This window comes from Mesorhizobium sp. RCAM 06353 (assembly GCF_059683585.1).
In genome coordinates this window covers 5,682,351-5,737,772 of sequence record NZ_CM185031.1, presented here as the reverse complement: position 1 = coordinate 5,737,772, position 55,422 = coordinate 5,682,351, and the positions used below count along the sequence as shown (strand labels likewise).

Below are 55,422 nucleotides of genomic sequence, written 5' to 3'. Positions count from 1 at the left end.
GCCGCAGCAGCGGGTCGACCGAGCGGATCAGCCGCCAGGTCGAAGTGACGTTGATGGTCATCACCTTCTCGAACGTCTTGGCCTCGACATGGCCGATCGGCGAGATGACGCCAAGCACGCCGGCATTGGCAACGAGAATGTCGAGCTTGCCCCAGCGCTCATGGATGGCGCCCCCCAGCCGGTCGATGCCGGCCATGTCGGCGAGATCGAGTGGCACCAATGTCGCCTGGCCACCTGCCGCCTTGATCTGGTCGTCGAGTTCTTCCAAGCCGCCGACCGTGCGCGCAACCGCGATGACATGCGCACCGGCGGCCGCCAATTCCCTGGCGATGAAATAGCCGATGCCGCGCGAGGCGCCGGTGACGACCGCGACGCGGCCGGTAAGGTCGAGGGTCATGCGAGAATTTCCGTAAGGTGGTCTAGAGCAATTCCGGGAAAAGTGTGAAGCGGTTTTCCCACAGGAATTGTGTCAAAACAAAGTCTAGCTCACGCCCCGTTGTTCGCCAGCAGCGACAGCGTGCGCACATTGTCGTGGCCTTCGAAGTCGAGCAGGCGGGTCGGGTACTGGCCGGTGAAGCAGGCGTCGCAGAATTGCGGCTGCTCGTCATTGCGACTGGCCTCGCCGACGGCGCGGTAGAGCCCGTTGATCGACAGGAAGCCGAGCGAATCGACACGGATGAACTCGGCCATCTCTTCCACCGACATGCGTGATGCCAGAAGCTTCGACTTCTCCGGCGTATCGACACCATAGAAGCAGGAGGCGCTGGTCGGCGGCGAGGCTATGCGCATGTGCACTTCCTTGGCGCCGGCATCACGCACCATCTGCACGATTTTCTGGCTGGTGGTGCCGCGCACGATCGAATCGTCGACCAGAACCACGCGCTTGCCTTCGATCATCCGCCGGTTGGCATTATGCTTCAGCTTGACGCCCATATGGCGGATCGAATCGCCAGGCTGGATGAAGGTACGGCCGACATAGTGGTTGCGGATGATGCCGAGCTCGAAGGGAATGCCCGCGGCCTGCGAGAAACCGATCGCCGCCGGCGTGCCCGAATCCGGCACCGGCACGACGATGTCGGCTTCGACCGGGTTTTCCTGCGCCAGCTCGGCGCCGATGCGCTTGCGCACTTCGTAGACATTGCGGCCTTCGACCGAGGAATCCGGCCGGGCGAAATAAACATATTCGAAGATGCAGAAGCGGGTCTTCTGCGGCTCGAACGGGAACAGGCTTTCAATGCCCTTGGAGGTGACGACGACCATCTCGCCGGGCTTGAGGTCGCGCACGAAACGCGCGCCGATAATGTCGAGCGCGCAGGTTTCCGAGGCCAGGATCCAGGCGCCGTCGAGATCGCCCAGCACCAGCGGCCGGATGCCCAGCGGATCGCGGCAGCCGATCATCTTCTTGGCCGTCATCGCAACCAGCGAGAAGGCGCCTTCGACCTGCCGCACCGCGTCGATGAAGCGCGAGTTGAGATCGCGCTCCTTGCTGGTCGCGACGAGATGTAGAAGCGTCTCGGTGTCGGAGGTGGAGGAGAAGATCGCGCCCTGCTTCTGCAACGCACGCTGCACCGTCATGGCGTTGGTCAGATTGCCATTGTGGGCGACGGCAAAGCCACCATCGGCGAGTTCGGCGAAGAAAGGCTGGATGTTGCGCATGCCGGCGCCGCCGGTCGTGGCGTAGCGCGTATGGCCGATGGCGCGGTTGCCTTGCAGGCTGTCGATGACGCGCTGCTTGGTGAAGGTGTCGCCGATCAGGCCGACATGGCGTTCGACATGGAACTGGGTGCCATCGTAGGAAACGATGCCGGCCGCTTCCTGGCCGCGATGCTGCAAGGCGTGCAGGCCGAGTGTGACGATAGCCGCTGCGTCCTGCCGGCCGAAAATGCCGAACACACCGCATTCGTCATGGAAATGGTCGTCGGCCTCGGCGGAAAGCACGTCGTCTGCGTCTGCCATCTTAAGCTCCGCTAAAATCGCCATATAGTGCGGGTTCGCGTCGAAAGCAACGCGCGCCGTGCAATCGTTCACACTATCGTTAGCCCTGATGCCCGCTTTCGCGCGTCAGTTCGCTGGTGCGGCCGGCGCTGGTTTGGCCGTGTTGTCCGCAGGCGCGGCGTCATTGTCGTCTGGAGCCGGTGCGTTGGCATCGTCTCCGCCGGCTGGCGCATCCGCCGCCGGTGCGTCAGGCGCTGCGGGCGTCTCGGCCGCCGGCTGATTCGGATTGAGCTTCTTGAGGATGGCGTTTTCCGGATCCTCGGGCAGCAGGCTTTCGAGCTTGGCGCCGATCTGTTCCAGCAGCGGCCGCGACTTGGCGTCCGTCACCCAGGCGGGGGCCTTGGCGCCGGCCAGCCAGTTGAAGAACAGCAGCGCGACAGCGACGACCAGGATGCCGCGCGCGGCGCCGTAGAGGAAACCGAGCGTGCGGTCGAGCGCGCCGATCCGCGAATCGATGATCCAGTCGGCGAGCTTCATGGTGATGACCGAAACAACAATCAGCGCGATGACGAAGACGACGCCGGCGGAAGCCGCCATCGCGATCTTCTCATTGTCGATATAGGGCTTCAGGTAGGGCAGGACCGGCTTGTAGAAGAAGAAAGCCGCCGCCGCTGCCGCCGCCCACGAGACGACCGACAGGACCTCGCGCGAGAAGCCGCGAACCATGGCGAGCATCGCCGAGACCAGGGTGAAGCCGACCAGGATTCCGTCAAGCAGCGTAATCGGCATGTTTTTAGCCCCACTCCGATCTGTTTTTCACGGCTCGACGAGCCGCGTCATTCTTCATCGTCGACGCGGCTGCGCCGTGAGCCGGCTATGCGCGCCACGAGGTCGGCAAGCTCGGTGGGCTGGAAAGCGCCGGCCCCGATCCCTCCAGCAAGTTCCTCGCTGCCCAAGGGCAGAACCGCGCTACCAAAACCCAGCTTTTCGGCTTCCTTGAGGCGCTGCTGCGCATGCGCAACCGGCCTCACCGCGCCCGAAAGGCTGATTTCGCCGAAATAGACGCAATCGGCGGGAAGGGCAAGACCGGTCAGCGAGGAAACCAATGCGGCCGCTACCGCCAGATCGGCCGCCGGCTCGCTGATGCGGTAGCCGCCAGCGACGTTGAGATAGACGTCATGGCTGCCGAAGCGCACGCCGCAATGCGCCTCCAGCACCGCCAGGATCATCGACAGCCGGGCGCCGTCCCAGCCGACCACCGCCCGGCGCGGCGTGCCGAGCGAGGACGGCGCGACCAGCGCCTGGATCTCGACCAGAACCGGCCTCGTGCCTTCCATGCCGGCGAAAACGGCCGCACCGGGCGATTTCGCATGCCGCTCGCCGAGGAACAGCTCGGAGGGATTGGCGACCTCGCGCAAGCCCTTGTCCGACATTTCGAAAACGCCGATCTCGTCGGTCGGTCCAAAACGGTTCTTCACCGTGCGCAGGATACGGTAGTGATGGCCGCCTTCGCCCTCGAAGTAGAGCACGGCATCGACCATGTGCTCGACGACGCGCGGACCGGCGATCTGGCCTTCCTTGGTGACATGGCCGACCAGCACGATCGCCGCACCCGTGGATTTCGCATAGCGGATCATCGCCTGGGCAGCGGCGCGCACCTGGGTAACGGTGCCCGGCGCCGAATCGGCAAGGTCGGTCCACAGCGTCTGGATCGAATCGAGAATGACCAGATCCGGCCGCTTGCCATCGGCGATCGTGGCAAGAATGTCTTCGACATTGGTCTCGGCTGCCAGTTCCACCGGCGTGTCGGCGACGCCGAGCCGCTGCGCTCTCAGCCTGATCTGGGCGACGGCTTCTTCGCCGGAGACGTAGACGATGCGGTGGCCTCTCGAGGCAAGAGCCGCCGCTGCCTGGGTGAGCAGCGTCGACTTGCCGATGCCGGGATCGCCGCCGACCAGCAGCGCCGAGCCGCGCACGAAGCCGCCGCCGGTGGCGCGGTCAAGCTCGCCGATGCCCGAGATGATGCGCGGCGCATCCTCGATATCGCCGGAAAGCGTGGTCAGTACGACCGCACGGCCCTTGCGGGCGTTGCGCGTATTGGCTGGCCCCGAGCCGATGCCGCCGGACGTGCCTTCCTCGACCAGCGTGTTCCACTCGCCGCAGGCATCGCACTTGCCGGCCCAGCGCTGATGCACCGAGCCGCAATTCTGGCAGATGAACTGGACGCGCGATTTGGCCATCAGGCGGCTGCGGATTGGAACGGAGCGGGACGGTTGGTCAAAAAGCTACTCAAACCTCTCCGCAATATGATGCTCTTCCGCCAGATCGGAGAAGCGGGTGAATTCGCCGTGGAAGGCCAGCGTCACCGAGCCCGTCGGGCCGTGGCGCTGCTTGGCGACGATGACCTCGGCCTTGCCGCGCATCTCGTTCATCTCGTTTTCCCACTTGACGTATTCTTCCGTGCCAAGCTTCGGCTCGCGGTTCTTGAGATAATACTCCTCACGATAGACGAACATGACAACGTCGGCGTCCTGCTCGATCGAACCGGATTCACGCAAGTCGGAGAGCTGCGGGCGTTTGTCCTCGCGGCTTTCGACCTGACGCGACAGCTGCGACAGCGCGATGATCGGCACCGCCAGCTCCTTGGCCAGCGCCTTCAGGCCGGTGGTGATCTCGGTGATTTCCTGCACGCGGTTCTGCGAAGATTTGGCGGATGAGCCCTGCATCAGCTGGATATAGTCGATGACGATCAGGTCGAGGCCGCGCTGGCGCTTCAGGCGTCGCGCGCGGGCAGACAGCTGCGCAATGGAAATACCACCAGTCTGGTCGATGAACAGCGGGATTTTCTGCATGGTCTGCGAACAGGCGACCAGCTTTTCGAAGTCCATTTCGGTGATTTCGCCACGACGAATCTTGGACGACGAAATTTCCGTCTGTTCGGAAATGATACGGGTGGCGAGCTGCTCCGACGACATTTCGAGCGAGAAGAAGCCGACGACACCACCATTGGCCGCCTTGAACGAGCCATCGGCCTGCTGCGCCGGCTCATACATCTCGGCAATGTTGAAGGCGATGTTGGTGGCGAGCGATGTCTTGCCCATGCCTGGACGGCCGGCGATGATGATCAGATCGGACGACTGCAGGCCGCCCATGCGGCGGTCGAGATCGCGCATGCCGGTGGCAAGGCCCGACAGGTGCCCGTCGCGCATATAGGCGGCGTTGGCCATGTCGACCGCGGTCTTGACCGCGTCGGTGAAGCTCTCGAAACCGCCATCGTAGCGTCCGGTTTCGGCGAGTTCGAACAGCCGGCGCTCGGCGTCCTCGATCTGCTCGGAAGGCGACATGTCGACCGGCGCGTCATAGGCGATGTTGACCATGTCCTCGCCGACAGTGATCAGCGCGCGTCGCGTCGCCAGATCATAGATGGCGCGGCCATAGTCGGTGGCGTTGACGACGGTGACGGCTTCGACCGCCAGCCGCACGATATATTGCGCCACCGTCATGTCGCCGACCTTTTCGTCGGCCGGCAGGAAGGTCTTCAGTGTGATCGGCGTCGCTACCTTGCCCATGCGGATGAGCTCGGCCGCGATTTCGAAGATCTTGCGATGCAGGGGTTCGTAGAAATGGCTGGGCTTGAGGAAGTCGGAGACACGATAGAAGGCATCGTTGTTGACGAGGATCGCGCCGAGCAGCGCCTGCTCGGCCTCGATGTTGTTCGGCGCCTCACGATAAAGCGGTTGCTGCTCCGCCACGCCGAATTTTCGCGCTGCCTCTGCCATGATGTCCCCGATTTCGATCCCGGCCTTTCGATATCAGAACCAGACGAAACCGTGCTGACCTTTCTGCATCACCGCACGACCAAACAACCATGATGCCCGTTGTTCACAGGGACGCCCGAGCCGTCCACAGGACAGTGTTCCTGTGTCCCGATTCCGGTTGACTCGGCAAGCGGTGATTCTTACGCGCAGCATTGGAACGAAGCAAGAACAATCCGCTCACGCGCTGTCTGGTTCCAGCCTGTCGCCCCAGTCCAGCCGTCGGGCCAGCTTGAAGTCCGCGCCGTCACGCTTGGTGAACAATTGCTCCGTGGCCGTGCCGTCCTCCCGGCAAAGTTTCAGCAGAACCTTGCCGGAGCCGGATTTTGGTGGCGCGATGACCCGCGCGGCATGGGAGGTCGCCGGCTGGCGCGAAGCGGCGACAAAAATGAATTTCTCGTCTTCCCAAGGCACCTCCGCGTCCTTGGCCAGCCGGTGCAGGCGCGAGCGGGCGACGCGGCGGGAGAAGTGGCACCAGTCGGGTGGATTGAGCGGGCAGGGCGCCTCATGCGGACAAGGTGCCAGCAGATGCGCGCCGGCCGCGACCAGTTGCGCGCGCACCGCCAGGATCCGCTGCCAGCCCGCCGGCGTGCCCGGCTCGATGATCAGCAAAGTGTCTGTCGTCAACTGCCATAGCCGGTCGATCATCTTGGGCAGCGATGCCGGCACGATCTCGTCCAGCACATAGGCGCAGGTGACGAGGTCCGCCGGCTGAAGGGCGGCAAGGTCTGTTGTGACGTCGCCGGCCTGCCAGACCGTTCGGGCTGCGATGACATTGGCGGCAAGCGTCTCGCCGACCTTGCGCACTGCCGCACTCGCTTCCAGCAAAACGGCCTGTTCGAGATCAGGCCAGAGTTCGCTGGTGGCCCAAAGCACCGTACCAGGACCGGCACCGACATCGAGCAGGGTTTTCGGCATGAAATCCGGCCGGGCTGCGTTCAGCGTGTCGAGGCTTGCGCGGACTGAGGCATAGGTCGCCGGCAGCCGCGTCGCCAGATAGGCTCTGACAGCCATGTCCTGCGCCATGTGCAGGCGGCCGTCGCGCAATTCGGCGCGGTAGCGGTCGGAGAGTGTCTTCGCCGCCTGCTTCAGTTCCGGCAGCGGGACTCTTTCCAGGATACGATCGACAGCTTGTCGAAGAGAGGGCGGCAGTTCCACGCTAGGCTCCTCGCGGTGCGAGCAGGATGATCGAGGCACCGGCTATGCAGAGCGCCGCACCGCCAAGGTCCCAGCGGTCGGGCCGCACGCCTTCCACCAGCCAGAGCCAGGCCAGCGAGGCGACGATGTAGATGCCGCCATAGGCTGCATAAGCGCGACCGGCCGCGTTGGTGTCGACCAGCGCCAGAAGCCAGGCGAACGCAAGCAGCGAGACGAAGCCCGGGGCCAGCCACAGCGGCGATCGTTCCAGCCGCCACCAGGCCCATACCGAAAAACAGCCGGCGATCTCGGCCAAGGCCGCGGCGGCATAGAGGAGATAGGTCATGAAAAGGGCCTCGCGACGATCACGAGGCCTTTTTCGGGGCAGGGGCCGGGAATGGCAAGCGCCAATGGCGAACGGCGTTTCTACTCCGCCACCTTGCGGCGCCGGGCGGGCTTGGCGGGCTTCTCGACGGGAGCCGCTTCGCGGCGGCCCATGTCGCGCAATTCCAGCGCCTTTTCGCATTTGGCCATATAGTCGCGGGTCATCGGCAGCGTGTCGTTCTTCTTGGCGATCTGGAACTGGAAGATGACCAGATCCTGCCAGCGGAAGGCGGCTTCCGAAGCGGCCAGATAGAATTCCCACATGCGGCAGAAGCGTTCGTCGTAGATGGCCTTCGCCTTGTCGCGGTTGGCGGCGAAGCGCTGGCTCCAGTGCTTCAGCGTGTCGGCATAGTGGAGCCGCAGGATCTCGACGTCCGTGACCACCAGGCCGGACTTCTCGATCGCCGGCAACACCTCCGACATGGCCGGTATGTAGCCGCCCGGGAAAATATACTTGCGGATGAAGGCGCTGGTCGCCCACGGCACACCTGAGCGGCCGATCGTGTGCAGGAGCATGACGCCATCGGGCTTCAGCAATGTTGCCGCCTTGTCGAAGAAGGTCCTGAAGTGGTTCACGCCGACATGTTCGAACATGCCGACCGAAACGATGCGGTCGAAGCGTTCGTTGAGTTCGCGATAATCCTTCAGCTCGAAATGGACGTGGTTTTCCAGGCCTTGCGCATGCGCCCGGTCGGTGGCGACGCCATGCTGTTCGGTCGACAGCGTTACGCCTTGCACGTCGACGTCGAACGCCTTGGCGAGATAGAGGCCAAGCCCGCCCCAGCCGGAGCCGATGTCGAGCACGGTCTGGCCGGGCTTCAACCTGAGCTTGGCGGCGATATGGCGCTTCTTGGCGGCCTGTGCCTCGTCCAGCGTCATGTCCGGCTGCTCGAAATAGGCGCAGGAATACTGCATGTCCTCATCGAGGAAGAGCCGGTAGAGCTCGCCCGACAGATCGTAGTGGCGCTGTACGTTGCGGCGTGAGCGCGAAGTGGTGTTGATCTGCTGCAGGCGGCGGAATGCGTGGCGCAGGCCCTCGATAGCCTTCGACCAGGTCGCGTCGATGCCCCCGCTGCCCATGTTCTGGAAGGCGATGCGCATCAGGCCGAGCACGCCGCCTTCGAGAATGTCGAGTTCGCCGTCCATGTAGGATTCAGGCACCGCCAGCATTGGATCGAAGGTGATGGCGCGTTCGGCGTGTCGGGTCTTGATGTGCAGGTGTACTGGCTCGCCGCTGCCGTCGCCGAAGACGAAGGTCGCGCCTTTGGGACCGGTTACCTTGAGATTGCCTGTGCGCACCAGGCGGTCGAGAACGCGCTTCAGCAGAATGTTCATAACCAAATGTCCCCTCACGGTCAGACTGGCTGCCTTAATTCTGCAACAATATATAGGGGTTCGCAAAGTTCCATTTGGCACAAAAATGCCCGGGCGAGAGGCCCGGGCATTGGTCCAGAAAGGCTGGATGACGACAAAGTGATCGGAGCGCTGCTCCCTCGCTTGTCGTACGCGATCAGGCGTTGTCTTCGCCGCCCTCGAACTCGGTGTTCGGGTCGAAGAAGTTCTCCGGCCGCGCATTGTCGTTGATGTCGTCGCCATAGATGGCTTCGGCGGTGGTCAGCGTCTCGCCCTTGGCCTGGCGCTCGGCTTCGTCGGCCGTGCGGGCGATGTTGAGGCTGATGGTGACCTCGACTTCCGGATGCAGCGCGATCGCCACATTGGTGACACCGATGGTCTTGATCGGCTGGTTGAGCAGGATCTGGTTGCGGTTGACCGAGAAACCTTCGGCCGTCAGCAGGTCGGCGATGTCACGGGTCGACACCGAGCCGTAGAGCTGACCGGTTTCGCCGGCCGAACGCACGGCGATGAAGCTCTTGCCGTCGAGCTTTTCAGAGACCTGGGTGGCTTCCGACTTGCGCTCGAGGTTGCGGGCTTCGAGTTGGGCGCGCTGGCCCTCGAACTTCTTCTTGTTGGCTTCGTTGGCGCGCAGCGCCTTGCCCTGCGGCAACAGGAAGTTGCGAGCAAAGCCGTCCTTGACCTTGACGGTATCACCCATCTGGCCGAGGCGGGAAACGCGTTCGAGAAGAATCACTTGCATGGTCTTGTTCCTTCGTCTGGGCACCGATCGCGGGATCGGCGCCGAATTGAATGGAACAGGTCAGGAAGCTCGGGCGCCTTGGCGCCGGTGTCGCTGTCCTGCCTGTCGCGGCAGTTAGAGGCTTTTCACCTCAACTCGGGATTTGACGGTTAACCCTGCGGCGCCCGTCGCCGTGGGAGAAGGGAGCAGGCGGCGAACCGCCTGCTTCGGAAGTCTTAGCGGACCACGTAGGGCAGCAGGCCGAGGAAGCGGGCGCGCTTGATCGCCTTGGCGAGTTCACGCTGCTTCTTCTGGCTGACGGCGGTGATGCGCGATGGCACGATCTTGCCGCGCTCGGAAATGTAGCGCTGCAGCAGACGCACGTCCTTGTAGTCGATCTTGGGCGCGTTGGCGCCGGAGAACGGACAGGTCTTGCGGCGACGATGGAACGGGCGCCGGGTCGGGATCTGGTTGATGTCGACCATTATTCTGCACCCCCTTCAAAGCCTTCGCGCGGACGGCGCGGACCACGATCAGCACCGGCGTCGCCACCGAAGCTGCGCGGCGGACGATCGCCACGGTCGCCGCGATCACGGTCGCCGAACGAACGCGGGCCACGATCGCCACGGTCGCGGTCGCCGAAGCTGCCGCGCTCGGAGCGCTCTTCGCGCTTCTGCATCATGGCCGAAGGACCTTCCTCATGCGCCTCGACCTTGATGGTCAGGAAACGCAGGACGTCCTCGGACAGACCCATCTGGCGCTCCATTTCGTTGAGCGCTGCCGGCGGGCAGTTGAGGTCCATGAGCGTGTAGTATGCCTTCCGGTTCTTGTTGACCCGGTAGGTGAGGGACTTCAGTCCCCAGTTCTCAACCCGGCCAACGGACCCGCCATTCGCGGAGATGACACCCTTGTACTGTTCGACAAGAGCATCGACCTGCTGCTGCGAGAGGTCCTGCCGGGCAAGAAACACATGTTCGTAAAGAGCCATTATGTCTTCGTGCCTTTCTTCGTTTCTCTCCCGGTTCCCGGCGGCTAAAGCCTCTGCAACTTCTCTGACCCGCAAACCCTTAAAGGGTACGGGGAAGAAAGGAGCATTTCGAGACGGTCGAGAGCGGAGACACGGGAGGCGGAAACACTTCTGGCTTCACACGAAGGCTTTTGATAAAACCTACGGCCCTCCGTTCAGCCCCCAGCAAGGACCGGCAGATTGCGGGCGTCTATACAGCAATCCGCTGATAAGGCAAGGGCAAGGGGCGTGCCCGATGTCGCAGGGGGCCCTGAAAAGCAAGCGGCAGCGTCAGAAGGCTGTGATTTCCCGACAACCGGCCCTTAACCACAATGTCAGGTTGTGCAGGGTTGCGCCCTTGCCGTCAACGGTCGATTCATCATGGAAGGCGCAAAAGCCCGGGCAACCCGCGCAGATCAAGCGGTGAGCATTTCCGGGGGTAAGGATGCTTCTCAACAGATTCTGGCGCTCGAAGAACGGCAATTTCGCGCTTCTGATGGGGCTCGGCCTGCCGGCCATCCTGTCGGCTGTGGCCTTCGCGGTCGACGTGTCCACCATCATGCGAGCCAAGAGCAACCTGCAGAATGCGCTCGACTCCGCAAATCTTGCCTCCTCGCATCTCGGCGATCTCGACATCACCCGCCCCGACGCGTTCAACCGCTATTTTCAGGCCAACATCGCCGGCAATAGTGAACTCGCCAACGCGCAGGCAACGCTGACCGTCGACAAAGGCGTCAACTACATCAAGACGAAAGCTGTCGCCTCGGCGGACGTCAATTTGAACTTCGCCTTTCTGTTCGGCCAGAACAAGCACATCGTCGTCGATGCCTCGGCCGTCGAATCGAACAATCAGCTCGAAGTCGTGCTGGTGCTGGACAATACCGGCTCCATGGCCGGCGCCCGCATGACGGCGTTGAGAACGGCGACGAAGTCACTGCTGGACACGCTCGAAGCGACAAAATCGCCGACGCGCCAGGTGCGTGCCTCGCTGGTTCCCTTTGTCACGGCGGTCAATGTCGATGGAGACGGGTTCGACCCGTCGTGGATCGACATGGACGGCAAGTCCTCGACCAACGGCATCAATTTCCCCGTCATCGACGGCAAGCGGCCGAACCATATGGCGCTGTTCAAGCAATTGGGGCTGAAGGGCGGATGGAAAGACACCGGATGGAAAGGCTGCGTCGAGGCTCGCCCCGGCACCTACAACATTTCTGATACGCCGCCGGATGCGAACAAACCCGACACGCTGTTCGTGCCTTACTTCGCTCCCGACGATCCAGAGCCTGCCACCAAGCCGTCAGGTTCCTACGGCAACTCGGCGACCGGCTACAACAATTCGTACCTCGACGACACCATCGACAAGGTCAAACTCGCCGAGCCGGGCGTCAATATACTGGGCATCGACCTTAGCGGCCTGCTTGGCAGTGTGGTCAACGCACTGTTGGGCGCGGACCTGGAAAAGATCGCCAAATATGTCGCGTCGACGAACAAGATCGTCACCGAGACCGGCAGCGCGATCACCGTTGGTCCCAACCGCTCCTGCCCGACCCCCGTCGTTCCCCTGACCGACGATTTCGACAAATTGCGCAAGGCGGCGAGCCAGATGACGGAGTGGAACGGTTCCGGCACCAACGTCTCGGAGGGTCTGTCGTGGGGCATGCGGGTGCTGTCACCCGGCGCGCCCTATACCGACGGGGTGCCATTCAAGACGCCAGGCGTCAGCAAGATCGTCATGCTGCTTACCGATGGCGAGAATGTCGTCTATGGCGCCAGCAATCAGCCGACCAAGTCCGACTATACGTCCTATGGCTATCTGGCGGGTGGCCGCTTCGGCTCAGACAACCAGACGACGGCGGCGCGCAATGTCGACGGCTGGACCAAGAGCGTCTGCACGCAGTTGAAGAACGAGGGCGTGCAAATCTACACGATGGTGCTGCAGTCGGATACCGCCGCCAACCGCACGCTCTACAGCGCCTGCGCTTCCGACCCGAGCGGCTATTATGCCGTCAACGATCCAGCAAAACTGCCGAACGTTTTCCAGCAAATCGCCAACAAGTTCTCGAAGCTGCAATTGACGAATTGAGCGCTCAATCTCAAGAGGCCGCTACACCTGAAGGGATCGGAACCCTTCAACTCGTATGGGCGACAACCTTGTCGACCGTCTCGGGGAAGAAGTCGGGCGCAGCGCTGCGCTTGCCGAACATCATGTCGTACTGGATGAGCCGGAAATCGCTGATCGCCGGGTCGATCTCCTTCTGACGCGACCAGTCGGGCGTGGCCTCGCCGGCCGGCGTCAGCAGCAGGTTGCGGTCGACGACGCGGTAGTGTTGACGCATCTCACCCAGAAAACCCGTGTAATAGGGATGCGTAATCCCCGCGGTGGTGAGGATATGATAGGGCAGGAAGGCCGGGCTCACCGCGCCAAGGTTCTCCACCGAACCGGAGCGGTTCGACCAGATGATCAGCGGCGTCTGATGATGTTCCAATGCGTCTTGCGGCGTTGCTTCCTTGCGTGGCGCGACATTGTCCTTCAGGAAACCGGTTTCGACATAGACCGGCCCCAGCGGCGGCAGATGGTCGCCGAAAAAGGCGATGACGGTGGGGCGGGAGCGCTTCTTGGCCCATTCGATCAGCCGTTCAAGGCCGCGGTCCGCATCGGCTGAGCCCTCCGCATAGCTTAGCAGCGAGTCGCGCGCCCATTGGCTGATCGGCGCCTGCACCGAGTGGGTCGGGTTGTAGTAACGGTTCGGTTCATAGGGACCATGGTTCTGCAGGCTGACCGCGAAGAAGAACACCGGGTCGTCACTGGCGTCGGCTTCGCGGATGATCTCGTCCGTCATCGCCGCATCCGATGCCAGCGGTCCGCGCTTTTCCATCGGCGGCAGCGTCTCTTCCGACTTGAAATCGTTGAAACCGAAATCGGCATAGACCGCGCCGCGGTTCCAGAACCAGTTGGTGCCGGGATGGATGGCGCGTGCCCGGTAGCCCTCGCTCTTCAGGAAGGTCGCCATCGAAGGCGTCGGCGTGCGCACATATTGCTGGTAGGGAATGCTGCCGGCGGGCAGGAAGGCGTTGGAAAAACCGGTCAGCGCCTCGAATTCGATGTTTGCGGTCATGCCGCCGAATTCAGGCGAGAACATCGAACCGGAACGCAACGATCGCACGGTGGGAATGGGATCCGGTGTGATGGAGACGCCGGGCAGCTTGGTCGGATCCCAGAAGGATTCGCTCATGACGACGATGATGTCGGGCTTTTCATCGGGCACCGAGGCCGTCACCTGCGGCCGCTCGATCGCCGCGATCGCCTTGTCGGAATAGCCTGATGGTGCCGAGACATGCGCCATCGGCACGTTGAGCGCGAAGGCAAGCGCAAACCCGTTCGAGGCATAGTTTTCCTTCTGGTCCCACATGATCGGGATGATCTGCAGCCGATCCCTGGTCCAGGAGAAGGTGGCATAGTCCATGATCGAGACAAAGAAGGCGAGCAGCGGCACCGCCAGCGTCAGCCGGGCAAGGCGGCCTTTGTGGCTGAGTGCGGGAACCTTGCGGCGCCACAGCCGCCAGCCATAGACGAGCAGCGACAGGCCGGCGACGATGCCGACGACCATGGCGAGCGCGGTCATCGGCCGGTCGCGCACCAGGAGTGGCAGCAGGGCGACGATCTGGCGGGCGTAGAGAAAGTCAGTCGGATAGAGCGGATCGCCGAGATAATGCGATTTCTGGTGGCCGACAAAGGCCAGCGACAGGGTCAATGGCGCGACGATCATCAGGCTTTGATGACTGCGGCCGAGCACGGCATCGAGGCCGATCAGGATCAGCGCGAACACGACGATGGTCGTCCAGCCCGGCTTGAGCGGCTGCAGGAAGAAGGAGACCGTGCCGGCAAAGTCGCCGCGTACGATCAATTCGATGACAAACACCAGGATGGTTGAGATCGCCAGGCTGATCAATCCGTAACGGACGACAGGCCATCTCCGGCCCGGCAGATAGCCGGTGGACGGATCGTCTTCCAGGAACTGAGGCGCGGCTTTACCTGCGCGTTTCGAACTCTTTGCCACTTTGACTTCCCACCCAGCGACAACCCAAGTCACTCGATTGTCATATAATTGTCACGCAAAGCTAGCGCCTGTGGCGGAAATAAGAAGAGCCAGCAAACGATTCGTGAGCGGTTTTCATCAGGAGTGATCGCCAAAAAGCCTTTCGGAACAGGCACCCGGCGCATGGTTCCGACTCGGGACTGGGCTGAACCGGGCTTGACTTGGCGGCCTGCCTTGCGCCACAGGCAGGAAAAACGCGTGTTATCAGGCAAGCACAACCAGTCTTGGAGAGCCCTCGCATGGCCATTGCATTCACCTTTCCGGGACAAGGCAGCCAGGCTGTCGGCATGGGCAAGGATCTCGCCGACGCCTTTCCCGAGGCACGCAGGGTCTTCCAGGAAGTCGACGATGCGCTCGGCGAAAACCTGTCGAAGCTGATCTGGGAAGGTCCCGAAGAGACCCTGACGCTGACGGCCAACGCGCAGCCGGCGCTGATGGCAGTGTCACTGGCGGCGATCAGGGCGCTGGAAGCGAGCGGCTTCTCGCTGAAGGACAAGGTCGCCTATGTCGCGGGCCATTCGTTGGGCGAATATTCGGCCCTTGCCGCCGCCGGGTTCGTCTCTGTTGCCGATGCCGCCCGTCTGCTGCGCATTCGCGGCAACGCCATGCAGGCGGCGGTGCCGGCCGGCGAGGGCGCCATGGCGGCGATCATCGGACTGGAGCAGGCAGATGTCGAAGCCGCTTGCACCGAGGCCGCACAAGGGGCCGGCAAGGTCTGCCAGATCGCCAACGACAATGGCGGCGGCCAGATGGTCATTTCCGGCGCCAAGGCCGCGGTCGAACTGGCGGCGAAACTGTGCACCGAAAAGGGCGCCAAGCGGGCGCTGATGCTGCAGGTCTCGGCGCCCTTCCATTCGGCGCTGATGGCGCCGGCGGCCAATGTCATGCGCGACGCGCTCGCCGGGGTAACGAAGCATGCGCCGGCAGTGCCCGTGCTGTCCAACGTCACCGTGACCCCGACCAGTGATCCCGACGAGATCGCGCGGCGCCTGGTCGAGCAGATAACCGGCCGCGTGCGCTGGCGCGAAACGGTGGAATGGTTCGGCGCCAACGGCGTTGCAACGCTTTACGAGATCGGCGCCGGCAAGGTGCTGTCGGGCCTAGCACGGCGCATCAATCGCGACATCGCCACATCAGCCGTCGGCACCTCGGCCGATGTTGAGGCGGCGCTGGCCGCGCTTGCATAATCCACTGGCGATTTCACCCCTTCCGTGTGAAGGCTGTTTTCTCAGATCAGGAGACAAAAAATGTTCGAACTGACCGGCCGCAAGGCGCTCGTCACCGGAGCATCGGGAGGCATCGGCGAGGCGATTGCCCGCGTGCTGCATGCGCAAGGCGCCATTGTCGGCCTGCACGGCACCCGGATCGAGAAACTGGAGACCTTGGCAGGCGAACTCGGTGACCGGGTCAAACTGTTCCCGGCCAATCTGTCGAACCGCGACGAGGTCAAGGCGCTTGGTCAGAAGGCGGAGGCCGAGCTCGAAGGCGTCGATATCCTGGTCAACAATGCCGGCATCACCAAGGACGGCCTGTTCGTGCGCATGTCGGACGCCGATTGGGACTCGGTGCTCGAAGTCAACCTGACCGCCGTTTTCCGGCTGACCCGCGAACTCACCCATCCGATGATGCGCCGCCGCCATGGCCGCATCATCAACATCACCTCGGTGGTTGGCGTGACCGGCAATCCCGGCCAGACCAATTACTGCGCCTCCAAGGCCGGCATGATCGGCTTCTCCAAATCGCTGGCGCAGGAGATCGCCACCCGCAACATCACCGTCAACTGCGTTGCCCCGGGCTTCATCGAATCGGCGATGACCGACAAGCTCAACGACAAGCAGAAAGAGGCGATCATGGCGGCGATTCCGACGCGCCGCATGGGCACGAGTGTTGAAGTGGCGTCCGCCGTCGCCTACCTCGCCTCCAACGAAGCCGCCTACGTCACCGGCCAGACCATCCATGTCAACGGCGGCATGGCTATGATTTGACGGATACGGCGGGGCTGTGAAAAGAGACCATTTCGCCTTGGACCTCAGCCATTTTTCGTGTAATGCGGCCCGCAACCCGGCGGTTCGGGCAAAAACCGGTCCGTGGCCGTTGCGTTTCCGGCAGGACCATCTTTCAGCTTGATTAGCGGCATTCTGCCCGCTAACGAAGACAGACAAACAAAAGACGAGGATGCCCCAAATGAGTGACACCGCAGAGCGCGTCAAGAAGATCGTCATCGAGCACCTGGGCGTCGATGCCGACAAAGTGACGGAGCAGGCGAGCTTCATCGATGATCTGGGCGCTGACAGCCTCGACACGGTCGAACTCGTCATGGCGTTCGAAGAAGAATTCGGCGTCGAGATTCCCGACGACGCAGCCGAGACCATCCTGACGGTCGGCGATGCGGTGAAGTACATCGACAAGGCTTCGGCCTGACGCTTTCCGCAGTCATCACCGGGGAGGACCTGCGATGAGGCGTGTCGTCGTCACGGGCCTAGGGTTGTTGTCGCCGTTCGGCATGGGCTTCGAGCACAGCTGGAAGGAACTTCTGACCGGCCGCAGCGCCGCCAAGCGCATCACCGAGTTCGAGGTGGAGGATCTTGCTTGCAAGATCGCCCACGTCGTTCCGCGTGGTGACGGCAGCAATGCCACCTTCAATCCCGAGGCCGTGCTCGAGCCGAAGGAATTGCGCAAGATCGGCGATTTCATCCTGTACGGGATTGCCGCCGCCGATGAGGCGCTGAAGGATTCCGGCTGGGAACCCAAGACCCACGAAGAGCAATGCGCCACCGGCGTGCTCATCGGTTCGGGCATTGGCGGCATCGAGGGCATCGCCGAGAACGCGATGATCCTCAAGGAACGCGGCCCGCGCCGCATCAGCCCCTTCTTCATCCCGGGCCAGATCATCAATCTCGTCTCCGGCCAGGTTTCAATCCGGCACGGGCTGAAAGGCCCGAACCATGCTGTCGTCACGGCCTGTTCGACCGGCGCGCACGCCATTGGCGATGCTGCCCGGCTGATCATGTGGGGCGATGCCGACGTCATGGTCGCCGGTGGCGCCGAGGCGCCGGTGACGCGGCTGTCGATCGCCGGCTTCGCCGCCTGTCGGGCGCTGTCGACCGATCGCAATGACACGCCGCAGACGGCGTCGCGTCCATACGACCGTGACCGCGACGGCTTCGTCATGGGCGAGGGCGCCGGTGTGGTGGTGCTTGAGGAACTCGAGCACGCCAAGGCGCGCGGTGCGAAGATTTATGCCGAGGTGACCGGTTACGGTCTCACCGGCGATGCCTATCATATCACGGCTCCGGCTGAAGATGGCGACGGGGCTTTCCGTTGCATGACGGCGGCGTTGAACCGGGCCAAGCTTACGCCCGCCGACGTCGACTACATCAACGCGCACGGCACCTCGACCATGGCCGACACGATCGAACTCGGCGCTGTCGAGCGGCTGGTCGGCAATGCGGCGTCGAAGATTTCGATGTCGTCGACCAAGTCGTCGATCGGCCATCTGCTGGGTGCGGCGGGTGCCGCCGAAGCGATCTTCTCGATCCTCGCGATCCGGGACAATGTCGCGCCGGCGACCATCAATCTCGACAACCCGGAGCGCGAAACCGCGATCGACCTGGTGCCGAACAAGCCGCGGGCTCGCCAGATCGACGTGGCGCTGTCCAATTCCTTCGGTTTCGGCGGCACCAACGCTTCGCTTGTATTCCAGCGTTACAATGGCTGATCGCCCGGCTGCCGGGCGATGCGTCGGCATGTCGTCAATTTTGCCATATTCGCCCCTACTCTGCCGCAGGGGATTCGTTGAGAGATCAAACGGTAGGGCGAAATGAACACAAATCCGTCGGGCAACGGAGAATTCGGGCAACGGCCGGCGAATACCGGGCCGATCGTGCCGAAGACAGCCAGCGAGGCCTTGCGGCCGGAAGCCGGAACGCCGCCGCCGAAGCGCTCGCGCGCTTCGCGCAGCCAGGTCGTCGTGTTCATGAACTTCGTCATCTCCTTGGTGATGCTGATGGTTCTGGCGGCGGGTGCGGCGCTTTACTTCGGCAAGCAGGAATTCACCGAAGCCGGTCCCTCAGCCAATGGCGACACCTTCCTGGTCAAGCCGAACACCGGCGTCGCCGACATCGCCGACCAGCTTGAGCGCCGTGGGCTGATCAGCGATGCCCGCGTCTTCCGCCTTGGCGTGCGTGCCTTCGGCAACGATTCCGCGCTCAAGGCCGGCGAATACGAGATCAAGCCCCGGGCATCCATGCGCGACATCATGGAGCTTCTGAAGAGCGGCAAGTCGGTGATGTACTCGCTGACCATTCCGGAAGGGCTGACGGTCGAGCAGGCCCTGCAGCGTATCGCCGACGAGCCCGCTTTGAGCGGCGACATGCCGGCGACGACACCTCCCGAGGGCAGCCTTGCCACCGACACACTGCGCTTCACGCGCGGCGCGACGCGCCGGCAGATGATCGACAAGCTGGTGGCCGATCAGAAGAAGCTGGTCGACGAGGTCTGGCAGCGTCGCGCGCCGGACCTGCCGCTCGCCAATATCGAGGACTTCGTCACCCTGGCCTCGATCGTCGAGAAGGAAACCGGCAGGGGGGACGAGCGTTCGCGCGTCGCCGCCGTGTTCCTCAACCGGTTGGCCAAGGGCATGCGCCTGCAATCCGATCCGACCATCATCTATGGTCTGTTCGGCGGCAAGGGGAAGCCCGCGGACCGCCCGATCTACCAGTCGGACATCCAGAAGCAGACGCCCTACAACACCTATGTGATCAGCGGCCTGCCGCCGACGCCCATCGCCAATCCGGGCCGTGCGGCGCTTGAGGCCGTGGCCAATCCATCGAAGACCGACGATCTCTATTTCGTCGCCGACGGCACGGGCGGTCACGTCTTTGCCGCGACGCTGGACGAGCACAATGAGAATGTCGCCCGTTATCGTGCGTTGCAGAAGAAGCAGGCCGATGACGCGGCCAAGGCCGCCGCTGCCGCTGGTACCAGCGGCAATGCCGACAAGCCTGCCGATGACAAGCCCGCTGCCGACAAGCCTGCCGACGACAGCGACGGTACCGGTGGCGACAATGGCGATGCCGGCGGCGATGCGGGCGATGCGCAGTAAGACGAAGAAAGGCGTTGCCCGGAGGGCGACAGCCTGACATTTGAAAGAACGCCAGCGTCCGATTTTGACGCACCGTGGCGTGGTTGTTTTCAAGCAGCACTTGCCCCCGTCCGGAAAACTGGCTTTGGGGTGATGCGCCAGGGGTGTGCAGGCGACATGAATTTGCAGAGCATGACCGGGTTTGCGCGCGCCGTCGCCGAGCATGACGGCACTTCGATCGCCTGGGAGGTCAAGTCGGTCAACGGCAAGAGCGTCGAGGTGCGGCTGCGGTTGCCGCCGGGTTTCGAGCGGCTGGAGCCGACGGTCAGGCAAACACTGCAGAAGCGTTTCGCCCGCGGCAATTTCCAGGCGACGCTGACCATCGGCCGCGCCGCCGGCGCGCAGGCGCTACCCGTTGTCAACGAGGCCTTTCTAAAGGACCTTGCTGGGCTGGCGAAGCGGCTGCAGGAACAATTCGGCGTTGCCCCCGCGTCAGCTGACGGGTTGCTGTCGCTGCGTGGCGTGCTCGACATTCCCGAAACCGTGGAAACCGAAGAGGCGCGCGCCGCGCTCGACATCGCCATCATGGCTGCGCTCGACGTGGCACTGAAAGGGCTGGAGCAGGCACGGCAGGGCGAGGGTGCGGCACTGGCTTTGCTGCTATCCGGCCACATCGACGCCATCGAGGCGCTGACTTTGCGCGCGGAGGCGGATCCGTCTCGCGAGACCACGGCGATCCGTGAACGCATCGCCGAGCAGGTCAAGCTGCTGATGGACGCGTCCGCCAATCTGGATGCGAGCCGGCTGCATATGGAGGCGGCATTCCTCGCCACCAAGGCCGATATCCGCGAAGAGATCGACCGGCTGAAAACGCATGTCGCATCTGGCCGGGCCCTGCTCGAGGGCGGCGGCGCTGTCGGCCGCAAGCTCGATTTTCTGGCACAGGAATTTAACCGCGAATCGAATACGCTGTGCTCGAAGTCGAACGCCGCAGCTGTCACCGCGATCGGACTGGAGCTGAAGGCCGTGGTCGACCAGTTTCGTGAACAGGTCCAGAATCTGGAGTAGCCGATGGTTGCCAAGGAACCGATGGTTCCCAGGGATTTGGGGTCCCGCATCCGCCGCCGGGGGCTGATGCTCGTGCTGTCGTCGCCATCCGGCGCCGGCAAGTCGACGATCGCCCGCAACCTCCTGGAAAGCGATTCCAGCCTCGAACTGTCGGTCTCGGTCACCACCAGACCGCGCCGCGGCTCAGAGATCGAGGGTGTTCACTACCATTTCCGCACCATGCGCGACTTCGAGCGGCTGCGCGATTCCGACGCGCTGCTTGAATGGGCCGAGGTGCACGGCAATTGCTATGCGACACCGCGCGAACCCGCCGAACTGGCGTTGGCGCAAGGCCGCGACATGCTGTTCGACATCGACTGGCAGGGCGCACAGCAGCTGAAGGAGAAGATGCGCGCCGACATCGTCTCGATCTTCATCCTGCCGCCATCGATGAAGGAATTGAAGGCACGGCTGAAGCGCCGGGCCGAGGACCAGGAAGCGGTGATCGAAACGCGACTGAAGAACGCCCGCAACGAGATCGAACACTGGAAGGAATATGATTTCGTCATCGTCAATGACGATCTCGACCGCGCCTTCGCCGAAGTGCGCGGCATCGTCGTCGCCGAACGATTGCGGCGAGACCGCCGGCCCGGGCTTTTTGATTTTGTCTCGGGATTGCTGGACGAGAAGACGGTGTGAGGTCTTTTTTCCTTCTCCCCGTGAACGGGGAGAAGCGAGCTACACCGCATTGGTCAGTCGCACGAATTCCTCGACGCTGAGCGTTTCGGCGCGGCGGGTCGGATCGATGCCCGCGCGCTCGAGCAAGGCCTCACCGCCAAGGCTTTTCACACTCTGCCGCAGCATCTTCCGGCGTTGGCCAAAGGCGGCTTCGGTGACACGACCGAGTTTCCTGACGTCAGTGGGCAGGGGCGTCGCGCGCGGCTCCAGATGCACCACCGAAGAGGTGACCTTGGGCGGTGGTGTGAAGGCCTGGGGCGGCACATCGAAGGCGATCCTGGCCTGCGAGCGCCAGCCGGCCAGCACGCCAAGCCTGCCATAGGCGTCGCTGCCGGGCGCCGCGACGATGCGCTGGGCCACCTCGCGCTGGAACATCAGCGTCATCGAGGCGTAGAAGGGCGGCCAGTCCGGAACCGTCAGCCACCGCACCAGCAGCTCGGTGCCGATGTTGTACGGCAGATTGGCCACGATCCGCACCTGACCACTGTCTCCGGTTGCCGCCGAGGCGAGGGCGGCGAAGTCGGTCTTCAGTGCGTCGCCGGAAATCACCTCCAGCCGGCCGGGATAGTGAGCGGAGACTTCGGCAAGGGCAGCCAGGCAGCGTTCATCGCGCTCGATGGCGACGACCCGGCGGGCGCCGTTGGAAAGCAGCGCCCTTGTCAGCCCACCGGGCCCCGGTCCGACCTCGATCACCACGGTGTTTGTGAGATCGCCAGCAACGCGTGCGATCTTGCCGGTCAAATTGAGGTCGAGCAGGAAATTCTGGCCGAGCGCCTTTTTCGCCTGCAGCCCATGGCGCTCGATGACGTCGCGCAGCGGCGGCAGCCCGTCGATGCTCATGCGGCCCCGGCCCTTGCGTCGATGTCGGCGAGCCTTCTGGCGAGCTTCAGCGCCGCGATCAGGCTGTCGGGCCGCGCAATGCCCTTGCCGGCGATGTCGAAGGCAGTGCCGTGGTCTGGCGAGGTGCGGATGAAGGGCAGGCCGAGCGTGACGTTGACCGCTTCATCGAAGGCCAGCGTCTTGGCCGGGATCAATGCCTGGTCGTGATACATGCACAGTACCACGTCATAGCCTGCCCGTGCCCGGGCATGGAACAGCGTGTCGGCCGGCAGCGGGCCGAAAGCATCGATGCCTTCGGCGCGCAGGATGTCAACTGCCGGGCGCACGATGCGCTCGTCCTCCAGGCCCATCGAACCGCCTTCGCCGGCATGCGGATTGAGGCCGGCGATGGCGAGCCTCGGCCTGGCGATGCCGAAGCGGCTGGCGAGATCGGCCGCGGTGATGCGCGCGGTCGCGATGATCAGCTCGCTGGTCAGGGTCTTCGGCACCTCGGCCAGAGCGATGTGGATGGTGACGGGAACCGTGCGCAGGTCAGGGCCTGCCAGCATCATCACCGGCATTGCGTCGAAACCGCTGTGCCGGGCTGCGAGATGCGCCAGATATTCGGTGTGGCCGGGAAAGCCGAACCCGGCGTCGTAGAGCGGCTTCTTGGCGATCGGGCAGGTGACGACGGCGGCGGCGTCGCCGGCAAGGCAAGCGGCGACAGCTCGGTCGATGGCCTCGACGGTGCCGGCCGCATTGGCCGGATCCGGCCGGCCGGGGCTGTCGATGAACCGAGCCGCAAGTGGAACGATCGGCAAGGTATGGGCGAAAACCTGCGCCGCTAGCGCCGGTGTCGTCTCGACGATCGGCACCGACAGGCCCAGCTGGCTTGCCCGCGAGGCGATCAGCATCGGATCGGCCAAAAGATAGAAGGCGGGCAGGCCGACTGCCTTGCGCGCCAGGAAGGCGGCGATGGCGATTTCGGGGCCGATGCCGGACGGATCGCCGACGCTCAGCGCCAGCGCGGTCATCGCGCTCTTCACCTCAGCGCTTGACGATGCGGGCTTTCGCCTTCAGCTCGTCGACATATTTCTTGCTGAGATCGTCGGCGGCCTTGTCGTTGGAGCCTTCGCTCTGGAACACCATCTGGGCTGTTTTGTCGTCGGACACTTCGCGCGATGAGCAGATGCCGATGAACTCGACGCCGCGATCGGTTTCGCGTGTGGTGGTGGCGCCGCCGACCTTGGTCGCCTTGATCTGCTCGGCCCAGTCCGGCGGCAATTGCGGCGCCAGCACCCGGCCCAGATCGCGAACGGTGACGTCGATGAGGCCCTTGGCGAACTCGCGCGTCGTGGTGCAGCCGTTGAAGCGGGCGCGCATGGCATCGGCCTCGCGCTTGCGCTTGGCCAGCGTCGCGCTGCGTTCGGCGGCGGGCACGACGAAGATGACCTGCTGCAGCATGTACTCGGTGGCGCTCGGTTTGGCCCCGCCCTTGTCGAGCATGCGCCTGACCGCATCCTGTTCGGTCACGCTGCCGCCTTCGCCGGAACGGTAACGCGCACTCAAGGCCTGGTTCCAGGCCATCTGGGCGCGGATGAATTCCTTGAAATGATCCTTGCTGACGCCGGATTTTTCCATCACGCCATCGAGCTGGCTGAGCTGCATCTTGTTGCCGGAAGCAAAGCGCTGATAGGCAGCCTCGACCTGGGCGTCGCTGATGCGGATGCCAAGCCGCTTGGCTTCGGCCATGCGCAGCGTCTGGTCGATCATTTCCTGGGCGGCATCGCCCTTCTTGCGCTGCAGCTTCAGGAAAGCGGCACGATGCGCGATATCGCCTGACGTGATTGGTATGTCGTTGACGACGTATTTGATCTCGCTGGCGAAAGCCGGCGGCGTCATGACGGTCATCGACACGGATGTCGCCGCCACAAGCAGCGCGAACCCTGCTGAAAAGAGGTACTTCCTCATCATTGGCATCCCAATTCTATCCCGGTTCCGCCCAATTTCGTCCTCTCCCGGGTGCGCGAATCCGTGCCAGCCCTATGCGGCGAAACGATGTCTCGCCGGCTATTGGATGGTGTCGACTGCGTTGGTCGACGAGCCGAAGTCGCCAAGGGTGCGGAACGACAGGTTGAAGCCGATGCTCTGCGTCACTTCCCTGGTGTTCAGGTCACGCGACTGCGAGTACGTCATCAGATAGGTGAAGCAGGAATCGTTGTAGGCGAAGCCGACCCCATCCTTGACCAGCAGGCTTTCCTGCAGATCATAGGTTCCTGTCCCGAACACGCGCCAGTTCTCGGCCAGATGCGTGGACGCGCCCAGCGTGACCTCATGACGGTCGGTGGTGAAACCGTAGAGCGGCTGGGCCTGGATGAAGGCGTATCTGGCGCTCAGCGACACCGGCAGGCCTGAATAGGCGGCCCTCAACTCGGCGCGGCGAACCTCGAAGGTCTGTTCGTCGAAGCGGCCGCTGACGGAGGCTGCGAATCCATTCGGGCTGTTGATGCCGAACAGACCGACATAGTCGGACTTGGTGGTCTGAAGGCCCGAATAGGCGCCGACATTGACCAGATCCGGCACGGCGAAAGAGTTCTCACCACCAATCTGATAAGATTGGCCGAAAATGGCATTGGTGCCCCAGCCATTGATGTAGGAGCCGGAATAGCGGAAGCCGACATTGGCCCGCGAGCCGCCTTCGATGCGATCATAACCGGAGAACTTGTCGCGTTCGAACAGAGTGGTCGCGTCGAACACCATGCTCTGGGCGTCTTCATTCGGAACGGCGAGGCCGCCGACATATTGTTCGTTCGGACGCAGGAACACCTGCGCCATCGGCTCGATGACATGGCTGGATCCGCTGGCCATGGAAAACAGCAGCGGCCAACGCATTTCGAGCCCGGCGGTGGCCATGTAGCGGGCGAATGACGAACGCATATCGTCCTGCACGCCCAAATTTGTCGCCATCTGATTGACGGCGGCGAGCGAAGCCGATGACGCATTGAGGTAGTCGACGTCGCCCTGCAGCGCCAGCAACGGTGTCAGCACCAATCCGTCGTCGGTGGTGAATGTCCGCTTCCATTCGGTCTCGGCGGTCAAACGGCCGGATTCGCCTTCAATGCCGCGCACGCGTTGGGTACCCGAAGCGGGCACGTAGGGGGTAAAGTAGGTCTGATCCAGTTCGTCGCGACGGAGAACCCGTGCATTGACGTTGAACGACAGTTGGCCGCCGGCGACCGCTACGTCGGGGATGTTTTGATAGTCGAGCGACGGCATGACCCAGGGCTGCTGGGCGCTGCGCGCGGAGATATAGTTGTCGGGCGTGTTCTCCTGGACATCGAAATGCATGGCGCGCACGTCGAAATAGTTTCGGCCGTTGAGACCAGTCAGGTAAACCGTCGATTGGTGGACGGCCGCATTGTACTTGTCGATGTTGTAGGTGCTCGAAAAGTCCTTGTCGGTCTGCAGCAGCACGTCCCAACCGAAATTCCAGCGATCGTTGATGGCGAACTGCCCCTGCGTGCCCATCATGCCGCGGAACTTGTTCGGATCGCCGGCCGCACCCGAGTCGATGTTGTGGCCACCGGTGGAAGGGAAGGCGGTGGTATCAATGAAGGCGTCGGGATTTTGCTGCTGGATCCCGGCGACCTTGAAACTGTACTCGCCATTGTTGAAACGCTGGCGCCACTCGGCCTCTCCGAGGAAACCCTGCTTGGTATAGCCGCTTCCCGTCACCGTCAGGTCATATGTCGGCGAAAGTGCGAAATAATAGGGAATCTTGACGCTGTAGCCCAGGTGGCTGTTGTAGTTGATGCTGGGGATCAGGAAGCCGCTCTTGCGCTTCACCGTCGGGTCGGCGATCTCGAACGCCGGCAGGTAGGCGAGGGGAAAACCGAAAAATTCGAAATTCGCATTCTCGAAGCGAACCGTCTTCTTCTCGCCGTTCCAGATGATCTTCCTGGCCTTCACGCGCCAGGTCGGTGCCTTGTCGGGCTTGTCCTCGCACGGTTCGCAGGCGGTGTAGACGCCATTGTGGAATGTGGTCAGCACGCCGCCCATGCGCTCGGCGCTTTCGGCGGCGAAATAGGCCTTGTCGATGGTTTCAACGCGCAGCGCGTTGACGAAACCGTCGGCGAAATCGTCGGTGATATCGATATGCTGCGAATTGATCTTGGTGCCGTCGCTGTTGACGATTTCAACATTGCCGGTGGCAACCATCCGCTTGGTGTTGCGGTCGTATATGACCTTCTGGGCGACGAGGCGGTTGCCGCCATAGTCGATCTGCACACCACCGACAGCGGTCACCGTCTGGTTGTCGTTGTTGTAGACCAGCGTATCGGCGGCCAGCAGCATCTGCGAGCCGGCCGGAACGTTGGTCGTCATCTTGCCGACTTCCTGAGCGAAGGCAGGCAACGGCACGGCGCAGGCAAGCAGGCATGCCAAAGCGCTCGCCGCATAGAGGCGCGCCAAATTGGCCTGCCTGTTGCTGGGCAAAAACGCCTCCCTCACTAGCCGTCTTCCTTGTATAGCAGGAAAGTCACCCCGAAGAACATAGCTACCACGACCGGCACCCAGGCGGCTATGGCTGTCGGCACGAATCCCGCCACGCCGAATGCCTTCACCAGCACCGAAACGACATAAAGCAGAAACCCGGCAACGACGCCACCCAGAATCATCGTTGCCGATTGCCCCATTCTCGCAAATCGCATTGAAACTGTTGCCGCAATCAGCGTCATGGCGACGAGAAGGAACGGCAACGCCACCAGCGAATCAAACTGCATGGCAAAGGCATTTGCCTTGAGGCCGAAGGAACGGGCAACCTCGATTTTTCCAGGCAGGTCGTAGAACGGAATGGTCTCCGGGCGCGCCAGCCGCTCCTGCACGAATTCAGGCTTCAGATTGGTTGGCACACGATCGCTGGCCGCGGGCTGGATGGTGCCGTTCCTGAAGGTCTTCACATCCTGCAATTCCCAATAGCCGTCCCGCAGATAGGCGCGGGCAGCGTCCTTGCGCTCGACGATATTGCCTTTCGGGTCGAGGATGAAGAAGACGACATCGGCCATCTCGAGGCCCTGGTTGAGGATGGCCCGCGCACCGATGATGGTGTCACCGGTACCGGTTTTCTGGCGAATCCAGGGTGCGGCATCGGCCGAAACCGTATTTGATTTGCCGGAGCGCAACCGGGTCTCGATCTGCTCGGACAAGGAGAAGGCATGCGCGGCGAGCGGGTTGATGAGCCCGACCGAGACAAAGCCGAACAGCAACGCTCCGATGCAGCATGGCAAAAGGAATTGCCAGGCGGAAACGCCGGCGGACCGGGCGATGACCAACTCGTAGCGGCGGTTGAGCGAAACCAGTGTCGCCATCGCCGAGAACAGGCCGACAAACGGCACCGTCTGCAGCATGATCATCGGCATGCGAAGGCCCGAAATAGCCACCGCCGTCCCATAGGTGAAGCCGGGTAGGCCGGTGGTGCGGCCGGACAGCTCGGTGAAATCGATCAGGAAGACCAGCGCCAGCAGGCCCAGGAAGAACCAGATCGTGATCGTCACATAGCGGAAGAAGAAATAACGGCCCAGTGTCCAGCCCATCAGCCGATCCCCTGACCTGAAGTGCCGCGCCTTGACCAACGCAGTTTGAGGGCATTCCAGCCGTCACCGACGCGGCTGGCCAGGTTCGTCATCCAGTCCGCCCAGGCCACCGGCAGTTCCATGGTCCGGTTCGACACGATGAACCAGATCGCCACGGCGGAAGCCACAATGGGCACGCCATAGACCATATAGGCGTATTGCGGCACTTCATCGGCCTTGCTGGCGGCAAAGAAACCCAGCCAGCGCACGAACAGGGATATGGTGATCGCCGTGATCAAAGGATTGACGCGCGCCTCGCGATGCGAGCGTGCATCGCCGGCGACCGCGAGAGCGATCAGCGCGAACACCATGGAATACAGCCATTCCGAAAACCGCTGGTCGACCTCGGCCCGGTATTCCTGCGGATTCTGCTGAAAACTCTTGTCGTTGGGGCTTGGATTGAGCAGGTACTGGGTGGTCTGGTCCTTCGGCAACAGCGTCACCTCGGATGCCGCCGCCATGAAAGCCGACATGTCGAAGGCATAGGAGGTGAACCGGATGACACTGAGGTCGCCGGTCAGCGTTTTTCGGTGGATGACGCCGTCGTTCATCATCAGCACCTTTTCGCCGCCGCGTTCGACGACGCTGCCGGTCTTGGCGTAATAGACGAGATTGACGCCTTCCTCGCGCGAATCGGCGACGAAGATGCCGCCCAGCTTGTTATCGGGAAGCCGCTCGCCAATCTGCAGGAACAGCCCGTCCTCGATCTTTCGGAAGGTGCCCTCCTGGATGATCAATGACAACAGATCGGCGCGCGACTCCGCCACCAAAGCCCGGTTCTTCTGCCGTGCATAGGGGTCGATGCCATTGTCGACGGCAAGGGAAAAAACACTGGCGGCAAGAGCCAGAAGCATGATTGGCCGCACGATCGTCCAGCGCGAGGCGCCGGCGGCGTTGACGACGGCGAGTTCGGAATCCGAATTCATGACACTGAGTGTCTGGGCGACCGCCACCACCAGCGCGAAAGGCACGACGATCGGGATGATCGACGGAAGAATGAGGGCGGCGACCTCGAAGAAGGTCAGCGATGACTGGCCGCTGTCGGTGACCAGATCGATCTTGGCCAGCACCTGCGTGGTCCACACGATGGCCAGCGTCCAGACAAGCGCTGCCAGGAAGACCACGAAAGCGCGGCGCATGATGTAGCGTTCAACGACCTTCATGAAGGCTTTACTCGATTTTCTCGAACGGCATCATGCCACCACGCTAAGGGTAGCTGCCCGGCGACGCCCGCACAACTGGCTCCGATGGGCTCGATCAGGCAGGCGATCCGGTTCCCGTCCCATGTCGCGTGCCGCAATGGACCGGAGTGTCGGAGGGAATGGATAAGAAAGGGAAAACATCGATGGTTAACAATATGTTGCGGCATGAAGCGGGGCCGTGCCGCGACGAATCGCCATCGATTCCACGTGTCATATGGGTGGTCATTTTGGCAAAGTCTTGCCAAATGCCGGAAAACGACCAAATGTCGCGGATCACTTCAAAGCGCTTCGCGCACCATCGCGCAATCCCCGAAAGCAGGACATGATGAACCCGAGACCGTCGATCGCCTTTGCAAAATTCGTCGCGCCTCAGACGGCGGCGAACAGGAAGGGCACGGTCTTCGTGCTGTCGGCTGATGACGGTGGCCTGAGCGATGCGGCCAGGGCCTACGATCCCGGCAAGACGCTGGGACGGGCCTTTCCGGTGGCCGAGTTCAGCGGCAAGTTCGCCGGCATCGTCGAGATTCTGGCGCCGGAAGGAACGTCGCTCGACAGGCTGGTCGCGGTCGGCGCCGGCAAGGCGGCGGGGCTCGATGAATATGCCTGGCTGAAACTGGGCGGCACCATTGCGGCGTCGCTGCGCAAGGCAACCGACGTCGCCGTAGTGCTCGACCTGGTCGGCGCCTCGGTTGATGGCAAGGACGCCGCCAACCTTGCTGCTGGCATTCTCCTGCGCAGCTACTCCTTCGACAAGTACAAGACCAGGAAGGACAAGGATGACGCAAAGGCCGATGCGAAAAAGCCGGTCAAGATCACCATCCACACCGCCGATCCCGCGGGCGCCAAGAAGGCTTTCGCCGAGACCGAGGCGGTGGTCGACGGCGTGCTTCTGGCGCGCGACCTGGTCAACGAACCGGCAAACGTGCTGGGACCGGTTGAGTTCGCCGCCAAGGCCAAGGAACTTGAGGCGCTCGGCGTCAAGGTCGAGATTCTGGCCGAGAAGGAGATGAAGAAGCTCGGCATGGGCTCGCTGCTCGGCGTCGCCCAAGGCTCCCCTCGCGGCGCCCGCATGGCGATCATGCAGTGGAACGGCGGCAAGCCCAAGGACAGCCCGATCGCCTTCGTCGGCAAGGGCGTCACCTTCGACACCGGCGGCAATTCGATAAAGCCGGCTTCGGGTATGGAGGATATGAAGGGTGACATGGGCGGCGCCGCCGCCGTGACTGGGCTGATGCACGCCTTGGCCGCACGCAAGGCAAAGGCCAATGTCGTCGGCATCATCGGTCTGGTCGAAAACGCTGTCGACGGCCATGCCCAGCGTCCCGGCGACATCGTCACCTCGATGTCGGGCCAGACCATCGAGGTGCTCAACACCGACGCCGAAGGGCGCCTCGTTCTGGCCGACGCGCTGTGGTACTGCAACGACCGTTTCCAGCCGAAATTCATGGTCAATCTGGCGACGCTGACCGGCGCCATCATGGTCGCGCTCGGCCTGCATTATGCCGGCCTGTTCTCCAACAATGACGAACTGGCGGAGAGGCTGGCGGCGGCGGGGCAGGCGACGCAGGAGCGGCTGTGGCGCATGCCGCTCGGCGCCGAATACGACAAGCTGATCGATTCCAAGAACGCCGACATGAAGAACATCGGCGGCCGCTATGGCGGCGCGATCATCGCCGCGCAATTCCTGCAGCGCTTCGTCAAGGATACGCACTGGGCGCATCTCGACATTGCCGGCACGGCGATGGGTTCGCCGTCGAACGAGATCAACCAGTCCTGGGGTTCAGGCTTCGGGGTGCGGCTGCTCGACCGGCTGGTGCGCGATTACTACGAAAGCTGACCTTGATCCATGGCCGACGTGCTGTTCTACCACCTGACCGAATCGACGCTGGAGCAGGCGCTGCCGGGCCTGCTCGAGCGCAGCGTCGATCGTGGCTGGCGCGCGGTGGTGCAGACCGGCACCGAGGAAAGGCGTGACGCGCTCGACCAGCATCTGTGGACCTTCCGCGACGATTCGTTCCTGGCGCACGCGACGGACCGCGAGGCTTATCCCGGCGAACAGCCTATCCTGTTGACCACCGGCGACAGCAATCCCAACGAGGCCAGGATAAGGTTCCTGGTCGACGGTGCGGCGCCGCCTGAACTCAGCGGCTACGAGCGTGCCGTGTTCCTGTTCGACGGCCATGACGCCGCCCAGGTCGAGGCGGCCCGGGCGCATTGGAGGACGATGAAGGACGCCGGCCACGCCGTGACCTACTGGCAGCAGACATCAGACCGCCGCTGGGAGCGCAAGGCTTAACGCGATCCGTGGACGCAGACCTAAAGCGCGCCGCATGAGTCCGACGCGCTTTGGCCGACGCTTTGCCGCCGATGATAAGGCGCTACTCTTGTGCCTTGATCCGTTTCTGTTTCCGGCTGACGTAGTCGCCGTATTTCAATTTCATGAACTCGTCCGCCACGTTGCGATGCGAGTTCCTGAAGACGTACCAGTCGCCATCCGGTAACTTGCGCTGGTAGAGCACCCGGCCGGTCTGGCGATGTTCGAAGCAGGTGAGGGCATTGGAGTCGCCCTCCGCACGATGCCATTTCGCCCGGAAGCAGAGCTTGCCTCCTCCGGGAATGAACCAGATCCCGTCACCGTAACCCAGCTTGCCCTTGTCTGAAGTCCAGGCGCTGAATTGACGACGCTGCACGGCAAAATAACCCGCACCGTTTCGGCCCCACAGCCACGAGCGGTTCTGATACATCTGGTAGATGCCTTCGTCGGGCACCGCTTCGGCCTGCCTGGCCAGTTCTGCCACTTGCGCCGCTGTCTTGGCTACCGCCGGAAGCTGGAAAGCCAGGACTGCTATGGAACAGGCAAGTGCTGTTCCAATGGAATTCCCCAGTACTCGTTTCACGGCCCCACCCCTACAATCTTACGCTACGCTCAGTTTTTACGCTTGCACTTACACAATACGCTTAGGGCAGGACATGCTGGGTAACCCTCCAGTCGGGCAGCCCATAGCCACCCAACCATGGCCACACTTCTTTCTGGTTGAAGTAGACGACTGACGTCAGGGCCGGAAATTCCGAATAGGACTTGCGGGAATCGGCCGCCCATTGCGAAACATATTCCTGCTTCCCGACATAGCCGAGTTCCGCCACTTCGATTGGCTTGTTGAAAGCCGCGACGCGGTCATAGCCTGGCTTTAGCATCTCGGCGAACGTACGGTCGCGACCGGCCTCGTTATTGTCCTTTGTCTGCAGGCCGAACACCGACAGTCCGATGACGTCGACATAGTCGTCGCCAGGGTAGTATTTCTCCAGACCCTCTTCACCTTTGGGTGACCACATGTATTTGGCGGCCGGAGCAGCCTTGCGGCAGAGATCGACCTCGCGCTTGTAGGCGGCGATCCAATCCTTGGGGGCCCAGTTGGCCCATGTGAAGCGGCCGTTCTTGTCCTCCATTTCCTGCGCCCAGCGAATGGTGACGGGGCTCTTCATGGCCCCCACCAGGTTGCAGATTGCCTGCATGTTGGCGTCATACTTGCCGCTCAATATGCCGTCGCGCAGTTCGTTCGGGGTGATGCGCCAGTCCTTCGACCAGGTCCAAGGCTCGATGGTGATCAAGAGCGACCGGTTCCGCTGAAGGGCATAGGCATCGGCCAAGGGAAGAGTCGCCAGATCGACGTCTTCCCACGGCAAGAACAACTCCTCGATGCTGGCGGTCTTGTCGGCGCTGAAGTCGCCGTAGGGATCATAGGATCCGAACGCCGACGCGGCGCTGCTCGTCTGAACGGGATCCGTCGAGGCTGCCGAGCCGGCGCCTGCCGAAATCGGGAACGCTGTGCTCCCGCCCAAGGCCAACGCGATTGCAAGTGCGCTTGCCGCATAGTTTTTCATGTTTGTTCTCCCATCGCCTGAGCTTCCCGCGGAAGTCAAAGCGTCGCCACTGCGCATCGATGTTACTCGATGCGACTACCCAAGACCGATCGGCTCAGTTGGGGGAATCTGTGGGATTTCGGAGCGATTGATGGCGTGCGACGCATCGCACGAACCCACCTGACAATTATCTCTCAAGGCACCGACACAAAGGAGCTACAGAGAGAGATTTCGCCGCGATACTCACAAATTCGCGTCAACATTCCGATATATCATCCCTGACTAATTTAAGAGCCTGTCGGGACCAAGAGTCAAGTGCAATTAACGGTTGCTTAACCCTGATACGCTCGGCATGGTTAATGGGCCGCCCTGCCGGTTCCCCCCGGGGTGCGCCTTCGGCCCATCAGCTATTTTCCAACGACGAAATTTCACCCGACTTCTGTTCCGGAGCCGACCATTGGCCTTCTTGCCGGAGGGCTTGATCTCTCGCCCAAGGGGTTAGGTTAACCAATGCGCAAGAAGTATGGTTAAGCAATGTTTAATTTAGTTGACACTAACGGAGTGACGGCCGATTCTGCTGCCGGGATTTAAGGGCTTTGCAGCAGTCGTTGGCTGCAGCCCAAAGTGGCGGCGTGTAAGGGTATGAGTTTAGACGTAGGCATCATCAGCCGTACGAGCAGACAGGCAGGGCGGCCCCGGTCAGCTTTGGCCAACGTGGCGGAGAAGGCTCCGTTTCTCGTGCCGGTACTCTCTCCCGTCAAGCAATGGATCCTGCGGACAGGCCTGGCCTTCTGGTTTCTCACCCTCGGGTTTTTCTGGGTTTGGTGGCTGAAGCCAGAACATATCGACCACACCGGGCCGTTCACCTTCGCGACCATCGTGCTGGCCTGGCTCACCTTGATGCCGATGTACTTCCTGCTCAACGTGCACGCGTCGCGGAAACCGTCAAAGCTTTACAGTATCCCGAAGCGTTCGCGGGTCGCGATGGTTGTCACCAAGGCCCCGTCGGAACCCTTCGCCGTGGTTGCGCGCACGTTGGAAGCAATGCTCGCGCAGGACTATCCGCATGACACCTGGCTGGCCGACGAGGATCCGTCCGAGGAGACGGTGCGCTGGTGCGAAGCCCGCGGCGTGCTGATATCGACGCGGCGCGGGAGGGAAGACTATCACCGTAAGACATGGCCGCGCCGCACGCGCTGCAAGGAAGGCAACCTGGCCTTCTTCTATGACCACTATGGTTATGAGCGTTACGATTTCGTCGCGCAGATGGACGCCGATCATGTGCCGACGCCGACCTATCTCAGGGAAATCCTCTATCCCTTCGCTGATCCCGCGGTCGGCTATGTCTCGGCGCCGAGCATCTGCGACAACAATGCCGCCGAAAGCTGGTCAGCGCGCGGCCGGCTGTTTCCGGAGGGGATGTTCCACGGCCCCTTGCAATCCGGTCATACCGGCGGCGGGGCGCCGCTCTGCATCGGCTCACACTATGCCGTGCGAACCAAGGCGCTGAAGCAGGCGGGCGGTCTCGGCCCGGAACTGGCGGAGGATCATTCCACCTCGATGCTGATCAACGCGGCCGGATGGCGCGGCGTCCATGCGATGGATGCTATTGCCCATGGCGACGGCCCGCAAACCTTTGCTGATCTTGTCACCCAGGAATTCCAGTGGTCGCGCAGCCTGATGACGATCCTGCTCGAATATTCGCCCACATATTTTCCCAAGCTGTCGCCGAGATTGCGGTTCCAGTTCCTGTTCTGCCAACTCTGGTATCCGCTGTTCGCCGTCTTTGCGCTGCTGATGTACGCAATGCCGATGTATGCGCTGTTCACCGGGCGCAATTTTGCCAATGTCATGTATGCCGACTTCCTCTTCTACTATCTGCCCAACGCCGTCGCCCTGGTTGGCCTGGTGGTGATGCTGAAAGCATTCGGCCTCTCGCGACCGATGACGGCCAAGACGATAAGTTGGGAAGGCACGCTGTTCCTTTTCTTCGCCCGCTGGCCGTGGGTGCTGGCCGGCACGGTGTCGTCGCTGCGCGACTATCTGACCAAGTCGTTCGTTGATTTCCGCGTCACGCCAAAGGGCAGTGGCCCCAAGAACCTGGTTCCGTTCCGTGCCTTCTTTCCCTATGTGGTGCTGGCGATCGGTGCGGCGCTGCCCGTCCTGCTCGTTGACCACCCCTTCGACGCCACGGGCTTCTACTGGTTCGCCGCGCTCAATGCCTTCCTTTATGGGCTTCTGGTCGTGGTCATCGTCGTAAGGCATGTCATCGAGAACAAGATTCCACTGCGTGCCAACGCTGCCAAACTCGCCTTCCAGGCATCGCTCACGATGCTGGCGCTTATCGTGCCGGCCATCGGTTTCTACGACCGTGGCATGGAGGGCGTGTACGGGCTGCAGCAAGGCGCCGGCGGCTTCCGCATCGTCCGCATCGCCTATGTGGTCTCCGGCGCCGGCCAGGGCAACATCGGCAGCCGCAATTTCTACTTCGATCCCGGTTGGGAAACGCGGCGCTGACGCCCAGAGTCTTCCGCGCAAAGAGCTCTCCTGAACTGCATTCAACTTGATGGACGGCCTCGCTTGCCGGCCGGCGACCTGCTGCAGCCTCAGGCACGAAAATAAGATCAAATTTTAATAATATCCGATCGGGCGCTGAAAGGCGGCACTGACCATGCCGTTTGCGCGAATTTTAATAAGTATCCTCTAATATTAAGCCATGATGTGAATGGCGGTTGGCCGTTCACACGGCGCGGAAGACACCTAAGAAAAATATCTCCGCGTCCAATCGACTTGCATTTGTCGGCAGGGGATAGGTGATGAACAAATTCATGAGGGGTTTGGCTGCTAAGGGCAGAAAGAATGCCTGGTCTATAGCTGCCGTTGCATTGATCTCGATGGTTTCCGGGTGCCAGAGCATGGACGCGACCACGACCGGCTCACTCGCCGGCAACCCTGCGGTGCATGCGCCGGTCAAGAAGATCCATTACGTCGGCAAGAAGCGGTCCCATGTGTTCAGCCGCAAGCGCCTCATGCAGACGACCAGCGTCACGCGCACGACCGAAACGGCCTACGCCGCCTTCGTGCGGCCGCAGCGGGCCGGGATGATCAAGCCGGCGCCGGTGAGGGTTTCTTACAAGCTGGGCGGCGATGGCGGCCCATTCCTCGGTCATTCGCCCTGGATCTGTGGTCCGAGCGGATTTGGCCAGCGCGCGACTTGCCGGGCGCGCTAGCAAGAGTTCGGCGGGGGACTGGAATCCGGGCGCGAGAGGAGAGGCGGTGTGGGCCGCGCATCCACCCCTTGCGCCCGGATTTCCATTCGTGCCGATACCAATCGACGAACGCCTCCGATCCCTCTTAGATCGGCCCTCGTGGCTTGACGTCGAAGTCTCACTTCGGTCCGTGTTTGGGGGGCTTGTCGACCCCTTAGCCTGAAGCACTTCGTTGCGGCGCAAAAGGTTGACATCGGTCTTTGCCCGGCTGTTAATGCTCGCAGCCAGCTGCCGACCGCGCGGTCTGGGAAATCCGACGCTGCGTCGATGGGGAGAACGCTCCGTGGTGGTGCGTCCTGGTCATGATTGTGTCGGCGCCACGCTGGATCGAGATGCGAAAACCGAAATGCGACCGCTGATTGTGCCGACAATTTCGACCGGATTGCCCGCGCCTCGCGCAGGCAGAGAACGCGGCCAGTCTGCCAGGCGCATATGGCTTGTGCCTCTGCTGGTCGTTTGTGGCCAGTTGGCGCTTGCCGGAGCTGCTCACGCGACCGAGGAAAAGAAGCCGAAGCCTGCGGAAGCAGCCGCCACCGTGCCGACGGCTTTTGAGCTGCAGCTTCTCTACACCGACCGCACATGGCTATGGAAAGACGGAGCGGCCTATTTCGGAAAGGCCAGCCGCCCCCTCCGGGCCTGGACATCGGGGCAGGATTCAGCCTCCGTCGCCGAGGGCAGGTGGCTGGTGACCAAAAACGGCCAGATGTGCATGGAAGTCGCCTGGCGGTCCAAGAGCTACAAGGGCAAGCTGCAACGCACCTGCTACAGCCACCGCATCAAGGGCGGGACCATTGAGCAGCGCAAGGAACCGGATGGGGAATGGTACAGTTTTAAGCGAACTCCCGAGGACCCTTCCGACGAATACCGGAAATTCGTGGCGGGCGACACCAAGGGCGCGCAGTTCGAAGAGACCCGCAAGCTGATCGATTCCAAGAATTAGGTCGTGTTTCAGCCGCTAAGCCGACAGTAGCATGCGGAATGCTTGCATGAGCGTTGACACAGTCCGCATTGCGCGAGCCGCTCCAGACCCATCGCGGCGGTAGAGCAGACCCCAAATCCGTCCCTGGTTTGACAGTGGGCTGCCTTTGCCGGCGCCTGTCAAGGACCTTGCGAATCGCCTATGGTGAAGCATCAAGCGGTTCGGCTGGAGCCGCCGGCGCGCCGACCACCGATTGATCGCATTCAATTGCATCTGACGGACGACGATACGGTGGGCTTACCCTAGGGTTTTCATTAAATTTAATAATTAGTGATGTCTAATGTTCATGCGTGATGTGCGAGTGGTTGCCGCGCGGCGTGGAAGCGACGGAGGCATAGTATGTCGCAATACGCCCTTAGCTTATACTTGATAGCAAGGGACACATGATGAACAAATCCGCAATGGGCGCATTTCGCCCAAGCAAAAACATAGTATCTATTGTTGCGGTTATGGCGATAACCTCCGCGATTACAGGCTGCCAGGGTATGGATGCGACCGAGACCAATTCGGTCTTCATCAGGCCTGTGGTCCACCCGATCCGCAGCAAACCGGCGGTCCTGCCGGTCTACGCCATGTCCACGGTTCATTCGCTTAGAGCCGAGCCTCAGATTCTGATGACGAGCGCGGTACAGACGACTGAAAGTGACTACGCTTTTGCATCACCACAGCCGATCAAGGTTCGCACGCCAGGGCCTGTGAAAGTCGCCTTCAATCCGGGCGATGACGGTCCGTTGCTGGGCGGTTCGCCTTATATTTGCAGCCCTAGCGGATTTGGCCAACGCGCAAGCTGCCATCCGCGCTATCTCTGATCTATCGGGTCTATCGGGCGGCGACGGATGCTGCCGCCTCGCTTGGCGGCGGTTTCACCGATTTTGTCTGCAGCCCGAAGAATGGCGCCGCCGTCCTGACGATCGTATCGATGTCGGAAAGCTCAGGCACAAAGCCAAGCTGCGTACGCGCCTTGCCCGGATCGGCATAGAGCTCGGCCGGATCTCCCGGGCGCCGGGCTCTGAAGACGGCCGGAACCGGTCTTGACGTTATCCGGCTGACCGCCTGTACGATCTCCTTGATGGATACGCCTCGCCCGGTGCCAAGGTTGACCGCCAGGCTTTGTCCGCCGCCCTCGAGGTGTTGCAGCGCTTTCAGATGAGCACTGGCCAGGTCGCTGACATGGATGTAGTCGCGCACGCAGGTGCCGTCCGGCGTATCATAGTCCGTGCCGAAGACCTCGATTTCGTCGATGATGCCTGACGCCGCCATCAGCACCCTGGGAACCAGATGCGTTTCTGGCGAATGCCACTCGCCGAGTTCGCCGTCGGGATCGGCACCGCAGGCATTGAAATAGCGCAGGATTGCGAATTTCATCCCATATGCCGAGGCATAGTCGCCAATGATCTGTTCACCCATCAGCTTGGTGCGCCCGTAAGGGCTGATCGGATTTTGCGAGGAGGTCTCGCGCACGGGCAATGCTTCCGGCACGCCGTAGGTTGCGCAGCTGCTGGAGAAGATGATGTTTTCAATGGCGTGCGCACGCGCCGCGTCGAGCACGGCGATGGTGCCGGCCACATTGGTCGAGTAATAGTCGGCGGGCTCGTGAACGGATTCCCCGACATAGGCCAGCGCTGCGAAGTGGATGACCGCCGTCGGCCGGTACGTCCCGATCGCCGATATCAGCGCATCCCGGTCGCGGATATCGCCGACGACAAGCGGACCCCAGGCGACGGATTTCCGGTTGCCGCGGCATAGATTGTCGAAAGCCACGGGCAGATAGCCGGCGGCGGCCAGCAGCTTGCAGGTATGACTGCCGATGAAGCCCGCTCCGCCTGTTACCAGGATCGCCGGTTGGCTCATGAAGCCGCTGCCCCCGTGATCATCCGGCTGCCATAGAGCAGGGTGTCGAAATAGTCGACGGTGTGCGCGAGCCCCTGGGCCAGGTTGATCCTCGGCTCCCAACCGAGATTGTCCCTGGCGAAGGAAATATCCGGTTTGCGCTGCCTGGGATCGTCGATGGGCAGCGGCCGATGCACGATCTTCGATCTGGAGTTGGTGTAGCCGACGACCAGCGTCGCGAGTTCCATGATGGTGAATTCGCCGGGATTACCGAGATTGACCGGATGGGCAGGCGCGCGCGGCGCATTCATCAGCCGCATGAAGCCTTCGATCAGGTCGTCGGCATAACAGAAGGAGCGGGTCTGCAGGCCGCTGCCATAGACGGTCAGGTCTTCGCCGCGCAGAGCCTGGACGATGAAGTTCGAGACCACGCGCCCATCATCGGGCTGCATACGGCGACCATAGGTGTTGAAGATACGGGCAACGCGGATGTCGAGCCCATATGTCCGCGAATAGTCGAAGAACAGGGTTTCGGCCGAACGCTTGCCTTCATCATAACAGGACCGCGGTCCATGCGTGTTGACGTTGCCGAAATAGCTCTCGGGCTGTGGGTGCACGAACGGGTCGCCATAGACCTCTGAAGTCGAGGCCTGGAATATTTTGGCGTTGTTCCGGCGCGCGAGCTCCAGAAGGTTCAGCGAACCGAGCACGCTAGTCTTAAATGTATGGATCGGGTCCGCCTGATAGTGCTGCGGAGAGGCAGGGCAGGCGAGATTGTAGATCTCGTCGCACTCAAGGCCCACAGGCAGCGGATCGACGATGTCGTGCTCGATGCAGCTGAACCTGGGATTGCGCAGAAGGGCATTGAGATTGTATTTTTTTCCGGTGTGGAAATTGTCCAGCGCGACGACGTCATACCCATCCCGCAACAGCCGTTCGCACAGATGCGACCCCAGGAAGCCTGCGCCTCCGGCAACCAGGGCGCGACGTCGTTTTTGGTTGGGCTCCCTTTGACCGCTTCCGGAGCCCAGTTTCAGAACCTTGATGACCTTGCTCATGCTTTCCCCTTACGCAACGCGTACGCTACCGCCGAGCCGGGACAAACAGTCCGGCCACGCCTTGAGAACGTGACAAACCTCCGCATCAGCGGATTCGCCAACATTGATGTGCGTTAATTATTCTTTGGGTTCGCCGAGCCGCTGCCGCACGCTTTACGTGCTGCCGCTCACCCGTCTCCACGCCCCAAAATCGCGATCACACGCCCGGTGCCACCATCGTCGATTGCTCGCCCAAATTGCACATCCCAACGCGTTGAAAATATACCTGTGGACAACATAGTCAACTAAATTAGCATATCGTTAACTACAACAATTTGCGAATGGTTAACCTTCGGGTGGGTTTGGGCCCGCAACGCCGGACTGTAAGGCTCGAAGAGGATACTCTTTTCAAATCAACAGTTTGGATCGGCCATTTGACGAAGTGTCGGGGGCTTGGCGCTTGGAGATGTGGAGGTCGCCACTCCATTGCGCACCTCGGCATGTATCCCAGGAAATGTGCTTAAATGAAAAGCCGGCAAGGATGATCCGTGGCGGATGTCAAATTTTTAAAGTGCAACTAGATTGTTGGCCAAAGCCGCTCGGGCTGCAAATATAAACGTCAGGGTGCAGATATTTGGCCAATATTTCTTTATGAAAAGAGGACGCATCGCATCCGGCTATGGTGGAAAAGAAGCCAAGAGCCAAAAGCTGAACGGAAAACCGCGTCGTAGAGACGGGCTTCGATAGCGACTTTATTCCATCCCACTGTTCGAAGGCTCTGCGCATAAAGGCCTCTCATTCGCACGGCGCGGATCACCGGTCATTTTTGCCGGAAAACGCCGACATGTCCATTCTGTGCCGCAATATCGGTCATTTCTGCAGTCGCATTGAGCGCATAGGTAGAGAGCACCGTCCATTGCGCGATCGCGTATGCGCGGAACGGCACCTCGACACAACGGGTGGCAAAAATGCCTGAATCAGGGGACGATCCCTAATCTGCGGGCTGTCCCCTGGCGAGTGCCGACAAGACGATAGCACTATCCCGTCGTCGCTTGGGCATGGATCGACCCGGAAGCGGTCGCACGCTTCGGGCCTGGATAGTCTACTGTCCACCCATTTCCTTCTTGAATGTGTTGAAATCGACCTGCATGCCGTTGAAAATGGTGCTCCAGTGGCGGGTCAGTGCGGCCATCGCCACGGCCTCCTGGATTTCCTCGTCGGTGGCGCCGGCGCGCTTGGCGTCCTGCGTGTCCGACCAGATGCAGTAGTTGCACGGAATCTGCGCCGCCACCGCCAGCGAGATCAGCGACTTGACCTTCGGCGGCAGCGCCGTCTTGTCGCTGAGTTCGATGGCCTTGACCTCGGCCCAGGCACCGGGCAGACCGGCTTTGGGAAACTGCTTCACAAAGCTCGGCACGCCGCCCATGGTCGACTGGATGTCCTTGAGGGTTGCATCATAGTCGTCGGCATGGACAGGTGCGGCGGCCAGCGTCAGCGCACCGCCGGCAGCGGCAAGCAGGCAGGCATGGCGCAGGGATGAAAGCACGGATGAAAGAAAGCGATTGACAGGCATGACATTCTCCTCTGGCCTTCGTTAGCCTTACGATGTAAGGTGATGTGGAAAATGAACCTTACAGTGTAAGTTGTCAAGCGGCGCCATGGACTCATCGATAAAAAAAGCCAGAACCCGCGGGCGGCTGTCGCGCGAGATGATCGAGGCCGCGGCCTTCGAGGTGATCGAGAAGGAGGGGCTCGCCGGCTTTTCGATGCGCAAGCTGGCGACGGCACTCGGCTGCGAGGCGATGAGCATTTACCACCACTTTCCTTCGGTGGCCCATTTGCATGAAGCGCTGGTCGACCGGCTGGTCGGTGCGCTTGAAATGCCCGACGCCAGCCTGCCGTGGCGGCAAAGGATGCGCATTGCCATCGAGGATTTTCGCCGCATCGGCCGCGATCATCCGGCCTATGCCACTTTCTTCGTGACTTACCGCATGAACTCGCCGACCTGCCTGGCCTGGTTGAACGGCGTTATCGGCCTGTTCAGGGATGGCGGCTTCAACCCCGAACTCGGCGCGCGGCTGTTTCGTGCCGTCGGCTATTATCTGATGGGCGCGGTGCTGGACGAGAACGCAGGCTATGCCAAGGGGCAGTCGGCGGTGAATACGGTCAGCGACGAGCAACTGGCCCGGGATTTTCCAAATGTCATGGCCGCCGGGCGTTTTTTTAGCACCGCCGAATTCGACAAGACATTCGAGCTTGGCCTAGACATGCTGCTGGACGAGATGGAACGCCTGCGCGACGGCGCCAACGCAAGCTAGTTGTCCAGCAAGGTGCGATTACAAGGTGACTGTCTGAATGCGCTTTCTGTTTGCCTTGATCCTGCTGGCCGGCACCGGCATCGGCCTCATCTATCCCTGGGCGATGACCAATTTTTCCGGCCGCGAGATCGGCTCCTGGCGGGTCTATGAGCAAGGCCGCTTCAAGCCGTTGACCGTGTCGCTCTCCGGCCGTGATGCACCTGTGCGGGTGCTGGTCGACCTCACTGCACGGGCCGAACGCATCGTTTCGCAGCAGCGCACGGTGTTGACGCTGACCGCCGCCAGCAATGGCCGCACGGTGCTTGCCTCGACGTTGCAGTTCAACCATGTCGACAACCCGCGCCAGGTCAGCCCGCAGCTGCCCGACAAGATCTTTCGTGATGAGGGCGGCGTGATCGCGACGGTCAACCCCGGTTCTTACATCTTCACCGTCGGTCCAGGCGATGCCGAGGACATCCCGATGCGGGCGGTCGATCTCATCCTGCGCTCCGGTGTCGGCGAAACCGACCGGCGTGCGCGGCCGATCGGTTTCTCCCTGATGGCGATCGGTTTGATCGGTTTCCTGCTGTCGTTGCGTTCCGGTGGCGGCCGGCCGGACAACCCGAACTCGCAACCGCCGCCGCCGCGCTGGGGCAGGGGGGCCAAGTGAACTACCGCCACGCCTACCACGCCGGAAATTTCGCCGACGTCGTCAAGCATGTCGTGCTGACGCGCCTGCTCGAGTATCTGAAGCAGAAAGACAAGGCGTTTCGCGTCGTCGACACCCATGCCGGCATTGGCCGCTACGATCTGTCGTCACTCGAGGCGCAAAAGACCGGCGAGTGGCAGGGCGGCATCGGCAGGCTGATCGACGCCTCGTTCGCCGCGCCGGTGGCGGTACTGCTGGCGCCCTATCTGGAGGCGGTGCGGTCGCTCAATCCCGATGGCGGCATCCAGAAATATCCGGGCTCGCCACTGATCGCGCGGCATCTGATGCGCAAGCAGGACCGGCTGTCGGCGATCGAACTGCATCCCAAGGATGCCGCGAAGCTGAGGGCACTCTTTGCCGGTGATTTTCAGGCCCGCATCATCGAGCTCGATGGCTGGCTGGCGCTCGGCGCGCATTTGCCGCCGAAGGAGAAGCGCGGCCTGGTGCTCATCGATCCGCCCTTCGAGGAGGCGGGGGAGTTCGACCGCCTCGTCGACGGGCTCGTAACGGCGCACAAACGCTGGCCCGGCGGCATCTATGCACTCTGGTATCCGATCAAGGACCGCCGGGCGATTATCGCCTTCAGGAAAGCGCTGAAGCAATCCGGCATCCCGAAAATCCTCGACATAGAATTCGAGATCAGGCCTGCCTCTTTCGAGCCCAGCCTCGATGGCAGCGGCATGGTGGTGGTCAACCCGCCCTTCACGCTCGAAGGCGATTTGCGAGCCGTGTTGCCGGCACTGCACAAATTGCTTGCCGTGGAAAAGCCTGCGCACTGGACGCTGGAATGGCTGGCCGGAGAGTAGGCGGGCATGGCTTAGGCTGCCTCGGCCGAGGCTATGCTGTGGTTCATCCAGGTCTGGTTTGAGCAAAACCAGTTTCAAACCCGGGAAACCATCGTTGACGCAACCGCTTGACCGCCGCCAAGCGAATCCGCACAGTGTACGCAATCGACCTTGAGAGGCTGCCATGACTCGCTTCGCCAAATCCGTACTTGCCGCCCTGATTTCGCTCTGCACACCGCTTGCCGCGCCTCTCGGTATCACCCAGGCGGTGCAGGCGGCCGACCTTGGCGTCTATTCCGACGACGACGGCGGCGTCTGCGGCCAGCCCTGGGTGCTGAGCAAGATTTCTAGCCGCTTCTCCTACCAGGTGCATCATGTGCCGCATCTGCCGGATGTGCAGATCACCGATTTCCGGCGCATCCACCAGCACCGCTATCTGCCGGCCAACGACACCTGGCCGATCGGCCGCCGCTATTGCGGCGCCACCGTCAGCCTCTCCGATGGGCGCGACCGGACCATCTGGTATCTGATCGAGGAAGGCCAGGGCTTTGCCTCGATCGGCGACAATGTCGAATTCTGTGTCTCGGGCTTCGACCGCTGGATGGTCTATAACGGCCGCTGCCGCGTCCTGCGCTAAGCGCAGCCTACCGACTTATCGATTTCCTTTAGCGCCTGCGGCTCGATCAGCCGCAGGCGTTTTTCCGTGCCGTGTTGACAGCAAGTGCGATCCATCGCACTGGTATGACACAGACCTGTCTCATCATCTGGGCGTGCCATGACACCGTCACCTCTCTCCGACAAACGCCAGCATGTCGTCGAAACCGCCTATGCGCTGTTCAAGCGCGGCGGCTTCCATGCCACCGGCATCGACCGGATCATCGCCGAGGCCGACGTGGCCAAGATGACGATGTATCGCCATTTCCCCAGCAAGGACGAGCTGATCGTCGCGGTGCTCGACTATCGCGCCAGACGCTTTGACGCACAGCTCGACCAGCTTGCCCAGAAGAGCATCACGCCAGAACAGAAGATCGCTGAGATCTTTAACTGGCATGGGCGCTGGTTCCGCAGCCCGGATTTCCACGGCTGTCTGTTCGCCCATGCGCTGGCCGAGTTCGGCGACCCGGAACACTCCGTCTTCAAGGCCGTCGCCAGGCAGAAGGATGGCCTCAGGCAGCGCATGCGATCGATCCTGTCGGAGGTGATGCCGCGCGGGCGGGCCGAGAACGTGGCGGCGACCCTGTTGATGCTGATCGAAGGCGCCACCCTGATGGCGCAGATGGGGCAGGCGGATACCGCTCTTCGTGAAGCCCGCAAGGCCGCCCTGGATATCATCGCCGCCTCGCGCAGGCCGCAATGAGCCCGCTGGTCATCGGCCTCGCGCTGTTCGCGGCGGTCCTGCACGCAAGCTGGAACGCGTTCCTGCGAACGGGCGCTGACAGATTGTGGACCGTCACCGTCATGAGCTTCTCCAGCACGGCGCTGGCCATTCCCCTTGCCGTCTTCAACGGTTTTCCGGCCACATCGGCCTGGCCCTATGTCGGGCTCTCCGCCTGCCTGCAGGTCGGCTACAGCGTGTTTCTGGTGGCTGCCTACAGATATGGCGAACTGGGACAGGTCTACCCGATTGTTCGCGGCAGCGTGCCTCTGCTCGTCACCCTCGGCGGCTTCCTGCTCGCCGGCCAGCAGATCACCGTTCTGGAGACCGTCGGCGTTGCCCTGGTCGGTGGCGGGATCATGGGTCTTTCGCTCGGACGAGGAAGAGCCGCCACGACATCGATCCTCTATGCGCTGGCGACGGGCGCAATCATCGCTGCCTATGCGACGGTCGATGCCATCGGCGTTCGTGCGGCAGGCAATGTCGGCGCCTACACAGCCTGGGTCCTGCTCGCCTATGGCGCCTTGCTGCCGGCGACCTTCGTCACCAGTCGTGGCCGGCTCGCTGTCGACCCGCGGGCGCCGGAGACCTGGAAGGCACTGTGCGGCGGCCTGTTCGCGCTGCTGGCCTATGGTGTCGTGGTAGCGGCCTTCGCGCTCGGACCTGCCGGTCCGATCACCGCGATCCGCGAGACCAGCGTCGTCTTCGCGGCCTTCATCGGCCGGCTGTTTCTCGGCGAGACGCTGACGCCCCGGCGGGTCGGCGCCTGCGCCGTCGTCGCGCTCGGCGCCATCTGCCTTGGCTATCAGTCGTGACGAAGATGCATACGCCTGCCAGCACGCGCAGCGCTGCCATCGACACTAGTCTGCTTGCCATACTCGCGGTTACCGCGGGCCTGACCGTGGCCAACAACTACTACAATCAGGCGATGCTCGGCCTGCTGGCGCATCAGTTCGCTCTGTCTGCCGGCGCGGTGTCAGTGCTTCCCGTCGTGACGCAACTGGGCAATGTCGCCGGCATCCTGTTTCTGGCGCCGCTCGGCGATCGGCTCGAGCGGCGTTCCCTCATCCTGGCGACGACGGCGGCGCTGGTCGTCGCTCTTGTCGTTGCCGCACTGGCACCCGGCTTTCTCTGGCTGGTTGTCGCCGGCATCGGCATTGGTCTCTTCGCCACGGTCACGCAGCAGATCGTACCGCTCGCCGTGCATCTGGCGGCGCCGCATGAGCGCGGCCGTGTGCTTGGCATCGTCACCGGCGGCATCCTCGTCGGCATCCTGCTTGCCCGCACTGTCAGCGGCTTTATCTCGGACATCTGGGGATGGCAGGCCGTCTTCGCGGCCGCCGCCGCATTGATGCTTGCCACCGGCGCGGCACTCGCTTGGCGCCTGCCGCGCGTCGAGCCGGTCACCGATCTGAGCTATGCCAGGCTGCTCGGCTCGCTGTGGACGCTGCTGCGCACGCACCGCATGCTGCGCCAGGCGATCGTCGTACAGGCGTTGATCTTTGCCGCCTTCATCGGCTTCTGGTCGACGCTCGCCCTTGCCTTCGACGCCGCGCCCTATCATTTCGGCGCCACGGCTGTCGGCCTGATGGCGCTGGTCGGTGTCGCCGGCGCGCTTGCGGCTCCGCTCGCCGGCCGCTTCGCCGATCGGCGCGGCCCTGGCGTCATCGTTTCGATCGGCGCCGGCCTGGTGGTTGCCGCCTTCGCCATCCTTGGCCTGTTCCAGGGATCGCTGGCGGCGATGATCGTCGGCGTGCTGATCCTCGATCTCGGCGTGCAGTCGTCGCAGGTCGCCAACCAGGCGCGCATCCATGCTCTCGATCCGATCGCCCGCAGCCGCCTGAACACCATCTTCATGGCGACGATGATTCTCGGCGGCGCCTGCGGCTCGGGTCTCGCAGGACTTGCCTATTCGGCGTGGGGCTGGAGCGGCACCTGCCTGTTCGGCGCGGCATCCGCCGCGACCGCGCTGTTGGTGTCACGAAAGCCCTGAATTTTTCGGGCTATCGCCGGCAGGCAAATCGGCTAACCTGAACACCCGAGAGCAACGCATCACTTTCGGGAGCCTTCATGGACCTTGCCACCATCCTTGCCTTCGCGGCCGCCTTCTTCGTGTTCGCGGCCAGCCCTGGCCCCGACAACATGACGATCGTCGCCCGCACGATCTCCAGCGGTGCGGCGTCGGGCATCGCCTATGGTGCCGGCACGGTGGTCGGCATCCTCATCTTCCTGATGCTCGCGGCCTTCGGCCTGTCGATCATCGCCGCCAAGATGGCGATCGTCATGACGGTGCTTCGCTATGGCGGAGCGGCCTATCTGATCTGGATGGGCATCAATCTGTGGACGGCCGTGCCCGTCGTGCCGGAGCTGCAGCCCGTCTCCGGGCGACGCGGGCTGCTGACGATCTTTGCCACGGGTGTCGCGCTCAACCTTGGCAATCCGAAAATGCCGCTGTTCTACGTGGCGCTGTTGCCCAACGTCGTCGGCGCCTCGCTCACCTCGGCGCATCTCGGCATCCTCATCGCGGTGATCCTGGCTGTCGAGATTGTGGTGATTGGCGGGCATGTCGTTCTCGCTGGCCGCGCCCGCAATCTGTTGCGTACGCCGAGGATCGTGCGCCGGGTCAACCGCGCGGCGGGCGGCGTGATGATCGGCGCCGGCGTCGCCGTGGTTGCCACGCGCTGAGGAAATTCGCTCGATCGCAGTGCTATTTCCTGCGTTGCGCCGCCTCGGCCTGATCGATGATCTTGCGAAGAAAGGCAATGTGACCGCGAAAGGCCCGCCGCCCAATCGTTGTTGCCTTAACCCGGGTCTGCGGTCGTCGCCCGACGAAGAGCTTTTCAACATCGACATAGCCTGCTCTGGCCAGCGTATCGATGTGCGCTCCGAGATTTCCGTCAGTGGTTTCAATCATGGCCTTCAACTGGCTGAACTCCAGCGCCTCGCGGCGTTCCAGCGTGTTCAGGACGGCCATGATCCTGAGCCGTGTACTCTGATGGATGATGTCGTCGGCACTCATCGGTGCGCTCCAATGCAGCAAGCCTTGCGCCGTCGCCATATGACCGGCAATCCCGGACAGCGGTGGCATCAATGCAGAATACTCTGTCATGCAGAGTACTCTGTCAATCTGTCGGCGGAAGCATGCTTGACAAGGTGATCTTCAGATCGGTCGTCGTGTCGCGCGCGTGATCCGCATGGACCGTTCGTCTGCAGAAAGATGATCACCTCGGTGAGGTGGCAGGTCATGATATTTGCGCCCGACGATCATGCGTAAAGCTGCTCGCTAGTCTTCGAAGTTCGATAGTGGGCTGGCATCGAGAATGCCGGTGTCAAATTGCTGGCGATACCAGAAGATCAGCGACGGGTTTTTGCGATGATGAGTGTGACCGTGTCTCGATCTCAACGAAAATTTAAGCTGAGAAAATCATACCATTGCTTCGCTGGCTAGCGAGCCGCGAGTCAGATATGCATTGCGCGCCGGGGTCATTCACGGCCATCGGCATAACGTGAAGGGGCATGACATGGCTAAGCAGTCATCTAAAGCGCCGGCATCCAAAGCACCGGCAAAGAAAGCACCCGCAAAGGCAGTCGCGGCGAAGGCCGCAACAGCAGTGAAGAAAGCAGCGCCTGCGAAGGCGGCGGCAAAGCCCGCAGCGAAAGCAGCACCGGCCAAGAAGCCGGCAGCGGCCAAGGCTGTGGCGAAGCCCGCAGTGAAGAAGGCAGCGCCCGCCAAGGCAGCGGCAAAGCCCGCCGCTAAGGCAGCAGCAAAGCCAGCCGCGAAAGCAGCACCGGCCAAGAAGCCTGCGGTCAAGGCAGCGGCAAAACCCGCGGCCAAGAAGGCAGCGCCCGCCAAGGCTGCGGCGAAGCCCGCCGCTAAGGCAGCGGCAAAGCCGGCTGCGAAAGCAGCAGCGGCCGCGACAAAGCCTGCGGTGAAGAAAGCCGCGGCGCCGAAGGCCAAGGCAGCGCCTGCGAAGGCGAAAGCTCCGGCCAAGAAGTAGACCGGTCGTTGGGGCGTCGCGTGTCCTTCGGGGCTCGGCAAGGACGCTCTGACGCACTGGATCTAAGCAAGTCCGGCAGCGGGTTCAGCCCTGGGGGCTGAACATCGGGATGGGACCGAGGGGCAAGCAAAGCGAGGCGCCGGTTGGCTGCCTCGCTCGCTCTTTGGATTGTCTCCTTGCTGCGGTCGGCGAAGGCCCCGGTGCAATGCCTGGGGTTGGTGAGATGCGAATGCAGGTTTGAATCCCGTCAGCCTGCCGTTTGTCGCTGGCTCGTGTTTTCCAGCGTGTCAGTCTGTAGGCTTGCCGCGATGTCTGGGGCGGAAACCGCGACCGGTTTCTGGCCGCTGTTTTTTTGCGCTCTGGCGGTTGATCGCAAGCGCCTGTCCAGTCAACACTGGACGTCTGTAAACAGGAAACCCATCATGCCGAAGCTGCTCTATGCATCCACCTCTCCGTACAGCTCCAAGGTAAGGATGGCCGCGGCCTATGCCGGGATCGTGATCGATCTGGTGCCGGTCAAGACCGAGGACAAACCGGCCGAACTGATCAGCGCCAATCCGCTCGGCAAGATCCCGGTTCTGGTGCTCGATGATGGCCGTTCAGTACACGACAGCCGCGCCATCACCCAGCACCTCAACCGGATTTCGAAGAACGCTTTGTTCCCGCGCAATCCCGACAAGCGGCTGGAAGCGGAAGTGCTGGAGGCGCTGGCTGACGGTATCTGCGATAGCGCGCTGTCGATGGTCTATGAGCGCCGCACCCGGCCCGACGAGATGGTCTATCAGCCCTGGCTCGACCGGCAGTGGGCGAAGATCACCGCCGCGCTCGATCTGCTCAATGCCAACCCGCCCAAACTGCCGAAGAAGATCACGGCCGGTCAGATGGCGTTGCGTGCCTGCCTCGGCTATCTCGCGCTGCGCTTCGCCGGCAAATGGGAAAAGGGCCGTGGCCGGCTGACCCGCTGGGCGGCGCGTTTCGACGAGAAGTTTCCGGAACTGAAGTCGGCGGTCCCAGGCTGAACCGCCGGGCACAAAAAAAGCCGGGCGCGAGGCCCGGCTTTTTCGTGTCGTGGCTTGAACGACTTAGAACTTCATACCGACGCCGAAGGTGACGCGGTTGTCGGTGGCCTTGACCTTGCCGATGCCGCTGAAGTCCTTCGAGCCAAAGTCGGTGTAACGGTACTCGACACGGCCGAAGACATTGTCGGTCAGCTTGATGTCGGTGCCGACGCCAGCCGTCCAGCCGATCATGGTAGCGGTGTCGCTGGCGTTGAGGACGGAGTCCTCGACCTTCAGGCTTCTGCCGGCGAGACCGCCGGTGCCATAGAGCAGGATTTCCGGGGTTACAGCGTAGCCGAGACGGGCACGCAGCGAACCTTCGAAGCCGCCTTTGGAGTTGATGCCGTTGTCGTCGCCCTTGACGCCGTTGTAGCCGAGTTCGGCTTCACCGCCGTACACGAAGTTCTCCTGCTGCCACTGATAGCCGCCGAAGACGCTTCCGACGAAGCCCTTGGTGTCGGTCGAATCGCCGAAATCCTTTTCCTTGGTACGGCCGCTAAAGCCGTAGCCAACATTCAGACCGACGTAGGGGCCGGCCCAGGATGCGACGGGGAGTTCGGCAACCGGAGCGGGTGCCGGGGGCTCTTCCTGGACGACGTCTGCGGCATAGGCAGTACCACCGAGGGCGAAGAGCCCGAGCGCGACGACCAGCGGCCGTGCGAATTTAAGATTGGCTTGCATTGTTCTTTACTCCTTAAGCCACAGGACACAGGCTTGTTTCTCACGATCGCCATCAACCCGTCCGGGGGGTGAAACGGATCTGGCGTTCGTCGGTTCCAAATGTCGTGTCAAAATGCGGCTGAAGCGAACCTGAACTTGGGTCATTCCCCGGCGCGAATGAGGCGGAACCTTGACGTTGCATCTTCGCAACAGCGAAATGTCAGCAGCCATTTCATGCTGCGCTGCACACCGCTTGGTGCAAGGAGTCCAGCGTCCTATATTGCGCTCCAGCGCTTCCGACTCCAAGACGAGTCGGGATGCCGAACCGGGCACTTCGCCACAATGCTGCCCCAGGTGAGAACGCCATTTAACGCATGCCGGGCCATATTTCGTCGGCGTCGTGTTTTCGGGCCGAAATTGAGGATTGACAACAGATGAGCAAAGCCACTGCCGCGGCGCTGGTGACGGGCGGGGCGAAACGGATCGGCAAGGCAATTGTCGAAGACCTCGCCAGCCATGGTTTTGCCGTCGCCGTCCACGCCAATCGCTCGCGCGATGAGGCGGATGCCCTGGCCGCGGGGATCAACCAGTCTGGCGGCCGCGCGGCGGTGGTAAGCGCTGACTTGACCGACATGGACGCCGTCAGCGACCTCGTCGGCCAGGCGGAAACCGCGCTGGGCCCCATCTCGCTGCTGGTCAACAACGCTTCGCTCTTCGTCGATGATTCCATTGAGGATTTCGACTGGCAGGCCTGGGACCGCCACTTTGCCATTCACGTGAAAACGCCGGCGCTGCTGGCGCAGAATTTCGCCCGCGCCTTGCCGGAAGGGCAGGAGGGGCTGATCGTCAACATCATCGACCAGCGCGTCTGGCGGCCGACACCGCGCTACTTCTCCTATGCGCTGTCGAAGTCGGCCTTGTGGACCCAGACTGAGATGTTGGCGCAGGCGCTCGGTCCGCGCATTCGTGTCAATGCAATAGGACCTGGCCCGACGCTGAAGAATGCGCGCCAGGACGATTCCGATTTTGATGCGCAGATCGCTGGCCTGATTCTGAAGCGTGGCCCGGAATTGTCGGAATTCGGCGCCACCATCCGCTATCTCTGGGAGGCGCGCTCGATCACCGGCCAGATGATCGCGCTCGATGGCGGCCAGCATCTTGCGTGGCAGACGCCCGATGTGACAGGCATGACGGAATGAGTCCTTTGGATCACAAGAACAAGGCGCGCGGTGGCACCGACGATCTGCCTCCTGAAATCGACCTCGAGGACGAGGCACTGGAGGAGATCGTCGAACCGGCCGGCCCGGATGTCGCCTTCACGGCCATCGACTGGACGCCGCATGCCGGCGACGCCGAAGGCATGGTCGGCGCCGAGGTGATCCAGACGCTGGTCAAGCGGCTGCCCAACGCGCCCGGCGTCTACCGCATGATGAACGCCGCCGGCGACGTGCTCTATGTCGGCAAGGCGCGCAGTCTGAAGAAGCGCGTCACCAACTACGCGCAAGGCCGGTTCCATACCAATCGCATCGGCCGCATGGTGCGCGAGACGTCGACGATGGAGTTCGTCGTCACCCGCACCGAGATCGAAGCGCTGCTGCTCGAAGCCAATCTTATCAAGCGCTTGCGGCCGCGATTCAACGTCCTGATGCGGGACGACAAGTCGTTCCCCTATATCCTTCTGACCGGCGACCATGTCTCGCCCGGCATTTACAAGCATCGCGGCGCGCGGTCGCGCAAGGGCGACTATTTCGGCCCCTTTGCTTCCGCCGGCGCCGTCGGCCGCACCATCAATTCGCTGCAGCGCGCCTTCCTGCTGCGCAGCTGTACCAATTCGTTTTACGAGAACCGCACGCGGCCGTGCCTGCTTTACCAGATCAAGCGCTGCGCCGGGCCCTGCACCGGCGAAATCTCGCATGAGGGCTATGTCGAGTTGGTCGAGGAGGCGAAGGATTTTCTCTCCGGCCGCAGCCAGAAGGTGAAGACCGAGATTTCGGCGGCCATGCAGCAGGCCTCGCAAGATCTCGATTTTGAGCGCGCCGCCATCTATCGCGACCGGCTGGCGGCTCTGTCGCATGTGCAGAGCCATCAAGGCATCAACCCGGCGACCGTCGACGAGGCCGACGTCTTCGCCATCCATCAGGAGGGCGGCCAGGTCTGCATCCAGGTGTTCTTCTTCCGCACCGGTCAGAACTGGGGCAACCGCGCCTATTTCCCGAAAGCCGATCCTGCCCTGGAGGCGGCCGAGGTGTTGGGTTCGTTCCTGGCGCAGTTCTATGACGACAAGCCGACGCCGCGGAACATTCTCCTGTCGCATGGCGTCGAGGATCAGGAACTGCTGGCCGAAGCGCTCTCCACCCGCGCCGGCCGCAAGGTGGCGATCTCGGTGCCGCAGCGTGGCGAGAAGAAGGACCTGACCGACAACGCCCTGCAGAACGCCCGTGAGGCGTTGGGCCGCCGGCTGGCCGAAACCTCGACGCAAGGGCGCCTGCTTGCCGGTTTCGCTGAGACGTTCGGTCTGGCCAAGCCGCCGGTGCGCATCGAGGTGTACGACAACTCGCACATTATGGGCACCAATGCCGTCGGCGCCATGGTCGTCGCGGGACCGGAAGGGTTCGTAAAAAACCAGTACCGGAAATTCAACATCCGCTCGACCGAGATCACGCCGGGTGATGATTTCGGCATGATGCGCGAGGTGATGGAGCGGCGCTTTTCGCGGCTGCTCAAGGAACATGGCGATGTCGCCGTAGCCGACGACGCGGCAGCAGGCGAGGCGGCCGATGATATCGAGGACGATATTTCCGGCAACTTCCCGGCCTGGCCCGACGTCATCCTGATCGATGGCGGCCAGGGCCAGATGACAGCGGTGCGCAAGATTCTCGCTGATCTCGGCATCGAGGATCGCGTCGTGGCGATCGGCATCGCCAAGGGCCAGGACCGCGATGCCGGTCGCGAGCGTTTTTTCGTCAGGGGTAAGGACTCGTTTTCGCTGCCGGTGCGCGATCCCGTGCTCTACTTCGTCCAGCGCCTGCGCGACGAGGTCCACCGCTTCGCGATCGGCTCGCACCGGGCCCGCCGCAAGAAGGAAATGGTCAAGAGCCCGCTCGACGAGATCGCCGGCATCGGCCCCGGCCGTAAACGGGCGCTGCTGCTGGCATTCGGCACCGCCAAGGCGGTCAGCCGCGCGGCGATCGAGGATCTGAGGAAAGTCGACGGCATTTCCGAGCAGGTCGCCAAACTGGTCTACAATCATTTCCACGAGAGCTGACCGATTCCGGGTATTTCGGCTGACCAATCGATTTTGGCCTGTTGACCCCCTACATTCGCTTCTGATTTGAGTACGCAGGCAGAAAGAGTCTCCCAGACATGGCCAAGCGCGCGTTCAACCTGCCCAACATGCTCACCTACGCCCGCATCGTCGCGGTGCCGCTGGTCGTGCTGTGCTTTTTTCTCGAAGGCCATCTGAAATCGAGCGACTTCGCCCGCTGGTCGGCGCTGATCATCTTCCTGCTCGCCTCGATCACCGATTACCTGGACGGCTATCTGGCGCGCGCCTGGCAGCAGACCTCCAACATCGGCAAGATGCTCGATCCGATTGCCGACAAACTGTTGGTCGCCACCTGTCTGCTGCTGTTGGCCGCCGACACCGATCGCCATGCCGGCATCGCCGGCTGGTCGCTGTGGGCAGCGATCATCATCCTGTGCCGCGAAATCCTGGTCTCGGGCCTGCGCGAATATCTGGCCGCGCTCAAGGTTTCGGTGCCGGTGACGCAGCTCGCCAAATGGAAGACCGCCATCCAGATGGTCGCCATCGCCTTCCTGCTGGCGGGGCCGGCCGGCGACAAGATCTTCCCGCTGACCACGCAGACCGGCCTGGTGCTGCTGTGGATCGCGGCACTCGTTACGCTTTACACCGGTTACGACTATTTCCGCGCCGGCCTCAAGCACATCATGGACGAGTGAGATGACAACCCGCCTCATCTACTTTGCCTGGGTGCGTGAACGGATCGGCATCCCTGAAGAGGACGTCGAATTGCCTCCCGGCGTCGAGACGGTCGCCGACCTCTTGCGCTGGCTGCAATCGCGCGGCGAAGGCTATGAGCATGCGCTGCGATATCCCGACGTGATCCGTGTTGCCATCAACCAGGAACATGTCGACCACCGCGAAAAGATATCGGGCGCACGCGAGATCGCGCTGTTCCCGCCGATGACCGGGGGCTGACACTCATGTCGGCCGTCCCGGTGCCGACCGTGCGCATCCAGCGCCAGGATTTCGACGTCGCCGCCGAGATTGCCGGGCTGACGCAAGGCCGCGCCGACATCGGCGCGGTGGTTTCTTTCTCGGGCCTTTGCCGCGACGAAAGAGGCACGCTCTCGGCGCTCGAACTCGAACATTATCCCGGCATGGCGGAGGCCGAGATCGGCCGCATCGCCGCTGAGGCGGTTCAGCGCTGGCCACTGCAAGGCCTCACTGTCATTCACCGCCATGGCAAGATCGCGCCGGGCGAGAACATCGTGCTGGTGGTGGCCGCCTCGGCGCATCGCCAGGCGGCGTTCGAGGCGGCGAACTTTCTCATGGATTACCTGAAGTCACGGGCAC

Annotated in this window: 56 protein-coding genes (2 of these 56 running past the window's edge); 28 read left to right on the top strand and 28 right to left on the bottom strand. The window is 62.4% G+C overall.

Annotated features, from left to right (window positions below; genetic code table 11):
- The 11 genes from AC56QX_RS27950 to rpsF form a co-directional block, all read right to left on the bottom strand.
- Positions 1-397: the 5' portion of an SDR family NAD(P)-dependent oxidoreductase gene (locus tag AC56QX_RS27950; RefSeq protein WP_010915156.1), read on the bottom strand. It extends 344 nt beyond the left edge of the window; 397 of the gene's 741 nt are visible here — the first part of the coding sequence; its start codon is at positions 395-397; the stop codon falls past the left edge of the window.
- A gap of 89 nt (positions 398-486) precedes the next feature.
- On the bottom strand, positions 487-1,956 hold the full coding sequence (gene purF, locus AC56QX_RS27945) for an amidophosphoribosyltransferase (protein WP_477446517.1): 1,470 nt from the start codon (positions 1,954-1,956) through the stop codon (positions 487-489).
- A gap of 105 nt (positions 1,957-2,061) precedes the next feature.
- Positions 2,062-2,724 carry a CvpA family protein gene (locus AC56QX_RS27940; protein WP_477446515.1) on the bottom strand — a complete coding sequence of 221 codons (663 nt, stop codon included), beginning with the start codon at positions 2,722-2,724 and terminating at the stop codon, positions 2,062-2,064.
- A 47-nt stretch (positions 2,725-2,771) separates the two neighbouring features.
- A complete protein-coding gene (gene radA / locus AC56QX_RS27935; protein ID WP_027045350.1) occupies positions 2,772-4,175 on the bottom strand; it encodes a DNA repair protein RadA in 1,404 nt (467 codons plus the stop codon).
- Between the two features lie 45 nt (positions 4,176-4,220).
- Entirely contained in the window at positions 4,221-5,714 is a 1,494-nt protein-coding gene (locus AC56QX_RS27930) for a replicative DNA helicase (protein WP_497111690.1), read from the bottom strand.
- Positions 5,715-5,930: 216 nt separating this feature from the next.
- The gene (locus AC56QX_RS27925; RefSeq protein ID WP_497111689.1) at positions 5,931-6,908 is read right to left on the bottom strand and encodes a small ribosomal subunit Rsm22 family protein; all 978 of its coding nucleotides are present in this window, start codon (positions 6,906-6,908) and stop codon (positions 5,931-5,933) included.
- A gap of 1 nt (position 6,909) precedes the next feature.
- A complete protein-coding gene (locus AC56QX_RS27920) occupies positions 6,910-7,233 on the bottom strand; it encodes a YnfA family protein (RefSeq protein ID WP_027045353.1) in 324 nt (107 codons plus the stop codon).
- A gap of 80 nt (positions 7,234-7,313) precedes the next feature.
- On the bottom strand, positions 7,314-8,606 hold the full coding sequence (locus tag AC56QX_RS27915) for a cyclopropane fatty acid synthase (protein ID WP_497111688.1): 1,293 nt from the start codon (positions 8,604-8,606) through the stop codon (positions 7,314-7,316).
- A 175-nt stretch (positions 8,607-8,781) separates the two neighbouring features.
- The gene (gene rplI, locus AC56QX_RS27910) at positions 8,782-9,366 is read right to left on the bottom strand and encodes a 50S ribosomal protein L9 (RefSeq protein WP_027045355.1); all 585 of its coding nucleotides are present in this window, start codon (positions 9,364-9,366) and stop codon (positions 8,782-8,784) included.
- Between the two features lie 215 nt (positions 9,367-9,581).
- Positions 9,582-9,830, bottom strand: a complete 249-nt coding sequence (rpsR, locus tag AC56QX_RS27905; RefSeq protein ID WP_006203718.1) for a 30S ribosomal protein S18 — start codon at positions 9,828-9,830, stop codon at positions 9,582-9,584.
- Positions 9,830-10,333 carry a 30S ribosomal protein S6 gene (rpsF, locus tag AC56QX_RS27900; RefSeq protein ID WP_027045356.1) on the bottom strand — a complete coding sequence of 168 codons (504 nt, stop codon included), beginning with the start codon at positions 10,331-10,333 and terminating at the stop codon, positions 9,830-9,832. Before rpsF ends, rpsR begins: the two co-directional genes overlap by 1 nt.
- Before the next feature lie 463 nt (positions 10,334-10,796).
- Here rpsF and AC56QX_RS27895 point away from each other — a divergent pair, with 463 nt between their 5' ends.
- Complete coding sequence (locus tag AC56QX_RS27895; protein ID WP_497111685.1) at positions 10,797-12,434, top strand: pilus assembly protein; 1,638 nt, start codon at positions 10,797-10,799, stop codon at positions 12,432-12,434.
- Between the two features lie 46 nt (positions 12,435-12,480).
- On the opposite strand, the gene AC56QX_RS27890 is transcribed toward AC56QX_RS27895, so the two are convergent.
- The gene (locus tag AC56QX_RS27890; protein ID WP_497111684.1) at positions 12,481-14,409 is read right to left on the bottom strand and encodes an LTA synthase family protein; all 1,929 of its coding nucleotides are present in this window, start codon (positions 14,407-14,409) and stop codon (positions 12,481-12,483) included.
- Between the two features lie 278 nt (positions 14,410-14,687).
- Between AC56QX_RS27890 and fabD the strand changes: the two genes are divergently transcribed.
- The 4 genes from fabD (at position 14,688) to fabF (ending at position 18,166) form a co-directional block, all read left to right on the top strand.
- Positions 14,688-15,635 (top strand): ACP S-malonyltransferase, encoded by a 948-nt coding sequence (fabD, locus tag AC56QX_RS27885; protein WP_497111683.1) that lies wholly within the window; start codon positions 14,688-14,690, stop codon positions 15,633-15,635.
- Positions 15,636-15,695: 60 nt separating this feature from the next.
- On the top strand, positions 15,696-16,433 hold the full coding sequence (fabG, locus tag AC56QX_RS27880) for a 3-oxoacyl-[acyl-carrier-protein] reductase (protein ID WP_477234942.1): 738 nt from the start codon (positions 15,696-15,698) through the stop codon (positions 16,431-16,433).
- A gap of 199 nt (positions 16,434-16,632) precedes the next feature.
- Positions 16,633-16,869, top strand: coding sequence for an acyl carrier protein (locus AC56QX_RS27875; protein WP_006203723.1), 237 nt, complete (start codon positions 16,633-16,635; stop codon positions 16,867-16,869).
- Positions 16,870-16,903: 34 nt separating this feature from the next.
- Positions 16,904-18,166, top strand: a complete 1,263-nt coding sequence (gene fabF / locus AC56QX_RS27870; RefSeq protein WP_172230506.1) for a beta-ketoacyl-ACP synthase II — start codon at positions 16,904-16,906, stop codon at positions 18,164-18,166.
- On the opposite strand, the gene AC56QX_RS27865 is transcribed toward fabF, so the two are convergent.
- Positions 18,154-18,426, bottom strand: a complete 273-nt coding sequence (locus AC56QX_RS27865; protein WP_497111682.1) for a hypothetical protein — start codon at positions 18,424-18,426, stop codon at positions 18,154-18,156. The genes fabF and AC56QX_RS27865 overlap by 13 nt on opposite strands.
- Here AC56QX_RS27865 and mltG point away from each other — a divergent pair.
- The 3 genes from mltG (at position 18,425) to gmk (ending at position 21,277) form a co-directional block, all read left to right on the top strand.
- On the top strand, positions 18,425-19,552 hold the full coding sequence (gene mltG, locus AC56QX_RS27860; protein WP_497111681.1) for an endolytic transglycosylase MltG: 1,128 nt from the start codon (positions 18,425-18,427) through the stop codon (positions 19,550-19,552). The genes AC56QX_RS27865 and mltG overlap by 2 nt on opposite strands.
- 156 nt (positions 19,553-19,708) lie before the next feature.
- Positions 19,709-20,599, top strand: coding sequence for a YicC/YloC family endoribonuclease (locus tag AC56QX_RS27855; RefSeq protein ID WP_497111679.1), 891 nt, complete (start codon positions 19,709-19,711; stop codon positions 20,597-20,599).
- Positions 20,600-20,620: 21 nt separating this feature from the next.
- On the top strand, positions 20,621-21,277 hold the full coding sequence (gene gmk / locus AC56QX_RS27850; RefSeq protein ID WP_172234850.1) for a guanylate kinase: 657 nt from the start codon (positions 20,621-20,623) through the stop codon (positions 21,275-21,277).
- Between the two features lie 39 nt (positions 21,278-21,316).
- Here gmk and rsmA read toward each other — a convergent pair whose 3' ends face one another.
- The 6 genes from rsmA to lptF form a co-directional block, all read right to left on the bottom strand.
- Positions 21,317-22,156 (bottom strand): 16S rRNA (adenine(1518)-N(6)/adenine(1519)-N(6))-dimethyltransferase RsmA, encoded by an 840-nt coding sequence (gene rsmA / locus AC56QX_RS27845; RefSeq protein WP_497111678.1) that lies wholly within the window; start codon positions 22,154-22,156, stop codon positions 21,317-21,319.
- On the bottom strand, positions 22,153-23,181 hold the full coding sequence (gene pdxA / locus AC56QX_RS27840) for a 4-hydroxythreonine-4-phosphate dehydrogenase PdxA (RefSeq protein WP_497111677.1): 1,029 nt from the start codon (positions 23,179-23,181) through the stop codon (positions 22,153-22,155). Before pdxA ends, rsmA begins: the two co-directional genes overlap by 4 nt.
- 1 nt (position 23,182) lies before the next feature.
- Complete coding sequence (locus AC56QX_RS27835; RefSeq protein WP_497111676.1) at positions 23,183-24,115, bottom strand: peptidylprolyl isomerase; 933 nt, start codon at positions 24,113-24,115, stop codon at positions 23,183-23,185.
- A gap of 90 nt (positions 24,116-24,205) precedes the next feature.
- Positions 24,206-26,644, bottom strand: coding sequence for an LPS-assembly protein LptD (locus AC56QX_RS27830; protein WP_497111674.1), 2,439 nt, complete (start codon positions 26,642-26,644; stop codon positions 24,206-24,208).
- Positions 26,644-27,729, bottom strand: a complete 1,086-nt coding sequence (gene lptG, locus AC56QX_RS27825) for an LPS export ABC transporter permease LptG (RefSeq protein WP_497117929.1) — start codon at positions 27,727-27,729, stop codon at positions 26,644-26,646. The genes AC56QX_RS27830 and lptG overlap by 1 nt, the downstream gene beginning before the upstream one ends.
- On the bottom strand, positions 27,726-28,928 hold the full coding sequence (lptF, locus tag AC56QX_RS27820; RefSeq protein ID WP_497111673.1) for an LPS export ABC transporter permease LptF: 1,203 nt from the start codon (positions 28,926-28,928) through the stop codon (positions 27,726-27,728). Before lptF ends, lptG begins: the two co-directional genes overlap by 4 nt.
- A 364-nt stretch (positions 28,929-29,292) precedes the next feature.
- Here lptF and AC56QX_RS27815 point away from each other — a divergent pair, with 364 nt between their 5' ends.
- Together AC56QX_RS27815 and AC56QX_RS27810 are read left to right on the top strand one after the other, a co-directional pair.
- Positions 29,293-30,804 carry a leucyl aminopeptidase gene (locus AC56QX_RS27815; protein ID WP_497111672.1) on the top strand — a complete coding sequence of 504 codons (1,512 nt, stop codon included), beginning with the start codon at positions 29,293-29,295 and terminating at the stop codon, positions 30,802-30,804.
- A 9-nt stretch (positions 30,805-30,813) separates the two neighbouring features.
- Positions 30,814-31,263, top strand: a complete 450-nt coding sequence (locus AC56QX_RS27810) for a DNA polymerase III subunit chi (RefSeq protein ID WP_497111671.1) — start codon at positions 30,814-30,816, stop codon at positions 31,261-31,263.
- A gap of 82 nt (positions 31,264-31,345) precedes the next feature.
- On the opposite strand, the gene AC56QX_RS27805 is transcribed toward AC56QX_RS27810, so the two are convergent.
- Together AC56QX_RS27805 and AC56QX_RS27800 are read right to left on the bottom strand one after the other, a co-directional pair.
- A complete protein-coding gene (locus AC56QX_RS27805) occupies positions 31,346-31,864 on the bottom strand; it encodes a DUF995 domain-containing protein (protein ID WP_497111669.1) in 519 nt (172 codons plus the stop codon).
- Positions 31,865-31,925: 61 nt separating this feature from the next.
- The gene (locus AC56QX_RS27800; RefSeq protein WP_497111668.1) at positions 31,926-32,849 is read right to left on the bottom strand and encodes a glycoside hydrolase family 26 protein; all 924 of its coding nucleotides are present in this window, start codon (positions 32,847-32,849) and stop codon (positions 31,926-31,928) included.
- A gap of 621 nt (positions 32,850-33,470) precedes the next feature.
- Here AC56QX_RS27800 and AC56QX_RS27795 point away from each other — a divergent pair.
- A complete protein-coding gene (locus AC56QX_RS27795) occupies positions 33,471-35,345 on the top strand; it encodes a glycosyltransferase family 2 protein (protein WP_497111667.1) in 1,875 nt (624 codons plus the stop codon).
- A gap of 223 nt (positions 35,346-35,568) precedes the next feature.
- On the opposite strand, the gene AC56QX_RS27790 is transcribed toward AC56QX_RS27795, so the two are convergent.
- Positions 35,569-35,745: a hypothetical protein gene (locus AC56QX_RS27790; RefSeq protein WP_497111666.1), complete on the bottom strand. Its 177-nt coding sequence runs from the start codon at positions 35,743-35,745 to the stop codon at positions 35,569-35,571.
- Between AC56QX_RS27790 and AC56QX_RS27785 the strand changes: the two genes are divergently transcribed.
- From AC56QX_RS27785 to AC56QX_RS27775, 3 genes are all read left to right on the top strand, one after another.
- Complete coding sequence (locus AC56QX_RS27785; RefSeq protein WP_497111665.1) at positions 35,744-36,058, top strand: hypothetical protein; 315 nt, start codon at positions 35,744-35,746, stop codon at positions 36,056-36,058. The two genes, AC56QX_RS27790 and AC56QX_RS27785, sit on opposite strands and share 2 nt — an antisense overlap.
- A 226-nt stretch (positions 36,059-36,284) precedes the next feature.
- Positions 36,285-37,037: a DUF995 domain-containing protein gene (locus AC56QX_RS27780; RefSeq protein WP_497111664.1), complete on the top strand. Its 753-nt coding sequence runs from the start codon at positions 36,285-36,287 to the stop codon at positions 37,035-37,037.
- 422 nt (positions 37,038-37,459) lie between these two features.
- The gene (locus AC56QX_RS27775; protein WP_497111663.1) at positions 37,460-37,885 is read left to right on the top strand and encodes a hypothetical protein; all 426 of its coding nucleotides are present in this window, start codon (positions 37,460-37,462) and stop codon (positions 37,883-37,885) included.
- Positions 37,886-37,895: 10 nt separating this feature from the next.
- On the opposite strand, the gene galE is transcribed toward AC56QX_RS27775, so the two are convergent.
- The 3 genes from galE to AC56QX_RS27760 form a co-directional block, all read right to left on the bottom strand.
- A complete protein-coding gene (gene galE, locus AC56QX_RS27770; RefSeq protein ID WP_497111662.1) occupies positions 37,896-38,927 on the bottom strand; it encodes a UDP-glucose 4-epimerase GalE in 1,032 nt (343 codons plus the stop codon).
- Positions 38,924-39,964: a UDP-glucuronic acid decarboxylase family protein gene (locus AC56QX_RS27765; RefSeq protein WP_497111661.1), complete on the bottom strand. Its 1,041-nt coding sequence runs from the start codon at positions 39,962-39,964 to the stop codon at positions 38,924-38,926. The genes galE and AC56QX_RS27765 overlap by 4 nt, the downstream gene beginning before the upstream one ends.
- Positions 39,965-41,045: 1,081 nt before the next feature.
- Entirely contained in the window at positions 41,046-41,516 is a 471-nt protein-coding gene (locus AC56QX_RS27760; RefSeq protein WP_497111660.1) for a carboxymuconolactone decarboxylase family protein, read from the bottom strand.
- A gap of 85 nt (positions 41,517-41,601) precedes the next feature.
- Between AC56QX_RS27760 and AC56QX_RS27755 the strand changes: the two genes are divergently transcribed.
- From AC56QX_RS27755 to AC56QX_RS27720, 8 genes are all read left to right on the top strand, one after another.
- Entirely contained in the window at positions 41,602-42,261 is a 660-nt protein-coding gene (locus tag AC56QX_RS27755) for a TetR/AcrR family transcriptional regulator (protein ID WP_497111658.1), read from the top strand.
- Positions 42,262-42,298: 37 nt separating this feature from the next.
- Entirely contained in the window at positions 42,299-42,910 is a 612-nt protein-coding gene (locus AC56QX_RS27750; protein WP_497111657.1) for a hypothetical protein, read from the top strand.
- The gene (locus AC56QX_RS27745) at positions 42,907-43,755 is read left to right on the top strand and encodes a 23S rRNA (adenine(2030)-N(6))-methyltransferase RlmJ (RefSeq protein ID WP_497111656.1); all 849 of its coding nucleotides are present in this window, start codon (positions 42,907-42,909) and stop codon (positions 43,753-43,755) included. The genes AC56QX_RS27750 and AC56QX_RS27745 overlap by 4 nt, the downstream gene beginning before the upstream one ends.
- Before the next feature lie 163 nt (positions 43,756-43,918).
- Positions 43,919-44,371, top strand: a complete 453-nt coding sequence (locus tag AC56QX_RS27740; RefSeq protein WP_497111655.1) for a hypothetical protein — start codon at positions 43,919-43,921, stop codon at positions 44,369-44,371.
- A 138-nt stretch (positions 44,372-44,509) separates the two neighbouring features.
- Positions 44,510-45,091, top strand: coding sequence for a TetR/AcrR family transcriptional regulator (locus AC56QX_RS27735; RefSeq protein ID WP_497111654.1), 582 nt, complete (start codon positions 44,510-44,512; stop codon positions 45,089-45,091).
- Positions 45,088-45,924: an EamA family transporter gene (locus AC56QX_RS27730; RefSeq protein ID WP_497111653.1), complete on the top strand. Its 837-nt coding sequence runs from the start codon at positions 45,088-45,090 to the stop codon at positions 45,922-45,924. The genes AC56QX_RS27735 and AC56QX_RS27730 overlap by 4 nt, the downstream gene beginning before the upstream one ends.
- Positions 45,925-45,929: 5 nt before the next feature.
- Positions 45,930-47,102, top strand: a complete 1,173-nt coding sequence (locus tag AC56QX_RS27725) for an MFS transporter (protein WP_497117928.1) — start codon at positions 45,930-45,932, stop codon at positions 47,100-47,102.
- A 77-nt stretch (positions 47,103-47,179) separates the two neighbouring features.
- Positions 47,180-47,794, top strand: a complete 615-nt coding sequence (locus tag AC56QX_RS27720) for a LysE family translocator (protein ID WP_497111652.1) — start codon at positions 47,180-47,182, stop codon at positions 47,792-47,794.
- A gap of 22 nt (positions 47,795-47,816) precedes the next feature.
- On the opposite strand, the gene AC56QX_RS27715 is transcribed toward AC56QX_RS27720, so the two are convergent.
- Both AC56QX_RS27715 and AC56QX_RS27710 read right to left on the bottom strand, forming a co-directional pair.
- Positions 47,817-48,128 (bottom strand): transcriptional regulator, encoded by a 312-nt coding sequence (locus AC56QX_RS27715; RefSeq protein WP_497111651.1) that lies wholly within the window; start codon positions 48,126-48,128, stop codon positions 47,817-47,819.
- A 468-nt stretch (positions 48,129-48,596) separates the two neighbouring features.
- Positions 48,597-49,067, bottom strand: coding sequence for a hypothetical protein (locus AC56QX_RS27710; RefSeq protein WP_497111650.1), 471 nt, complete (start codon positions 49,065-49,067; stop codon positions 48,597-48,599).
- 462 nt (positions 49,068-49,529) lie between these two features.
- Here AC56QX_RS27710 and AC56QX_RS27705 point away from each other — a divergent pair, with 462 nt between their 5' ends.
- Complete coding sequence (locus AC56QX_RS27705; protein WP_497111649.1) at positions 49,530-50,126, top strand: glutathione S-transferase family protein; 597 nt, start codon at positions 49,530-49,532, stop codon at positions 50,124-50,126.
- A 63-nt stretch (positions 50,127-50,189) separates the two neighbouring features.
- Here the strand turns inward: AC56QX_RS27705 and AC56QX_RS27700 are convergent, their stop codons facing one another.
- On the bottom strand, positions 50,190-50,846 hold the full coding sequence (locus tag AC56QX_RS27700; protein ID WP_497111648.1) for an outer membrane protein: 657 nt from the start codon (positions 50,844-50,846) through the stop codon (positions 50,190-50,192).
- A gap of 413 nt (positions 50,847-51,259) precedes the next feature.
- Here AC56QX_RS27700 and AC56QX_RS27695 point away from each other — a divergent pair, with 413 nt between their 5' ends.
- The 5 genes from AC56QX_RS27695 to AC56QX_RS27675 form a co-directional block, all read left to right on the top strand.
- Entirely contained in the window at positions 51,260-52,024 is a 765-nt protein-coding gene (locus tag AC56QX_RS27695; RefSeq protein WP_497111647.1) for an SDR family oxidoreductase, read from the top strand.
- A complete protein-coding gene (uvrC, locus tag AC56QX_RS27690) occupies positions 52,021-54,090 on the top strand; it encodes an excinuclease ABC subunit UvrC (RefSeq protein WP_497111646.1) in 2,070 nt (689 codons plus the stop codon). The genes AC56QX_RS27695 and uvrC overlap by 4 nt, the downstream gene beginning before the upstream one ends.
- Before the next feature lie 98 nt (positions 54,091-54,188).
- Positions 54,189-54,785 (top strand): CDP-diacylglycerol--glycerol-3-phosphate 3-phosphatidyltransferase, encoded by a 597-nt coding sequence (pgsA, locus tag AC56QX_RS27685; RefSeq protein ID WP_023673449.1) that lies wholly within the window; start codon positions 54,189-54,191, stop codon positions 54,783-54,785.
- A gap of 1 nt (position 54,786) precedes the next feature.
- A complete protein-coding gene (gene moaD / locus AC56QX_RS27680; RefSeq protein ID WP_497111645.1) occupies positions 54,787-55,044 on the top strand; it encodes a molybdopterin converting factor subunit 1 in 258 nt (85 codons plus the stop codon).
- 5 nt (positions 55,045-55,049) lie between these two features.
- Positions 55,050-55,422, top strand: the 5' portion of a protein-coding gene (locus AC56QX_RS27675; RefSeq protein WP_497111644.1) for a molybdenum cofactor biosynthesis protein MoaE. It continues 107 nt past the right edge of the window; only the first 373 of its 480 coding nucleotides appear in the window; the start codon lies at positions 55,050-55,052; its stop codon lies off the right edge, out of view.

What these genes read in the sequence shown, in the direction of transcription:
- AC56QX_RS27920 (WP_027045353.1), bottom strand. Translation starts at nt 7,233, where the DNA reads ATGACCTATCTCCTCTATGCCGCCGCGGCCTTGGCCGAGATCGCCGGC.
- AC56QX_RS27785 (WP_497111665.1), top strand. Translation starts at nt 35,744, where the DNA reads ATGGACGCGACCACGACCGGCTCACTCGCCGGCAACCCTGCGGTGCAT.
- radA (WP_027045350.1), bottom strand. Translation starts at nt 4,175, where the DNA reads ATGGCCAAATCGCGCGTCCAGTTCATCTGCCAGAATTGCGGCTCGGTG.
- AC56QX_RS27750 (WP_497111657.1), top strand. Translation starts at nt 42,299, where the DNA reads ATGCGCTTTCTGTTTGCCTTGATCCTGCTGGCCGGCACCGGCATCGGC.
- AC56QX_RS27740 (WP_497111655.1), top strand. Translation starts at nt 43,919, where the DNA reads ATGACTCGCTTCGCCAAATCCGTACTTGCCGCCCTGATTTCGCTCTGC.
- AC56QX_RS27695 (WP_497111647.1), top strand. Translation starts at nt 51,260, where the DNA reads ATGAGCAAAGCCACTGCCGCGGCGCTGGTGACGGGCGGGGCGAAACGG.
- AC56QX_RS27715 (WP_497111651.1), bottom strand. Translation starts at nt 48,128, where the DNA reads ATGAGTGCCGACGACATCATCCATCAGAGTACACGGCTCAGGATCATG.
- AC56QX_RS27765 (WP_497111661.1), bottom strand. Translation starts at nt 39,964, where the DNA reads ATGAGCAAGGTCATCAAGGTTCTGAAACTGGGCTCCGGAAGCGGTCAA.
- mltG (WP_497111681.1), top strand. Translation starts at nt 18,425, where the DNA reads ATGAACTTCGTCATCTCCTTGGTGATGCTGATGGTTCTGGCGGCGGGT.
- AC56QX_RS27730 (WP_497111653.1), top strand. Translation starts at nt 45,088, where the DNA reads ATGAGCCCGCTGGTCATCGGCCTCGCGCTGTTCGCGGCGGTCCTGCAC.
- AC56QX_RS27810 (WP_497111671.1), top strand. Translation starts at nt 30,814, where the DNA reads ATGGCCGACGTGCTGTTCTACCACCTGACCGAATCGACGCTGGAGCAG.
- pgsA (WP_023673449.1), top strand. Translation starts at nt 54,189, where the DNA reads ATGGCCAAGCGCGCGTTCAACCTGCCCAACATGCTCACCTACGCCCGC.
- gmk (WP_172234850.1), top strand. Translation starts at nt 20,621, where the DNA reads ATGGTTCCCAGGGATTTGGGGTCCCGCATCCGCCGCCGGGGGCTGATG.
- AC56QX_RS27815 (WP_497111672.1), top strand. Translation starts at nt 29,293, where the DNA reads ATGAACCCGAGACCGTCGATCGCCTTTGCAAAATTCGTCGCGCCTCAG.
- AC56QX_RS27755 (WP_497111658.1), top strand. Translation starts at nt 41,602, where the DNA reads ATGGACTCATCGATAAAAAAAGCCAGAACCCGCGGGCGGCTGTCGCGC.
- AC56QX_RS27915 (WP_497111688.1), bottom strand. Translation starts at nt 8,606, where the DNA reads ATGAACATTCTGCTGAAGCGCGTTCTCGACCGCCTGGTGCGCACAGGC.
- AC56QX_RS27940 (WP_477446515.1), bottom strand. Translation starts at nt 2,724, where the DNA reads ATGCCGATTACGCTGCTTGACGGAATCCTGGTCGGCTTCACCCTGGTC.
- uvrC (WP_497111646.1), top strand. Translation starts at nt 52,021, where the DNA reads ATGAGTCCTTTGGATCACAAGAACAAGGCGCGCGGTGGCACCGACGAT.
- AC56QX_RS27835 (WP_497111676.1), bottom strand. Translation starts at nt 24,115, where the DNA reads ATGCCAATGATGAGGAAGTACCTCTTTTCAGCAGGGTTCGCGCTGCTT.
- AC56QX_RS27725 (WP_497117928.1), top strand. Translation starts at nt 45,930, where the DNA reads ATGCATACGCCTGCCAGCACGCGCAGCGCTGCCATCGACACTAGTCTG.
- fabD (WP_497111683.1), top strand. Translation starts at nt 14,688, where the DNA reads ATGGCCATTGCATTCACCTTTCCGGGACAAGGCAGCCAGGCTGTCGGC.
- AC56QX_RS27735 (WP_497111654.1), top strand. Translation starts at nt 44,510, where the DNA reads ATGACACCGTCACCTCTCTCCGACAAACGCCAGCATGTCGTCGAAACC.
- fabF (WP_172230506.1), top strand. Translation starts at nt 16,904, where the DNA reads ATGAGGCGTGTCGTCGTCACGGGCCTAGGGTTGTTGTCGCCGTTCGGC.
- AC56QX_RS27775 (WP_497111663.1), top strand. Translation starts at nt 37,460, where the DNA reads ATGATGAACAAATCCGCAATGGGCGCATTTCGCCCAAGCAAAAACATA.
- AC56QX_RS27865 (WP_497111682.1), bottom strand. Translation starts at nt 18,426, where the DNA reads ATGAACACGACGACCTGGCTGCGCGAAGCGCGCGAGCGCTTCGGCGGC.
- AC56QX_RS27760 (WP_497111660.1), bottom strand. Translation starts at nt 41,516, where the DNA reads ATGCCTGTCAATCGCTTTCTTTCATCCGTGCTTTCATCCCTGCGCCAT.
- rpsF (WP_027045356.1), bottom strand. Translation starts at nt 10,333, where the DNA reads ATGGCTCTTTACGAACATGTGTTTCTTGCCCGGCAGGACCTCTCGCAG.
- AC56QX_RS27790 (WP_497111666.1), bottom strand. Translation starts at nt 35,745, where the DNA reads ATGCTCTGGCACCCGGAAACCATCGAGATCAATGCAACGGCAGCTATA.
- AC56QX_RS27700 (WP_497111648.1), bottom strand. Translation starts at nt 50,846, where the DNA reads ATGCAAGCCAATCTTAAATTCGCACGGCCGCTGGTCGTCGCGCTCGGG.
- AC56QX_RS27705 (WP_497111649.1), top strand. Translation starts at nt 49,530, where the DNA reads ATGCCGAAGCTGCTCTATGCATCCACCTCTCCGTACAGCTCCAAGGTA.
- AC56QX_RS27720 (WP_497111652.1), top strand. Translation starts at nt 47,180, where the DNA reads ATGGACCTTGCCACCATCCTTGCCTTCGCGGCCGCCTTCTTCGTGTTC.
- AC56QX_RS27895 (WP_497111685.1), top strand. Translation starts at nt 10,797, where the DNA reads ATGCTTCTCAACAGATTCTGGCGCTCGAAGAACGGCAATTTCGCGCTT.
- rplI (WP_027045355.1), bottom strand. Translation starts at nt 9,366, where the DNA reads ATGCAAGTGATTCTTCTCGAACGCGTTTCCCGCCTCGGCCAGATGGGT.
- AC56QX_RS27795 (WP_497111667.1), top strand. Translation starts at nt 33,471, where the DNA reads ATGAGTTTAGACGTAGGCATCATCAGCCGTACGAGCAGACAGGCAGGG.
- AC56QX_RS27800 (WP_497111668.1), bottom strand. Translation starts at nt 32,849, where the DNA reads ATGAAAAACTATGCGGCAAGCGCACTTGCAATCGCGTTGGCCTTGGGC.
- rsmA (WP_497111678.1), bottom strand. Translation starts at nt 22,156, where the DNA reads ATGAGCATCGACGGGCTGCCGCCGCTGCGCGACGTCATCGAGCGCCAT.
- moaD (WP_497111645.1), top strand. Translation starts at nt 54,787, where the DNA reads ATGACAACCCGCCTCATCTACTTTGCCTGGGTGCGTGAACGGATCGGC.
- fabG (WP_477234942.1), top strand. Translation starts at nt 15,696, where the DNA reads ATGTTCGAACTGACCGGCCGCAAGGCGCTCGTCACCGGAGCATCGGGA.
- purF (WP_477446517.1), bottom strand. Translation starts at nt 1,956, where the DNA reads ATGGCAGACGCAGACGACGTGCTTTCCGCCGAGGCCGACGACCATTTC.
- galE (WP_497111662.1), bottom strand. Translation starts at nt 38,927, where the DNA reads ATGAGCCAACCGGCGATCCTGGTAACAGGCGGAGCGGGCTTCATCGGC.
- AC56QX_RS27855 (WP_497111679.1), top strand. Translation starts at nt 19,709, where the DNA reads ATGAATTTGCAGAGCATGACCGGGTTTGCGCGCGCCGTCGCCGAGCAT.
- rpsR (WP_006203718.1), bottom strand. Translation starts at nt 9,830, where the DNA reads ATGGTCGACATCAACCAGATCCCGACCCGGCGCCCGTTCCATCGTCGC.
- AC56QX_RS27930 (WP_497111690.1), bottom strand. Translation starts at nt 5,714, where the DNA reads ATGGCAGAGGCAGCGCGAAAATTCGGCGTGGCGGAGCAGCAACCGCTT.
- lptF (WP_497111673.1), bottom strand. Translation starts at nt 28,928, where the DNA reads ATGAAGGTCGTTGAACGCTACATCATGCGCCGCGCTTTCGTGGTCTTC.
- AC56QX_RS27875 (WP_006203723.1), top strand. Translation starts at nt 16,633, where the DNA reads ATGAGTGACACCGCAGAGCGCGTCAAGAAGATCGTCATCGAGCACCTG.